We start from the raw sequence: 57,671 nt of genomic DNA, 5'->3' as shown, positions 1-57,671 counted from the left end.
CGGGCATGAAGGCCGTCGCCGAATGGTTTCCCGATCGCGAGAAGTCCGTCGCGGTCGGCTACTTCAATGCGGGCACGTCGCTCGGCGCCGCGATTGCACCACCGCTCGTCGTGTTCCTGTCGATGCGGTTCGGCTGGCAGGCCGCGTTCATGGCCACCGGCGCGCTCGGGTTCGTGTGGGCCGCGCTCTGGTACACGCAGTACCGGTCGCCGGCCGATCATCCGCGGATCACGCCGCGGGAGCGCGCGCTGATCCGTGACGGCCAGGCGACGATGCCGCCCGTGTCGAAGCGCCGCATCCGAGACGTCGTCACCGCACGGCGCTTCTGGGCCATCGCGCTGCCGCGCTTCTTCGCCGAACCGGCATGGCAGACCTTCAGCTTCTGGATTCCGCTGTACCTCGCAACCGAGCGCCACATGCCGCTCACGCAGATCGCGATCTTCGCGTGGATGCCGTTCCTCGCGGCCGACGCCGGCGGCATCGCGGGCGGCTACCTGTCGCCGTATCTCGCGAAACGCTTCAGGCTGCCGCTCGTGTGGTCGCGCGTCGCCGGCGTCGCGCTCGGCGCGGTGCTGATGCTCGGGCCCGCGATGATCGGCCTCGTCTCGTCACCGTACACGGCCATCGCGCTGTTCTGCGTCGGCGGTTTCGCGCACCAGATGATCTCCGCGCTCGTCAACACGCTGTCGGCCGACGTGTTCGATTCCGAGGAAGTCGGCACCGCGAGCGGCTTCGCGGGAATGGCCGCGTGGATCGGCGGGCTCGGTTTCTCGCTGCTGGTCGGCGCGCTCGCCGACAAGATCGGCTACGCGCCGCTGTTCGCGTGCCTCGGCCTGTTCGACATCATCGGCGTCACGCTGCTCGCGGTACTGATCCGCGGGCAGTCGAAGCAGGAACGCCTGCTCGCCCAGCACGCCTGACATTTGCCCTCACCAGGAATCGCCTTCATGACTTCGCTCCTTCATCCGCCCGTGTTCCGCGTTGCCGGCAAGCATGCGAACCGCGTGCTGCTCGCGTCCGATGCGGGCGCCACCGTCGAGATCTTCGTGCTCGAGGACGACATCGTGCGCGTACGCGTGCTGCCCGACGCCACGGCGCGCAACCCGCGCACGTGGACGATCGCGCCGGGCCTCGACGACGTGCCGCTCGACGGGCGCGACCGCCTCGACCTCGACGGCTTCGCGCTGCCCGCCTTCACCCTCGTCGAGGACGACGACGGCCTGCACATCGAGACCGCGCAGATCCGGCTCGCCGTGCGCTGGCAAGGCGGCCATTGCACGTGGTCGATGCGCGGCGCGGACGGTACGTGGCGAGTCGCGCTGGCCGACCGCTCGACGCAGGCCTACAACTTCGGCTGGTGGGACGACCGCGCGTATCACTACGTCACCCGCGCGCACGGCGACAAGGTGTTCGGTCTCGGCGAACGCGCGGGCGAACTCGACCGCACGGGCGCGCGCTTCGAGATGCGCAACATCGACGCGATGGGCTACAGCGCGAAACATACCGACCCGCTGTACAAGCACATCCCGTTCTACATCACGTGGTCGCCGGACGCCTGCCAGGGCTTCGGGCTGTTCTACGACACGCTGTCGGACTGCTCGTTCGACATGGGCCGCGAGCTCGACAACTATCACGGCCCGTACCGCTATTTCGTCGCCGAGCACGGCGATCTCGACTACTACTTCATCGCGTCGCCCGACACGCCGCTCGCGGCCGCGCGGCGCTTCACGTGGCTCACCGGGCGCCCCGCGCGCATGCCGAAATGGGGGCTCGGCTATTCGGGCTCGACGATGAGCTATACCGACGCGCCGGACGCGCAGCAGCAGATGAACCGGTTCGTCGAGCAGTGCGACGAGCACGACATCCTGTGCGATTCGTTCCACCTGTCGTCGGGCTATACGTCGATCGGCGCGAAGCGCTACGTGTTCAACTGGAACCGCGACAAGTTCCCCGACGCGAAGGGCTTCGTGAAGCACTACCGCGACCACGGCATCCGCCTGTGCGCGAACATCAAGCCATGCCTGCTGCGCGACCATCCCGCCTTCGACGATGCCGCGCAGCGCGGGCTACTGATCCGCTCGGCCTCCGGCGAGCCTGCGTGGGTGCAGTTCTGGGACGAGGTCGGTGCGTACCTCGACTTCACGCAGCCGGACGCGTACCGCTGGTGGCGCGAGCAGGTCACGTCGGCGCTGCTCGAGTACGGGATCGAATCGACCTGGAACGACAACAACGAATACGAGATCTGGTCGCCCGATGCGCTCGCGCACGGCTTCGGCCAGCCGTTCCCGGCGCGCGAGGCGAAAGTGCTGCAGACGATGCTGATGATGCGCGCGTCGCGCGAAGCGCAGCGCGCCCATGCGCCGGCGCAGCGGCCGTTCCTCGTGTCGCGCTCCGGCGGCGCCGGCATGCAGCGCTACGTGCAGACCTGGTCCGGCGACAACCATACGTCGTGGGAAACGCTGCGCTACAACCTGAAGATGGGGCTCGGGCTCGCGCTGTCGGGCGTGTCGAACATCGGCCACGACATCGGCGGCTTCTCCGGCCCCGCGCCGTCGCCCGAGCTGCTGCTGCGCTGGGTGCAGTTCGGCATCTTCATGCCGCGCTTCAGCATTCATTCGTGGAACGACGACGGCACCGTCAACGAGCCGTGGATGTATCCGGAGATCACCGCGCAGATCGCGTCGCTGATCAAGCAGCGCTACCGGCTGCTGCCTTACCTCTATCACCTGCTGTGGCTGTCGACGACGCGCTACGAGCCCGTGCTGCGGCCGACCCTCGCCGATTTCCCCGGCGATGCGCGCTGCTACGACGCGTGCGACGACATGATGCTCGGCGACGCGCTGCTGGTCGCGCCGGTCGTCGACCCCGGCCAGACCGAGCGCACGGTGTACCTGCCGTCGGGCGCGCGCTGGATGTGCTGCGCGAGCGCGCAGGCGTTCGACGGCGGCGCGAGCGTGACGCTGCCCGCACCGCTCGACACGCCGGTGATGCTGCTGCGCGAAGGCCGCGTACTGCCGCTGAACGTCGCGGAGCAGCACTTCGGCGCACGTGCCGACACGCGCGGCTTCCTCGTCGCGCCGCGCGTCGAGGACGGCGTCGCGTACGGCGAATGCGTCGAGGACGACGGCGAAACGGAAGCCTGGCGCGACGGCGAATACGGACTGTGGCGGATCGAAACCGGCCGCGAGGCGTCGGGCGTGCTCGGCGTGTCGGTTCGCTGGGACGGCCGCCCGGGCCGCCCGGCCGGACGCGTCGAGATCCTGCTGCCCGCATCGCTGCAGGGCCCCGTCGCCGTGCGCGGCGCGCGTGTCGAGCAGGACGTGCCGCACGGCGCATGGCGCCGCATCGTCGTCGCGCTCGACGACTGAAGCACACCCGATCGGGCGGGCCGTTCGTGCGGCCCGCCGCCCGCCACAGAGGAGGCGCTCCAGCCTCCCGCCCCGTTGAAAAGATGAAGAGATCCGGAGATCGACAATGAAAGCACCCGTCAACCGCTATGCAATCCTGATTTTATCGGCCGCATCGCTCGGTACGACCGCCGTCCACGCACAGAGCAGCGTGACGCTGTACGGCGTCGTAGACGATTCGATCACGTACGTGAACAACCAGCAAGGCCACTCGAACATCTACATGCGCGATGGCAACCTGTATGCATCCAAGTTCGGGCTGCGCGGCGACGAGGATCTCGGCGGCGGCACGCATGCGATCTTCGACCTGCAGTCCGGCTTCAACCTGAATACCGGCGCGCAGGCCGCCGCCGGCACGATCTTCAACCGCCAGGCATTCGTCGGCCTGCGCAACGATCACTACGGCACGCTGACGGCCGGCCGCCAGTACACGCCCTACTTCCTGTTCGTCGGCCCGTATGCGTCGAGCAGCTGGCTGACCGGCGCGACCGGCGCACATCCGGGCGACATCGACGGCCTCGACACGACGATCCGCGTGAACAACTCGGTCACCTATACGTCGCCGACCTTCGCCGGGCTGACCGCGAGCGCGATGTACGCATTCGGCGGCATCGCAGGCGCGACCGGCAAGGGCAACACGTTCAGCGCCGCGCTGCGCTATGCGAACGGGCCGATCGGGATCGCGGCCGGCTACCTGCGGATCAACAGCTCGGGCTCGTCCGCCGGCTTCCTGAACCCGGCCACGGCATCGTCGGGCAGCTTCGCGGTATCCGTGCTGAACCAGGGCTACCTGACCGCGAAGGCCGTCGAGCAGGTCGCGGCGGCGGGCAACACCACGCTCGGCAACCTGACGATGGGCGTCAACTACTCGAACGTGAAGTACCTGCCCGGCAACGGCTCGGCGTTTGCCGACACGGCCGTGTTCAATACCTACGGCGCGCTCGCCGCGTACCGCTTCACGCCGACGTTCTCGGTGGCCGGCGCGTTCGCGTACACGCTCGCGTCGAAGGCGAACGGCGTCGCGAGCGCGGCCCGCTACCAGCAGTACTCGCTGAAGGAGTCGTACAGCCTGTCGAAGCGCACGACGCTCTATGCGCTGCAGGCCTATACGCATTCGAGCGGCCAGACGCTCGGCGCGCAAGGCGCCGGCCATATCGTCGACGCGGCGCCGATCGTCGGCGATTCGCAACAGCTCACACCGTCGACCACGCACGGCCAGTTCGTCGGCATGGCCGGCATCGCCGTCACGTTCTGAACCTGCCCGGCAGCGCCTTCAGCGCGCTGCCGTCGCCCCGGACGATGCGCATTCCGCATGCGCCGTCCGGGCGCCAGATGGACGTTCGCCACGGCGTTTTTCGCACGCCGCCGGCCCACCCGGCGAACCGCACCGGTTTTCTCGATCGCCCCGATACCTTACAATTCGTCAGGTTGATCCCTTCTGCATGCCCCTTCTTGCAGTCCTGACACCGCGGTACACTCGACGCACGCCGTACCAGGGTCCGACGCGCGACGTGCGCGCCGGGCGGCGTCGCGCGTCGTTGCGCCCACAACTGGATGCCCGCCATGCCGGATTCCCGCCCCCCGCCCCGCACGACGTTCAAGCCGCAGGTCGTCCTGCCCGCGCTCGCCGTGATCGGCGCGCTGCTCGTCGTGTGCGCGCTGCGCCCAAGCGAAGCCGGCGCGCTCTTCTCCGCCGGCCAGCAATGGGTCATCGCACGCTTCGACTGGTTCTACGTGCTCGCCGTCACCGGCTTCCTCGTGTTTCTCGTGCTGATCGCCGCCAGCAGCTTCGGCAACATCCGCCTCGGCCCCGATGATGCCGAACCCGAATTCAGCTTCGTCTCGTGGACGGCCATGCTGTTCGCGGCCGGCATGGGCATCGGCCTCATGTACTTCGGCGTCGGCGAGCCGATGCAGCATTTCCTGAAGCCGCCGACCGTCGATCCCGGCACGCCCGCCGCCGCGCAGGAAGCGATGCTGATGACCTTCTTCCACTGGGGCTTCCATGCGTGGGCGATCTACGGGCTGATGGGGCTCGTGCTCGCGTACTTCGGCTTTCGCTACAACCTGCCGCTGACGCTGCGCTCGGGGCTGTATCCCGTGCTGCGCGAGCGCATCGACGGCTGGATCGGCCACACCGTCGACGCGTTCGCGCTGGTCGGCACGGTCGCCGGCATCGCGACGACGCTCGGCTACGGCGTGATGCAGCTGAGCGCGGGCCTGCATACGGTCGGCGGCTGGGACACCGGCAGCAACGTGTTCCGCATCGGGCTGGTCGCGGTCGTCGTGATCCTCGCCGGCGTGTCGGCCGCGACGGGCCTCGACAAGGGCGTGCGACGGCTGTCCGAGCTGAACCTGCTGCTCGCGTTCCTGCTGCTCGCCTTCGTGGTCGTCGCGGGCCCGACGCTGTTCCTGTTCCGCGCGCTCGGCGACAACCTCGGCCAGTACCTGTCGCATCTCGTCGATCTGTCGTTCCGCACCTATGCGTACGCGCCGCCGCGCGAGGAAGGCTGGTTCGGCGGCTGGACGATCCTCTACTGGGCATGGTGGGTGTCGTGGTCGCCGTTCGTCGGCATGTTCATCGCGCGCATTTCGCGCGGCCGCACGATCCGCCAGTTCGTGATCGGCGTGCTGCTCGTGCCGACCGCGTTCAACCTCGTGTGGATGACGGTGTTCGGCAACAGCGCGATCTGGCTCGATACGCACGGTGCGGCCGGCGCGCTTGCGCAGACGGCCACCAACGTCGATGCGCTGCTGTTCCGCTTCTTCGATTTCCTGCCGTTCCCGCAACTGCTGTCGATCGCCGCGATCGTGCTGATCGCGGTGTTCTTCGTCACGTCCGCCGATTCGGGCGCGTTCGTGATCGACCAGATCGCGACGCGCGGCAACGCGCACTCGCCCGTGTGGCAGCGGCTGTTCTGGGCCGCGCTGCTCGGCGTGACGGCCGCGGTGCTGCTCGTCGCCGGCGGGCTCGGCGCGCTGCAGGCGATGACGCTGATCGCCGCGCTGCCGGTCGCGATCATCATGCTCGCGCTGTGCTACGGGCTATGGCGCGGGCTCGCGGCCGACCGCGCGCACTATTCGCAGGACGTCGCGCCCGCGACGAGCTTCTGGACCGGCCAGCACTGGCGTCACCGCCTCACGCACATCCTGCGGCAGACAACCGAGGCCGAGGCGCGCCAGTGCGTCGCGGAAACGGTCGAGCCGGCGCTGCGCAAGGTCGCCGACGAGCTGCGCGCGAGCGGCGTCGACGCGCTCGTGCGGCGCGACAGCGACGATGCGGTGCGGCTCACCGTGCCGACCGCCGAGCATCGCGACTTCGTGTACGGCGTGCGCGTGACGGCGAAATCCACGGCGGCGTTCCTCGTGCGCGAGGCGGCCGAACCCGATGCGGCCCGCGCGCACGTGTACGGGATCGTCACGTTCTTCGAGGACGGCCGGCTCGGCTACGACATCGAATACCTGCGCGGCGACGAGGTGATCGCCGACGTGCTGCGCCAGTACGAACGCTACGTGTCGCTCGCCGCCGACACACGGACGCATCTGCTGAGCCGCGCGCCCGGACATGCAACGGAGGCCGAATGAGCACGTACGCGGCACGCGTCGTTCCGCCGTATCGCACCGCCACGCCTGACGGAGCGTCGCGATGAACGCACTCCTGCAAAGCCGTTCCGCCGACCTCGTCGCGCTCGGCACGCTCGCGCTGCTGTATCTCGGCGGCGCCGGCATCGCGATGTGGCGCATCCGCGCCGCGGCGCCGCGCGGCAAGATCTACTGGATCGTCTGCATGGCACTGCTGTCGGGCGGCGCCGTCGCAATGGGCGGCAACCTGTCGCCCGTGCCGAACACCGGTGAAATGCCGCCCGGTTTCGCGCTCGGCGTCGAGGCCGTCCTGCTCGGCCTCGCGCTGGTGGCCGGCGGTTGCGCGTGGCTGATGCTGCGCGCGAGGAAGTCGCAATAGTCGCCATTCATGTACGGTAGATAGCGACCCATAGCCATCATGAATCGGAAAACTATTCCCTGGCCATCCGTGAACAACACGACGGTCCGAAAAAAATCTCTTATGACTGACCTTGCTCTTCTCAAAACACTCATTGCAATAGTTCCGGCCGTATTCGGTGCCGTCCGGCATGCACCGCAAGCCATCCGTGTTCTCACACGTTGGGGAGGAAACCGATCACGACGAAAAGCGGCTGCAATCTCTGCCGATATGAAGAGATTCAAACACTATCAAGAAAACCAATCAGCTCTCAAAGCGGACACTCTGAGAGATCTCGTCGCAATGGGTGGATTGTTTGTCGCTGGTCTCGTGATCTTATGGATCGCATCGTCCCCGTCAAGGACGGGATGGGACCGCATTGCAACACTCGGGCTTGTACTTGAGGGAGTTGTTGCAATTGCCATGGGAATTTATCAGTTCGATAAAGTGACAACTCGCCTTAACCGAGCTCGTGAACCTCATCGAACTCGGCTACTTCAAGAAATACGCCTAATGAAAACGAGACTCGATCTTGCTGAGGCTCGTATTCGAAAGGCAAAGACACCAATACTCGAAAGCGAGGCAGAGTTGCTTCGTATCACCAGTGCAAAACTACCTTCATGGCGAATCGGCCTCGATTCGGCGTTCTCGCAAAGCCTCCCCTTACCAGAGTCGCAGCTAAGTCGCTCTCCCGACAAGTTGGCACGAAGCCAATTCGTAAGGAGACGTTCATTTCATACCTCGAAAATTTTTCGCCGCGGGCGGTAAGGGGTACGACTGTTGACGTGGGGATGGTTATTTCACCCCACCCGCGCCGTCACGAGCCAGCACGCCGCATCGAAGCGCACCTGCGCGCCGTGCACGTAACGCTCGAACGCGGCACGCACCGTATCGACCACGCGCCGCCGCGTCGCTTCGTCCGTCTCCAGCAACGCAAGGCCCACCGGGCCCAGCCGCGCGATGTAGTCGTCCAGCGCAGGCTCGGGCAACACGCACGGCTTGTCGACCGGTTCGATCGCGACGTCGGCCCAGCCGCTGTCCGACAGCACCGACGCAATTCGGCGCCGGTCGCCGAACGCGAACTGGCCCGGCGCGCCGGGTTGCCGCGCGGGCAAGTTCGGCAGCAATGGTGCAGCCACCCGCTCGGCCGTCGTCATGAACGGGTTGTCGGCCGCGCTGCGCCATGCGACGAACCGCATCAGCGCGTCCGGCCGCGCCGCTTGCCGCAGGTTCGCGAATGCGCGAACCGGATCGTCGAAGAACATCACGCCGAGACGCGACACGATCAGGTCGACGCTCGCGGCTCGAACGCATGCGTCTGCACGTCCGCGCACACGAAGCGGGCGGGCACGCCGCAGCGTTCGGCGCGCGCCCGCGCGGCGTCGATCATCCGCGCCGAGATGTCGATGCCCGTGCAGTGCGCATCCGCGCCGAGCCGCCGCGCGATCGCGAGCGTGACCGCCCCCGTGCCGCAGCCGACGTCGAGCACGCTGCGCGCGGACGACGCGGCCGCCGTGTCGGCGAGCAGCGTCTCGAACGGTTCGAACATCCGGTCCATCGGCGCCTGCGCATCGACCCACGCGCGCCCCGACGGGCCGTTCCACAACGCGGACTGCGTTTCATTGGGCCGGCTGGTTTCCATCGTCGATTCCCCTTCCGATTCATTGATGACGAACCGGACTGTGCTGCTTCAAGCCGGCTTGAGGTCAAGCCCCCGGCGGCGATGCCTGCCCATGAGCGAGAACCGTGTCGCACGCTGTTTTTTCACATTTCTTACATTCACGCTGCGTATCGTTGACGACTTTCCTACGGTGCCTCCCATGCGACGATTCCTCACACGCACCCTGTTCGTGCGCTGCGCGCCCCTTGTTGCCCTCGCCGCGCTGTCCGCGTGCTCGAATCACATCGATACGCCGGACGATCCGGCCAGCGCATCGGTCAACGTCCAGGCCGCATGGGTCGAAATCGGCGATGCGAACCAGGCGATCGCGCGCGTCATCACGAACTACACGCCCGCGTCGGCCAGCGACCCGCTGTGCCCGCAACTGACCGTCGACGGCAAGCTGTCGCGCATGGCGCTGCGCGCGGGCGCCGCCACGCCGGCCCAGCGGCCGACCGCCAGCGATCCGGCCGATTCGAAACCGTCGAGCTTCCCGGTTTCCGTGTGCGAAACGACGCTGCCGGCGGGCGCGCAGGCGGCAAGCGTTGCGGGCCGCGCGCTGCCGCTGCCGAAAGCGCAGCCGCAGCGCATCGCGATCATCGCCGACACGGGCTGCCGGATGAAGAAGGCCGACAACGCATGGCAGGCGTGCAACGATGCAGCGGTGTGGCCGCTCGACACGATCGCGGCCAGCGTCGCGAAGCTGTCGCCCGATCTCGTGATGCACATCGGCGACTACCACTATCGCGAGAACGCATGCCCGCCGGATATCGCCGGCTGCAAGAACAGCCCGTGGGGCTACGGCTGGGATACGTGGCAGGCCGACCTGTTCCGCCCGGCAGCACCGCTGCTCGCGAAGGCGCCGTGGGTCGTCGTGCGCGGCAACCACGAGGAATGCGCACGCGCGGGCCAGGGCTGGTTCCGCTTCCTCGATCCGCGCCCGTATTCGGCGGCCCGCTCGTGCGACGATCCGGCCAACGACAACAACGCGAACTATTCGGAACCCTATGCGGTGTCGCTCGGCGGCGGCTCGCAGGTCATCGTGTTCGATACCGCGAAGGTCGGCCGCACGCCGCTCAAGACGACCGACGCGCAATTCGGCATCTACCAGAAGCAGTTCCAGACGGTCGCGTCGCTCGCGTCGAAGGCCGGCATGACGACGACGATCTTCACGAACCATCACCCGATCCTCGCGTTCGCGCCGATCGCCGGCAGCACGCCCGCGCCGGGCAACCTTGCGCTGCAGTCGGTGATGTCGAGCCTCAACGCGCAGGCGTACTACCCGCCGGGCGTGCACGTCGCGCTGCACGGCCACGTGCACGACTTCCAGGCGATCAACTTCTCGTCCGGGCACCCGGCGACGATCGTGTCCGGCAACGGCGGCGACAACCTCGACGTCGCGCTGCCCGATCCGTTCCCGGCCGGCCTGACGCCCGCACCGGGCGCCGTGATCGAGCGGCTGTCGCACAACAACAGCTTCGGCTTCCTGATCATGGAGCGCCGCGCGGCGCCCGCGACGGGCTGGGTGTTCCATGCGTACTCGGCGGCCGGCAAGCTGCTCGCGTCGTGTGACCAGTCGGGCACGACGCTCGCCTGCGACAAGACGGGGTTCATCGCGCCGTGAGCGAAGGCGTTCGATGCAACGGCCGCGTGATGCGCGGCCGGCAATTGCGGCACGCGCTTGCAGCCATGCTGCTCACCGGCGTGGCGCTCGCGGCCCACGCCGCGCCGGCCGAAACGGTACTGCTTCCCGGCGCGCCGCCGTCGCGCGTCGTCGATACGATCGGCAACGGCACGCCACAGGTGACAAGCAAGATCGACGCGGCCACCGCACGCTTCGCGCCGAACCCGACGCTCGTCGCGCTCGGCCGCCGGATCTTCTTCGACCCGCGGCTGTCCGAGCCGCGCGGCATGTCGTGCGCGGGCTGCCACGATCCGGGGCGCGCCTTCGCGCCGACGCTGTCGGCTGCGTCGCTCGCGGGGCCCGGCGTACCGGAAGGCAGCCGGCCCGGGCGCTTCAGCCGGCGCAACGCGCCGTCGCTGCTCTATGTGCGCTACGTGCCGCGCCGCCACTTCTACCAGGACGACGACGCGCCCGCGCCGTCGCCGTTCGGCGGCCTGTTCAGCGACGGCCGCGCGGATACGCTCGCCGAGCAGATCCGCGGGCCGCTGTTCGATTCGAACGAGATGAACAACCGGTCGCCGGCCGCGCTGCTGCGCAAGGTCGATGCGACCGAACTCGCGCCGGATCTCGCCGCGCATTTCGGTGCGCCGGTGCGGCGCGATCCCGAGCAACTGGTGCGCGCGCTCGGTTCGGCCGTCGAGGCGTATCTGCAGAGCGACGAGATGGCGCCGTTCACGTCGCGCTTCGACGCGTTCCTGCGTACCCGCAAGCCGCTCGCGCCGGCCGAGATGCGCGGCCTCGCGCTGTTCCGGAATCCGGACAAGGGCAATTGCATGACCTGCCACACGCTGTCGGACACGTCGAGCCGCCCGGAGCGCTCGCTGTTCACCGATTTCGGCTACGACGCGATCGCGGTGCCGCGCAACCGCGCGCTGCCGGCGAACCGCGATCCGCGCCATTTCGACAACGGGCTGTGCGACACCGCGCGCCGGCTGCGCTGGCCCGAGCCGACGCAATGGTGCGGCTACCTGCGCACGCCGGGGCTGCGCAACGTCGCGGTCAAGCAGACGTTCATGCACAACGGCGTGTTCACGACGCTGCGCGACGCGGTCGCGTTCTACAACACGCGCTCGACCGATCCCGGCTTCTGGTACCACGGCGCCAACACGTTCGACGACGTGCCGGCCGCCTATCGCGGCAACATCAACGTCAACTCGACGCCTATGAACCGCCGGCCCGGGACGCCGCCCGCGCTGACCGACGCGGAAATCGACGACATCGTCGCGTTCCTCGGCACGCTGACCGACGCGCGATATACGGCGGTCGCGGCCCCCGTCGCCCCCGCCGCCCGGATCGCGCGAACCGCCACGCCTGCGCGTTGACCCTGGCCGGATGGCCAATCGCATCGGCATCCGCTTGCGGTCGGCGCAAACACTGGTTATATTTACAGTACTGTATTTATGAACAGTGAGGTGCGCGATGGAACATCTGGTCCGTATCGTCAACGAAGCCGATCGCCAAGTGCTGGCATGGCTTCGCGCCCAGGTCGGCGATGCCCGCGTCGAGCGCGCGGCTCGCCAGCTCGGGCATACGCGCAAGCCCTTCCCGTCCGCCGTATGCCGGTATCTGGGCATGAGCGCGCCGGCCACGCTGCGCCAGGCCGACCGGCCGCGCGCCGCACGCGATTTCTCGGTCGGCGATCGTTACCTGTCGCTGATCCGCCAGCACCTCGCCACACACTCGGCCAGCCGATGAAATGGCGGCGGCTTGCCGCGGCGGCGCCTCGGCAAGCCGGCGCGCCCGCGTATTCGCCAGTCCGGCCGGCCGCCGCTGCGCTTACGCTGCCGCCGTGGCTTCCCGTACGAGGCGGCCGAGCGTTTCGAACGCTGCTTCGTGCGCCGCATCGAACACGCGCGTGCAGGCCAGCCGGATATAGCCGTCGAAGCGGTCGGAGTTCGAGAAGATCGAACCGGGCGCGATCCTGATCCCCTGCGCTAGCGCGGCATCGAACAGCGCCTCGGAACGCACGCCGTCCGGCAATGCGATCCACAGCAGCATCCCGCCCAGCGGCTGGTTCATCCGCGTGCCGGTCGGAAAATGTCGCGCGATCGCGTCGATCGTCACGTCGCGCTGCACGCGCAATTGAGCACGAAACCGGTGCAGGTGGCGGTCGAACGCCCCCGACCCGACGAATTCGGCGGCCACTGCCTGCAGCAGCGCAGCGTTGTGCCGGCTTTGCGCGAACTTCAGCATCCTCACGCGCGCCTGCCAGCGCCCCGCGCTCATCCAGCCGAGCCGCATCCCGGGCGCCAGCACCTTGTTGAACGACGGGCAGTAGATCACCGTGCCATCGCGGTCCCATGCCTTGACCGGCTTGACCGTCTGTGGCCCTTCGACGAGCTCGCGATACGGCTCGTCCTCGATCACGGCCACACCGTGGCGCGAGCACAGCGCGACGAGCGCGGCCTTGCGCTCGTCCGGCATCACGCAGCCGAGCGGGTTCTGCAGGTTCGGCACGACGACCACGGCCCGAATGTCCGGATACGCGGCCAGCGCCACTTCAAGCGCCTCGATCGACAGCCCGGTCGTCGGGCTCGCCGGGATTTCGAGCGCACGCAGGCCGAGACTTTCGAGCAACTGGATCAGGCCGAAGAAGGCCGGCGATTCGATCGCGATCGTGTCGCCGGGGCGCGCCACCGCGCGCAACGCGAGATTCACGGCATCGACGCCGCCGCTCGTCGACAGCACGTCATCCGGTGTCACCGCCACGCCGTACGACAGCGCGCGTTTGGCCATCGTCTGCCGAAATTCGGGCGAACCGCCGACGGGCCCCGCATCGGTCAGCAACGTGGGCTTGCGTCGCAGCAGCCGGATCGCCAGCGCCTGCAGGCGGTCAGCCGGATACAGCGTGGCGAGCGCGGACGCGCCGCCGAGATTCAACGCGTCGGTTACCGCGTTCGCGCGGTCGATCACGTGCGACACACGTTCATGCAGGCCCGCGAACGGTGGCTCGACGCGCAACGGCGGCCCGTCGCTTTCCGGCAGCGTGGCGAGTGCAGCCGCCGCGCGGCGCCGCACGAAGTAGCCCGAGCGCGGCTTGGCCTCGCACCAGCCCGTATCCTCGAGCCGCCGGAACGCCTGGGTCGCGGTCGACAGGCTTACGCCGTGCTGCGCCATGAACGCGCGCACCGACGGCATCCGGTCGCCGGGCGACAGCGTGCCGGCCGCGATGATGCGGCGGTAATGCTCGGCGAGCCGTTCGTAAAGCGGCTCACCGTCCAGCGGCAATGGCGGGCGGGATGCGTTGGTAAAAGGCGTCATCGGACGATCGTGCCCGCGCCGCCAGGCGCACGCCAGATACAGATCGGGAGAAAACCCACCGATACAGCAATACGAAATCGCCGCCTGCACCGCAGCAGATTCCCGTCCCCTGAATCTGTCGTGTCCGCACCTGTTTCCCTAACCTGATTGCACGCTATCGCTTCGCCATCGCGAGGCCGCGCAACCGGAGCAACCGGGAAAAGGAATCGCCATGCGGACGCAACACATCCGGCTCGACGCCGGGCAAAGCCACTTTGCGTGGTTCGACAAGGGCAGCCAGGTGATCGTGCTGGACGGTGCGCTTGCGGTCACGTTGCGTCACGGCGGGCTCGACTGGCTGCCCGACGCGCCGCAATACATCCGTCGCGTGCTCGACGAAGGCGAATGTCTGACATTCGAGACGGCCGGCCACGTGGCGTTGTCGGCCGGCGGTTCCGGCGTGGTCAGTACGACGGTCGTGGCCCCTGCAAACCCGATAAGCTTGCTCGGGGCGTGGCGCGGAATCCTGGGCCGGCTGTCAGGGCGAGTGCGCGGTGGCCATCACGTGCGGGAGCATTCCTGAAATCGCGACTTGCTACGTCGCGGCAAACGCCGGACAGCCCCCGTCATCGCAACAACTGACTAACGCACCCTGCTCCCGCCATCCTTATCCGCAGACGCCGCCACGGCCGCCGCCATCAGCCCGGCATGCGACGGCCGTCACCTCAATGCGCGTTCCGGCGCCGCTCGACCCATTCGAAAATCGCCATCCCGGCCAGCATCGCGACGACGAACGCGATCCCCTTGGCCGACCCGAAGCCGATCGACACGATCGCGGGCCCCGGACAGAACCCCGCCATCCCCCAGCCGATGCCGAACACCGCGCTGCCTGCGACCAGCCGCACGGTGATTGCCCGCACCGCCGGCAACCGGATCGGCAGGCCGAGCCACGACAGCGTCCGGCGCTTCGCCCACGCGAACGCGAACACGGCCACACCCACCGCGCCGGCCATCACGAACGCGAGCGACGGATCCCAGCGGCCGGCCAGGTCGAGAAAGCCGAGCACCTTCTGCGGATTGGCCATGCCGGACACGATGAGGCCGATGCCGAACAGCAGCCCGCCCAGAAACGCGAATCCTGCGTGCATGTCAGCCTCCCACCACGTGCAGCCGCACGAAGACGGTCACGAAGCCCGCGACCATGAAGGTCGCCGTCGCGACCACCGAGCGCAGCGCACCGCGCGACATCCCGCACACGCCGTGGCCGCTCGTGCAGCCGCCTGCGTACCGCGTACCGATGCCGACCAGCAGGCCGGCCGCCAGCAATTCAGGCCAGCTCGCGTCGACCTGCGGTGTCAGGCCGGCTCCGGCGACACGCATCACGACCGGTGCGACGATCATCCCGCCGACGAACGCGATGCGCCAGTCGCGCTCGCCCGCCCCCGCAGTCAACAGGCCGCCGACGATCCCGCTGATGCCGGCAATCCGGCCGTTGAACGCGACGAGCCACGCGGCCGCGAGCCCGATCAGCACGCCGCCGGCCAGCGACAGCCACGGCGTGAAATGAAGCGCATCAAGCTGCATCGCGCGTCCCCTTCGCGGCCGCGCCGCAGAACTGTTCGTACAGCACGCCCATCACCGCGATCACGGCCGGGCTGTCGAGCGAATAGTGGATGTTCTTGCCGTCGCGGCGTGTACGGACCAGCGCGTTGTCCCGCAATACGCCGAGCTGCTGCGACAGCGTCGGCTGGCGAATGTCCAGCCGCGTCTCGAGATCGCTGACGCAGCGCTCGCCCTGCGACAGCTCGCACAGCAGCAGCAGCCGGTCGGGATTCGACAGCACCTTGAGGAGCGCGCAGGCCGATTCGGCGGCAGCGCGCATCTGATCGGGCTCGGGCAGCCCGGCGGGAAGAGCGTCGTTCATCGGGACAGGATTTCAATTAAAGCATCAATATTATATAAATTTATATATTGATGCATCCCGCCGCGCGTCCGCTGACGCCGCTGCTGCCCGCCTTCGCTCAGGCCTGCTCGCCCGCCACGCCATCGACACCCGCCGCCCGCGCCGCTTCGGCGCGCACCATGCCGAGCACCAGCACCGCGAGCGCCGCAATCGCGCACGGTGCCGCCACGACGGCAAACGCGGTCGACAGCGGCACGCCCATCGCCAGCATCGCGCCACCTGCCATCGATCCGACGACCGAACCGCCACGGCCGATCCCGTTCGCCCAGCTCACGCCGGTGGTCCGGCACGCGGTCGGATAGAACGCGGCCGACAGCGCATTCGCGCCGACCTGCGAACCCGACACGCAGAAACCGGCCGCGAACACGGCCAGCGCGGCCCCCCACGGCGACGCGGCAAACATGCCGATCGCCGCAACGAAGATGCCGGCCGCCGCATAGCTGCTGGCCAATACGCGATGCGGGTCGAAGCGATCCATCAACCCGCCGAGGACGATCGCGCCGAGCGTGCCGCCGACCTGGAACATCGCGGTCACGCGCGCGGCTGTCTGCAGCGTTGCACCGGTCGTGCGCAGCAGCGTCGGCAGCCAGCTCGACAGCAAGTAGATGACGAGCAGACTCATGAAGAACGTCAGCCACAGCAGCAGCGTGCCGCGCAGCAGGTCGGCATCGAACAGCCGGCCGAGCGGCGACCCGGCCGGCTTGCCGCCCGGTGCGACGAACGACGCGTGCGCGAGGTGCGGATCCGGTGCGATGCGGCCGAGCATCGCCGCGATCCGCGCGGCAGGCGCGTTCCGGTTGACGAGATAGCGCACCGATTCCGGCAGCCGCCAGGCGAGCACCGGCAGGAGCAGCAGCGGCGCGGCGCCGCCGACCACGAGCACCGAGCGCCAGCCGTGATGCTCGATCAGCGACGCGGCGGCGAGCCCGCCGAGCGCGGAGCCGATCGTGAAGCCGCAGAACATCGTCGTCACGAGCAGCGAGCGGCGGCGCGCCGGGCAGTATTCGGACGTCAGCGTGATCGCGTTCGGCATCGCGCCGCCGAGCCCGAGCCCGGTCAAGAAGCGCCACACGATCAGCTCGGCCGGGCCGCCCGCGCTCGCCGACGCGGCGCTCGCGATGCCGAAGCACGCCACGCACGCGAGCAGCAGGCGCTTGCGGCCGAACCGGTCGCCGAACGGCCCGAACACGAGCGCGCCGGCCATCAGCCCGGCCAGCCCTGCGCCGAACACGGGTGCCAGCTGCGCGGGCGACAAGCCCCATTCCGCGCGGATGACGGGTGCGATGAAACCGATCGATGCGGTATCGAACCCGTCGATCGCGACGATCAGAAAGCACAGAACGACGATCGCGGCCTGAAACGGCGCCACGCGATGCCGGTCGATCCATTCGCTGACGTCGATGGACAGCGTATCGGCCATGATGGTGTCTCCTCCAGGAAGGCGGTCGCGCGTCGTATGTCGTTGAAATGCGCGCCGCCGGATTCGGGCTGAACGGATGCGTTACGCGACCGTCTTCAGGCAATCCTCCGCGCGCCAGCCGTGCAGCCAGTCGAGCGCGTCGTAGAACCGCGCCTGCGTGCGGCCGACCCAGAGCCCGTTGCGCACCTGCCGCTCGACGCCTTTCGCGTGATAGATCCGTCCCATTTCCCGTGCCGAATACAGCACGCGTGCGGTACGCGGAATCCGCACGCGCTCGTACAGCGCGAACGCCGCCTCGAAATCGCCGTCGGTCCGTGCAACGGCTGCGCCGAGCGTCACTGCGTCCTCGAGCGCCTGGCATGCGCCCTGCGCGATGTACTGCGTCATCGGATGCGCGGCGTCGCCGAGCACCGTCGCGCGGCCCGCGCTCCAGCGCTCGACTGGATCGCGGTCGGCGGTCGCCCAGCGCTTCCACGACGTCGGCCGGTCGAGCATCTGCTTCGGCAGCGGGTGAATGCCGTCGAAGTACGACAGCACTTCTTCCTTGCTGCCCTCGCGCACGCCCCACGTCTCCTGCTCGCGGCTGTGGAACGTGACGACGAGGTTGTACTGCCGCCCGCCGCGCAGCGGATAGTGAACGAGATGGCAATGCGGGCCGGCCCACACGACCGGCGCATTGATCTGCAGATCCTTCGGCATGTTGTCGACGTCGACCACCGCGCGATACACGACGTGGCCCGTCACGCGATGTTCATCGCCGATCAGCGCCTGACGGATCGCGGATTTCACGCCGTCGCAGCCGATCACCGCGTCGGCGCGATAGCGTTCGCCATGCTGGTCGATCACGGTCACGCCGTTGCCGTCCTGCTCGAAGCCGCACACCTGCGTGCTCGTCCGGAACGCGATCAGCGGGTGATCCTTCACGGCCTCGTAGATCGACAGATGGATGTCCGCGCGATGGATCACCGCATACGGATTGCCGAAGCGCTCACGGTACGCGGCGCCCGTATCGATGCGCGCGACCTCGCGTGCATCGATCGCATCCATCAGTTGCAGCCAGTCGGTGAACACCGCGCGGCCGCGTGCGGCCTCGCCGACACCCAGCGCGTCGAGCGCGTTGAATGCGTTCGCCGCGAGCTGGATTCCCGCGCCGATCTCACCGATCTGCCCGGCCTGTTCGAGCAGCTTCACGCGGATGCCCTGGCGCGCGAGTGCCAGCGCCGCCGCCAGCCCGCCGATACCGCCGCCGATCACGAGTACGTGCCGGCCGTTGTTGTGTGTCTCGCCCATCTCTGTCTCCTGCTTCGTGTTATGCGACGTAATCCGGTTGCCGCTGCGGCTGCGCGGCGTCGAAAGCCGGCTCGTGGCGCGCGTGTTCGAACACCGCGAGGCTGCGCGGATACGCGCTCAGGTCGCAATCCATCCGCAACGCGTTCGCGACCTGCGGCACGAGGCACACGTCGGCGAGCGTCGGCGTGGCGCCGAAGCACCACGGGCCCTCGTCCGCGCGGGCCAGCAGCCGCTCGACGCCGGCCATCCCTTCCGCGATCCAGTGGCGATACCACGCGGTCTTCTGCTGCGGCGTGACCTTCAGCTCGCTGTCGAGATAGCGCAGCACGCGCAGGTTGTTGACGGGGTGGATGTCGCACGCGATCAGCGCGGCCAGTTCCAGCACGCGTGCCCGGCGGCGCGGTTCGAGCGGAATCAGGCGAGGCGTCGGCTGGATCTGGTCGAGGTAATCGAGGATCGCGAGCGACTGGCCGAGACGGAAATCGCCGTCGGCCAGCGCCGGCACCGCCGCCGACGGATTCACCTGCGCGACGTAAGCGGCATCGCGATGCTCGCCGGTGCGGATATTCACGGGCAGCGTGTCGTACGGCAATCCTTTCAGCGCGAGCGCGATGCGCACCCGGTAGGACGTCGAACTGTTGAAGAAGCTATGCAGTTGCACGATGTGGCCTTTCGGGGAAAGCGCGTCAGACCACGCGCACGGTCAGTTCGCCGAGGCGCTCGACGCCGACCTTCATCACGTCGCCGGCCACCACCGCGCCGACACCTTCCGGCGTACCCGTGAAGATCACGTCGCCCGGTTCGAGGCGGAAGAACTTCGACAGGTCGGCCACCGTCTCCGCGACCGACCAGATCAGGTGCGACACGTCGCTCTGCTGCTTCGTCGCGCCATTGACGGTCAGCCACAGTCCGCCCTGCTCGAAATGACCGACGTCGCTTGCCGGATGCACGGGCCCGATCGGCGCCGAGCGGTCGAACGCCTTGCCGATTTCCCACGGCCGGCCCATCTCGCGCATCTTCATCTGCAGGTCGCGGCGCGTCATGTCGAGGCCGACCGCATAGCCCCACACGTGTTCGAGTGCATGATCGAGCGGAATATCCGAGCCGCCCTTGCCGATCACCGCGACGAGTTCGGCTTCGTAGTGATAGTTCTGCGTCTGCGACGGATACGCGAGTTCGAGCGTTTCGCCGTACGCGACCGGCACGATCGAATCGGCCGGCTTGCAGAAGAAGAACGGCGGCTCGCGATCGGGATCGAAGCCCATTTCACGCGCATGGGCCGCGTAGTTGCGGCCGACGCAATAGACGCGGCGTACTGCGAATCGGGCATCGCTGCCGGCGACGGGCAGCGCGACGGGCGCTTCGGGCGGGAAAACGAAAGTCATGAACGGCTCCAGCGTAGGCATGAATGAAGGCGTGCGCCGCCACGACGGCGCACGGAAAACGGATCGTCGAACGCGGGCGGTATCAGTCGCGCGCTTCGCGCAGCAGGTTCAGCGCGGACAGCACGGGCCGGTCGGAATAGCTGAACAGCACGCTGTCGGACGACGCCGACAGCCGCACCGGCGCCCATGACGGCGCGACGAAGATGTCGTGCGGCTCGAACGCGAATGCGTTGTCGCCGATGTGTGCAGTGCCGGCGCCTTCGACGACGCAGTAGATCGTCGCGTCGGTGCTGCGGTACGTACGGCCGTCGAAACCGGCGGGCAGGAACTGCATGAAGGTGGCGATGGTCGGCATCGGCCAACCGCCGGTCGCGGGGTTCACATAGCGCAGCTTCACGCCGTCCCACGCATCGAGTTCGCCGTTCCGGTACAGCGCGTCGAGCGCGTCGCGGCTGCGTGCATACGGATAGCTGAACACCGGCGACGTCGGATCGCTCACGCGATGCCGCACCGGCACCATGTTGTGACCGAAGCGCGCGAGGCTGTCGCCTTCCGGGCGATTCACGGGCTGCACGGCTTCCGGATAGTTCTCCGCGAAACCGGCGTCGAGGCTCGCGACGAGCGGAATGTCGAGCCCGTCGAGCCACACGACCGGCTCGCCGCCCTCGTCCGCCGACGGATTGCCGTGGTCGTGCCACGCCCACGACGGCGTGATGATGAAGTCGCCCGGATGCATCGTCGTGCGCTCGCCGTTCACGGCCGTCCATGCGCCGCGCCCTTCGACGATGAAGCGCAACGCCGACTGCGTGTGCCGGTGGCTCGGCGCGATCTCGCCCGGCAGGATCAGCTGCAGCCCCGCATACAGGCTCGGCGTCATGCTCGACTTGCCGGGCAGCCCCGGGTTCTCCAGCACGAGCACGCGGCGCACGGCTTCTTCCGCGCTGATCACGCTGCCGGCCTGCATCACGAGGTCGCGTACCTGCGCGTACTTCCAGATCGCGGCCTGCGCGGCCGGCTGCGGCGATTTCGGCACGAGGTTGTGCAGCGATTCCCACAGCGGCGCGAGGCGCTGCTCGGCGATCCGTGCGTAGTAGGCGGCGCGCGACGCGTCCGGTTGGGTCGTCATGATGTCTCCTTCGAGGCGGCCGATCGGCGTCGGCGCCGGGTCTGTCTGGTCGGGGACCGTGCTGCAGTCCGTGAGTGGATTTATATTCGACGCAGCCATACCCGGTAAAATGGTCAAATCATCTGATTCATATAATTCTGGATATACCTTCTCGAGACGAGGCATGCGATGGACTGGACCCACCGGCTGCGATTGCGGCATCTCCAGGTACTGCTGAGCCTGGCCGGCACCGGCAACCTGAGCCAGTCGGCGGTGGCGCTCGCGACCACGCAGCCCGCGCTGTCGAAATGGCTGAAGGAGCTGGAAGAGGATGTCGGGCTGCCGCTGTTCGAGCGGCATGCGCGCGGCCTGCGGCCGACGCCGTACGGCGAAGCGTTGATCGAGCACGCGCGTCGCGTCGAAGCGCAGCTCGACGTCGCGCGCGACGACATGGCCGCGCTGCGCGAAGGCGGCAGCGGCCTCGTGACGATCGGCACGTCGGGCGTGGCGGCGGCCGACACGGTGCCGCTCGCGGTATCGCAGTTGCTGAAGCGGATGCCGCGCGCGCAGGTGCGGCTCACCGAAAGCACGATGAACCAGCTGATGCCGCAGCTCGCACGCAGCGAACTCGATATCGTCGTCGGCCGCTCGGGATCGACCTCCGTCGATCCGCTGCTGCATGCCGAAGCGCTGTACGTCGATCCGGTCGTGTTCGTCGCGCGGCCCGACCATGCGCTCGCCGGCGCGGCGTCGGTCGGCTGGGACGACGTGCTCGCCTACCCGTGGATCGTATGGCCGTCCGGCACGCCCGTGCACAACGCACTGGAAGCCGCGCTGAATGCCGCCGGCCGCGTGCAGCCGCCGCACTGCGTCGAATCGAATTCGTCGATCCTGAACCTCACACTGCTGAACAACACCGACCTGCTCGGCGTCGCGTCGCAGCGTGCCGCGCGGCGCTTCGCCCAACTGAACGCGATCCGCATCCTGCCGATGGAGCTCGAGGGCCAGGGCGCGGTGTCGATCTACTGGCACCCCGACAGCGCGAACCGCGCGGCCGTGGCCGCGACGATCGAGTGCCTGCGCGCCTGTGCGGCACCGCAAGTCGGCGGATGGGAGAAAGTGACGGTGGAGTAAGCAGCGCGGCGCGGCCCGGCGCGAACCGGGCCGCCTGGACGCGACGCGTCACGCGCCGTCGCAGGATGCGGTGCCGTCGAGCATCAGCGTGCCGACCCGCGCGGGGACGAGCGGCGTGCGCGGCACCGGCGGCGTCCAGCCGAACAGCGCCTGCGCGGCCGCGCCGCATACGCGGCCCTGGCACGCGCCCATCCCGCAACGCGATTGCAGCTTGGCAGCCGTCCAGCCAGGTGCCTGTGCGACCGAGTCGAAGCGCACATCCTCGCAACGGCACAGCAGCGTATCGGGCCGCGCGAGCCGGCGGATCGGCTCGCGGATCGCAAAGCGATCGCGCACGGCATCCGCAAAAGCCTGCCAGTGCGCGCGCCGCGCGACGAGCGCAGCCAACGGCGCCGTCTGCCCGGTCGCCGCGTAGCCGGCGATTTCGCCTTCGACCATCGCGAGTTCGCTGCCGCCGACACCCGTGCACTCGCCTGCTGCGAAATACCCGTCGCGGCTCGTACGCTGGTGCACATCGACCGCCACCGCGCCGTTGTCGATCCGGCAGCCGAGATGACTCGGCAGCACGGTGTTCGGCACGAGGCCGAAGCCGCACGCGAGCCGGTCGCAATCGACCTCGAACACACGATCGCCCTGCCGGATCCGCACGCGTTCGAGCCGCTTGTCGCCGAACGCCTCGACGACATGCGCATTGGGCCGGTAAGCGGCCGTGACGAGCTTCGCGGCCTGCACGAGCTTCGACGGCCAGCGCCACAGCCCCGTGCCGAAACCGGCCACTTCGCCCCATGCGGCCTGCTCGAGCACGTGCGACACGCGCGCGCCGGCGTGACGGGCGGTCGCCGCGCTCGCGAGCAGCAGCGGCCCGCTGCCGGCGATCACCGTGCGCTGGCCGCGCACGTCGAGGCCGTACTTGATCAGCGCCTGCAAACCGCCCGCCCCGGTGACGCCGGGCAGCGTCCAGCCCGGAAACGGCAGCAGCAGCTCGCGGGCACCGCAGCAGAGGATCAGCGTCCGGAAATCGAGCAGCCGCCCGCGCTCGTCGTCCTCGAGCAGCAGCGTGCCCGGCTGCGTTTCGGCGACGATGCGCGTCGCCGCGAGATGCGTGACGTTCGGCTGCCGCAGCACGGCGAGTCGTTCGGCGGCGGCCGGCGCAGGCGTGGCCGCTGCACCCTGCCGCCAGATCTGCCCGCCCGCGCGCGGGTTGTCGTCGACGATCGCGACCGTCGCGCCGCTTTGCGCGGCGGCCCGCGCGGCCGACAGCCCGGCGGGGCCCGCGCCGACGATCGCGACGTCGACGCTCAGTCGTTCCTGTTTCATCGCGTGCGCTCCACGTGCATCCCGTCGCGGCACAGCGTCTGGCACGCCAGCCGGCGCCGGCCGTCGATCGTCATCCGGCATTCCTGGCAAATGCCCATCCCGCAAAACGGCGCACGCGCCGCACCCGTGCACGACACACGCGTCGTGTCGTCGCCGCTCGCCGCGACGGCGGCCGCGACGGTCGCGCCGTCGGCCACCGTCAGCGCGCGGCCGTCCAGATGAATGATCATGTCAGCCTCCGCCGGGCCGCCCCAAGGGCGTAGCAGGGAATTCGCAGAGCATCGCTCTGCGCCTGCGTAGCCGGCCGGCTTTGCAAAGCCGGCCGTGGGCGGCTGACCGCCCCCGCGGGGGGCGCCTTGCATGGGACCGGAGCAAGCAATGAAGCGCCGACTCCGGTCGACAGCGAACGAAGTGAGCGTGGGGGTCGTTTCATGTCAACACTCCGGCCAAGGAGGACGCAGTCAGGAAGCGTCCCGGCAAATACGGTTCGATATCGATCGGCGGCCGCTCGCCGGCCATCAGCGCGGCGACGAGCCGCGCGCTGCCCGGCGCTGTCGTCACGCCGAGCCCCTCGTGCCCGACCGCGAGCCACACGCCCGGCCTTGCCGGGTGCTCGCCGAGCAGCGGCAGGCCATCGGGGCTCGCGGAGCGGAAGCCGGTCCATGAGCGGATGCCGTTCAGGTCGGCCAGATCCGGCAAATAGCCGACCGCGCGGCGCAGCATGCGTGCGAGCACGGGCGGCTCGACGCGCGCATCCTCGGTGTCGAACTGGCGCGACGAGCCGATCAGCAACTGGCCGGTCGGCCGTGGCTGCACATTGAACGCGACCGACGTGCCGTCGCTCGCATGCGCGCTCGCCGCATAGCCGAGCTCGACGAGCTGGTGCGACACGTGTCCCGGATAGCGGTCGGTAATCAACAAGTGGCCCTTTTTCGGGCGCAGCGGCAGCTCGGGCAGCAGCGTGCGCGCGGCGACGCCATTCGCGACGACCACGCGCTCCGCACGCAGCGTGTCGCCGCTTGCAAGCGTCACGCTCGGGCCATCGACCGCGCCATCGACCGCGACGGCCCGGTCGCGACGCAACGTGATGCGCGGCGCGCACTGCAGCAGCCAGTTCGCGGTAACCGGCGCGTAGAGAATCGCGTCGCCGGGAATCTTCAGCGCGCCGCCGAGGCCCGTGCGCAGCATCGGCTCCAGTTGCGCGAGCGCCGCCGCGTCGATCAGTTCGCCGGCCACGCCGTGCGCGGCGAGCGTCGCCTGCTTCGCACGTGCCAGATCCATCTCGTGCGCATCGGCCGCGAGCCACAGCGTGCCGCAGTTGCGATAGGCGCAGCCTTCCGGCATCTCGCCGCTCAACGCGCGCCACAACTCGATCGAGTAATGGCTCAGCGCGAGCTCGGCCGCGTTGTCGTCCATCGCGACGAGGTGGCCCATCCCTGCGCCGGTCGCGCCGCCGCTCGCGTCGTCGACGACGAGCACGCGCAGCCCGCGCTGCGCGAGTTCGTGCGCGCACGCCGCGCCGACGATGCCGGCGCCGATCACGACGACGTCGGTCTTCGTTTCGCTCACGACCCGATGCCCCAGCCGAACGGGTCGTCTGCCTCGATCAGCAGCGTCGCTTCCGCGCTCAGGTGCGCGCTGCCGCGGATCGTCGGCACGATGCCGCCGTCGGCCTGCTCGTAGCTCGCGTGGAACACGCTGCCGATCACGCTCGCCTGCCGCCACACGGCGCCCGGCGCGAGCTTGCCGTCGGCCGCGAGGCACGCGAGCTTCGCGCTGGTGCCGGTGCCGCACGGCGAACGATCGTACGCGAGGCCCGGGCACAGCACGAAGCTGCGGCTGTCGTGCTCGGGATCGTCGGCGAACAGCTCGATATGGTCGATCTCGCCGCCGTTCGCGCCGGTGATGCCCGCCCGTTCGAGCCCTTCGCGGACGGCCGACGCATACGCGGTGAGCGCCGCGACGTTGTCGCCGGCCACGCGCTGCCCGTGGTCGCTGATCAGGAAGAACCAGTTGCCGCCCCACGCGATGTCGCCCTTCACGGGGCCGTATCCCGGCACGTCGAGCGCGACGCCCTGCGTATGGCGATATGCGGGCACGTTGCGCACGCTGACCGACAGGTCGTCGTGCAGCGTGGCCTCGACGGTGCCGACGGGCGTTTCGATCCGGTGCACGCCCGGCGCGATGCGCCCCATGTGATGCAGCGTGCGCACGACGCCGATCGTGCCGTGCCCGCACATCCCGAGGTAGCCGCTATTGTTGAAGAAGATCACGCCGGCCGCCGCGTCGGGCGAGACGGGTTCGCACAGCAGCGCGCCGACCAGCACGTCGCTGCCGCGCGGCTCGAGGATGCACGCGGTGCGGTAGCGGTCGTGCTCGCGCGCGAGCACGTCGCGGCGCTCGGCCATCGTGCCGCTGCCGAGCGACGGGAAGCCGGACACGACGAGCCGAGTGGGTTCGCCGCCCGTGTGCGAATCGATGATCTGGATGCGCTTCATCATGAGCTGTCCGAAGTGGGGAAAGGAGCATAGCTTCCTCCGTCGCGCGTCCGTCCGCTTGTGGGTTTTCGATGAGGACGACGACGAAATCGGCATAGTCCGACGCACCCCTCCCGCGCCGGCCGGCCGCTGTGCCGATTTCGTCATTTTGCTCCGCGATACGACTCAAGCGTGATGGGCGTTTGCGCGGCGATACTGGTTGCCACACCGACACACCCGTCGGCCGACCGATACGAACGTAGGAGATTTCAGTGAGCCGAAACGCCATTCAGTGGACCGGGGTTTTCCCGGCCGTCAGCACCCAGTTCAAGCCGGACTTTTCCCTCGACATCGACGCCACGCACCGCGTGGTCAAGAACCTGGTGAACGACGGCGTGTCGGGCCTCGTGGTCTGCGGCACGGTCGGCGAAAACACGTCGCTGTCGACGAGCGAGAAACTCCAGGTGATCGAGGCCGCGCGCGATGCGGCCGGCGGCAAGATTCCGGTGATCGCCGGCATCGCCGAATTCACCACCGAATTCGCACGCAACACGGTGCGTGAAGCGCAGCGCGTCGGCGTCGACGGCGTGATGGTGATGCCCGCGCTCGTGTACTCGGCGAAGCCGCACGAAACCGCCGCGCACTTCCGCGCGGTCGCGACGAGCACCGACCTGCCGGTGATGGTCTACAACAACCCGCCGATCTACAAGAACGACGTGACGCCCGACGTGCTGATCGCGCTGCAGGATTGCGAGAACATCGTCTGCTTCAAGGATTCGTCGGGCGATACGCGCCGCTTCATCGACCTGCGCAATGCGGTCGGCGATCGCTTCGTGCTGTTCGCGGGCCTCGACGACGTCGTGGTCGAGAGCATCGCGGTCGGCGCCGAAGGCTGGGTGTCGGGCATGTCGAACGCGTTCCCGAAGGAAGGCGAGACGCTGTTCCGCCTCGCGAAGCAGAAGCGCTTCGACGAAGCGCTCGCGCTCTATCGCTGGTTCATGCCGCTGCTGCACCTCGATGCGCGCCCCGACCTCGTGCAATGCATCAAGCTGTGCGAAGAACTGGTCGGCCGCGGCAGCGCGATCACGCGTCCGCCGCGCCTCGCGCTGCAGGGCGACACGCTCGCGGAAGTGAAGGCGATCGTCGCGAAGGCGCTCGAAACGCGCCCGGCACTGCCCGACGTCGGTCTCTGATCGACTCCCCTGCGGCGGCGCGCGGGCCTGCCCTGCACACCGCCGCCTCCGGTCCGGCATTGGCCCGCGGGCCCGTTCGCTCCGGCGCCCACCCGCGCCGCAGGTGAGCGGCCCGCAGCCCGCCCCGGTCGTTCGAACCGGGCGACGCCGGCCGGCAGGCGTGCGCGCTGCTCCGTCGGAGCGCGCGCAACTCGCGCCTGCACCGCCATTCCCCCAGGAGACAAGCCCATGCCAGGCCAAGGCAACGCTCACCCGTCTGTCCCGCTTTCCCGTTCCGCGCACCCCGACGCGGGTCACGGCAAGTTCAAGAAACAGCTGTCGCTGACCGATCTCACCTTCATCGGTCTCGGCGCCATTTTCGGTTCGGGGTGGCTGTTCGCCGCGAGTCACGTGTCGACGATCGCGGGCCCGGCCGGCATCTTCTCGTGGCTGCTCGGCGGCTTCGCGGTGCTGCTGCTCGGCATCGTCTACTGCGAACTCGGCGCCGCGCTGCCGCGCGCGGGCGGCGTGGTGCGCTACCCGGTGTTCTCGCACGGCCCGCTGCTCGGCTATCTGATGGGCTTCATCACGCTGATCGCCTTTTCGAGCCTGATCGCGATCGAGGTCGTCGCCGCGCGCCAGTATGCGGCCGCGTGGTTTCCGGGCCTCACCGTCGAAGGATCGAGCGACCCGACCACCGTCGGCTGGCTCGTGCAGGCCGCGCTGCTCTGCTTCTTCTTTTACCTGAACTATTCGAGCGTGAAGACGTTCGCGAAAGCGAACAACATCATCAGCATCTTCAAGTTCATCGTGCCGCTGGCGGTGATCGCGGTGCTGTTCACGTTCTTCAAGCCCGCGAACCTCACCGTGCAAGGCTTCGCGCCGTTCGGCATGCCGGGCATCGAGATGGCCGTGTCCGCCGGCGGCATCATCTTCGCGTATCTCGGGCTCACGCCGATCGTGTCGGTCGCGAGCGAGGTGCGCAATCCGCAGCGCACGATCCCGATCGCGCTGATCCTGTCGATCCTGCTGTCGACGCTGATCTACGTGCTGCTGCAGCTCGCGTTCATCGGCAGCATCCCGACGGCGATGCTCACCGGCGGCTGGCACGACGTGAGCAAGGCGTTCTCGCTGCCGTACCGCGACATCGCGCTCGCGCTCGGCGTCGGCTGGCTCGCGGTGATGGTGGTCGCCGACGCGATGATCTCGCCGAGCGGCTGCGGCAACATCTACATGAACGCGACGCCGCGCGTCGTCTACGGCTGGGCGAAGACGGGCACGTTCTTCAAGGTGTTCACGCGCGTCGACGAAGCGTCGGGCATCCCGCGCGCTGGCCTGTGGCTCACGTTCGGCCTCGCGATCTTCTGGACGCTGCCGTTCCCGTCGTGGGAAGCGCTGATCAACATCGTGTCGGCCGCGCTCGTGCTGAGCTACGCGGTCGCACCGGTGTCGGTCGCCGCGCTGCGCCGCACCGCGCCCGACCTGCCGCGGCCGTTCCGCGCGAGCGCGTTCGGCCTCACCGGCCCGGCGTCGTTCGTGATCGCCGCGCTGATCGTCTACTGGTCGGGCTGGAGCACCGTGTCCTGGCTGCTCGGCCTGCAGATCGTGATGTTCGTCATCTATCTCGCGTGCCGCCGCTGGGTGCCGACCGCGCACCTGAGCCTCGCCGAGCAAGTGCGCTCGTCGGCTTGGCTGATCGCGTTCTACGCCGCGATGATCGTGCTGTCGTATCTCGGCGGCTTCGGCGGCACGGGCCGGCTTGCGCATCCGTACGACACGGTCGTCGTCGCGGCCGTCGCGCTCGTCATCTACTACTGGGGCGCCAATACCGGCGTGCGCGCCGACAAGCTGCAACTCGACGACGACGAGGACTGACGCACCCGCGCCCTTTCCCATGATCCCTGCGGCCGGGCACACCACGCCCGGCCCCTGCTTTTTCCGAGGAAAACCATGCAACTCACAGGTCAACTGCTGATCGGCCAGTCCGCCGTCGCCGGACAGAACGGCACCCTCCACGCGATCGCCGCCGCCACCGGCGAACCGCTCGAACCCGCTTTCGGCGGTGCGAGCCTGCACGACCTGGAGGCGGCCTGCGCGCTCGCCGACGACGCGTTCGACACCTATCGCGAAACCTCGCTCGAAGCCCGCGCCGCGTTTCTCGACGCGATCGGCCGCCACATCATGGCGCTCGGCGACGACCTGATCGAGCGCTGCGTCATCGAAACGGGGCTGCCGCGCGCACGCATCGAAGGCGAGCGCGGACGCACGGTCGGCCAGCTCGCGCTGTTCGCGTCGCTCGTGCGCGACGGCGGCTTTCTCGACGCGCGCATCGATCCGGCGCGCCCCGAACGCAAGCCGCTGCCGCGCGTCGACCTGCGGCTGCGCAACGTCGCGGTCGGGCCCGTCGCCGTGTTCGGCGCGTCGAACTTCCCGCTCGCGTTCTCGGTCGCCGGCGGCGATACGGCATCGGCGCTCGCGGCCGGCTGCCCGGTGATCGTCAAGGCCCATTCCGCGCACCCGGGCACGTCGGAACTCGTCGGCCGCGCGATCCAGCAGGCCGCGCGCGAATGCGCGATGCCGGCCGGCGTGTTCTCGCTGCTGTTCGATGCGTCGCGCGAGATCGGCCAGGCGCTCGTCGCCGATCCGCGCATCAAGGCCGTCGGCTTCACCGGGTCGCGGCGCGGCGGCGTCGCGCTGATGCATATCGCGGCCGCGCGAGCCGAGCCGATTCCGGTCTATGCGGAAATGAGCTCGATCAATCCCGTGCTGCTGTTTCCCGCCGCGCTCGAGGCGCGCCACGACGCGATCGCGCCGCAGTTCGTCGCTTCGCTCACGCTCGGCGCCGGCCAGTTCTGCACGAACCCGGGCCTGGTGCTCGCCGTCGACGGCCCCGCGCTGCGCGCGTTCGAAGCCGCGGCGGCCGATGCCGTACGCGCGGCGGCCGCGCAGACGATGCTGACGCCGCCTATCCACGCGAGCTATGCGCAAGGCGTCGCGGCGCTGCGCGAGCACGACGCGGTCGAACTGCTGGCGGAAGGCGCGACAGGCGGCCGCCACCAGGCCCGCGCGGCGCTGTTCGCGACCTCGGCCGACGCGTTCATCGCGCACCCCGAGCTGCGCGACGAAGTATTCGGCCCCGCGTCGCTGATCGTCCGCTGTCCGGATGCCGACACGCTGCATCGCGTGCTGAAGTCGCTCGACGGCCAGCTGACGATTGCCGCGCATCTCGCCGACGGCGACGCAGCGCTGTTCGCCGCGCTGCGCCCGACGCTCGAACGCAAGGCCGGCCGCATTCTCGTCAACGGCTTCGGCACCGGCGTCGAGGTCGGCCATGCGATGGTGCACGGCGGCCCGTTCCCCGCGACATCCGACACGCGCACGACCTCCGTCGGCGCACGCGCGATCGAGCGCTTCCTGCGCCCCGTGTCCTACCAGGACCTGCCGGACGCGCTGCTGCCGGACGCGATCCGCAGCGGCAATCCGCTGAAGGTGCCGCAACGCATCGATGGCGTACCCGCGCCGCGCGAGGTGAACCATGTCTGAGCAAAGCGCCGAAGTCGTCCTGTCGCTCGACGAGGTCCACGCGCTCGCGTTGCGCGTGCTGACGCACAACGGGATGTCCGACGCGCATGCGCGGGCCATCGCCAACGTGATCACGCAGGGCCAGCGCGACGAATGCCATTCGCACGGCGTGTACCGGCTGCTCGTCTGCGTGCGTTCGCTGAAGAAGGGCAAGGTCGATCCGCAAGCGGTGCCGACGCTGCGCAAGCTGTCGTCGTCGATCGTTTCCGTCGATGCGCATCGCGGCTTCTCGCTGCTGAGCTTCGAAACCGGGTTGCCGGTGCTGGTCGGGATGGCGAAGGCGCACGGGATCGCCGCGATGACGATCAATCACTGCTACCACTTCTCCGCGCTGTGGCCCGAGGTCGAGGCGATCGCGGCCGAGGGGCTGGTCGGCATCGCGATGAACCCGAGCCACAGCTGGGTCGCGCCGGAGGGCGGCCGCGAACCCGTGTTCGGCACGAACCCGATCGCGTTCGCGTGGCCGCGCCCGGGCGGCGAGCCGTTCGTGTTCGATTTCGCGACGAGCGCGATCGCGCGCGGCGACATCGAGCTGCACGCGAAGCAAGGCAAGGCGATTCCATCGCACTGGGCGATCGATGCCGACGGCCAGCCGACCACCGACCCGAAGGCCGCGCTGCAAGGTGCGATGCGCACGTTCGGCGGTCACAAGGGCTCGGCGCTCGCGGCGATGGTCGAATTGCTCGGCGGCGCGCTGATCGGCGATATGACGAGCCGCGAATCGATGGACTTCGACGAAGGCGTCGGCGCGACGCCGTGCCACGGCGAGCTCGTGATCGCGTTCGACCCGAAGGTGTTCCTCGGCGACGATCTCGACGCAGGCCTCGCGCGCGGCGAACGGATGTTCGAATCGATCGTCGCGCAGGGTGCGCGGCTGCCGTCGCAACGGCGCTTCGACGCCCGCGCGCGCAGCATCGCGAACGGCGTGCGGGTTCCGAAAGCGCTGTACGACGAGATCCTGACGCTGCTCGACTGACGCCGGGGCGCCGGGGCGGCGCGGATTCGTCATCGACGAGCAGGCGACTCCACCGCCGCCCGAACCGGCCGGGCGGACCGCCCGTCACCACCAGCCCCTTACGCCGCCCGCACCCGTCGCCGGCCCCGTGGGCGCCACGCCCGCGGCGGCTGTGGGATAATCGACAGGTTTGCCCAGGGCGCAGCTCAAGAGGTTGTTCGCACGGGCGCGAGAGAGGCCTTTATTCCCCGTGCCTCCACCCTTTTCCGCGATCTTTCTTCAGCAACCACAATGCCCACTTACCGTTCCAAAACCTCCACCGCCGGCCGCAACATGGCAGGTGCGCGCTCGCTGTGGCGCGCCACCGGCATGAAAGACGACGATTTCTCGAAGCCGATCATCGCGGTCGTCAACTCGTTTACGCAGTTCGTGCCCGGGCACGTGCACCTGAAGGATCTCGGCCAGCTCGTCGCGCGCGAGATCGAGGCCGCGGGCGGCGTCGCGAAGGAATTCAACACGATCGCGGTCGACGACGGCATCGCGATGGGCCACGACGGCATGCTGTATTCGCTGCCGAGCCGCGACATCATCGCCGACTCGGTCGAGTACATGGTGAACGCGCACTGCGCGGATGCGATGGTGTGCATCTCGAACTGCGACAAGATCACGCCGGGGATGCTGATGGCCGCGATGCGCCTCAACATTCCGGTGATCTTCGTGTCGGGCGGCCCGATGGAAGCCGGCAAGACGCGCCTCTCGAACCCCGTTACCAAGACCGTCGAACTGAAGAAGCTCGACCTCGTCGATGCGATGGTGATCGCGGTCGACCCGTCGTATTCGGACGCCGAAGTCGCCGAAGTCGAACGCTCGGCCTGCCCGACCTGCGGCTCGTGCTCGGGCATGTTCACTGCGAACTCGATGAACTGCCTGACCGAAGCGCTCGGCCTGTCGCTGCCGGGCAACGGCACGGTGGTCGCCACCCACGCCGATCGCGAACAGCTGTTCAAGCGCGCCGGCCGCCGCATCGTCGAGCTGACGCGCCAGCACTACGAGCAGGACGACGAACGCGTGCTGCCGCGCTCGGTCGGCTTCGCCGCATTCGAGAACGCGATGACGCTCGACATCGCGATGGGCGGCTCGACCAACACGATCCTGCACCTGCTGGCGATCGCGCAGGAAGCCGGCATCGACTTCACGATGAAGGACATCGACCGCCTGTCGCGCTCGGTGCCGCAGCTGTGCAAGGTCGCGCCGAACACGAACAAGTACCACATCGAGGACGTGCACCGCGCAGGCGGCATCATGGCGATCCTCGGCGAGCTCGAACGCGCCGGCAAGCTGCACACCGACGTGCCGACCGTGCACGCTCCGACGCTGAAGGATGCACTGGACCAGTGGGACATCGTCCGCACGCAGGACGATGCGGTCCGCACGTTCTACCTGGCCGGCCCGGCCGGCATCCCGACGCAGGTGGCGTTCAGCCAGGACACGCGCTGGCCGAGCCTCGATCTCGATCGCGCCGAAGGCTGCATCCGCTCGTACGAGCATGCGTTCTCGAAGGAAGGCGGCCTCGCGGTGCTGACGGGCAACATCGCGCTCGACGGCTGCGTGGTGAAGACGGCCGGTGTCGACGAAAGCATCCTCGTGTTCGAGGGCGCGGCTCACGTGACCGAATCGCAGGACGAAGCCGTTGAAAACATCCTGAACGACAAGGTCAAGGCCGGCGACGTGGTGATCGTGCGCTACGAGGGCCCGAAGGGCGGCCCGGGCATGCAGGAAATGCTCTACCCGACCAGCTACATCAAGTCGAAGGGGCTCGGCAAGGCCTGCGCGCTGCTGACGGACGGCCGCTTCTCGGGCGGTACGTCGGGCCTGTCGATCGGCCACTGCTCGCCGGAAGCGGCAGCCGGCGGCGCGATCGGCCTCGTGCGCGACGGCGACCGGATCCGCATCGACATCCCGAACCGCACGATCAACGTGCTGGTGTCGGACGAGGAACTGGCGCGCCGCCGCGAAGAGCAGAACGCGAAGGGCTGGAAGCCGGCGCAGCCGCGTCCGCGCAAGGTGTCCGCCGCGCTGAAGGCCTACGCGAAGCTGGTCATGTCGGCCGACAAGGGCGCCGTGCGCGACCTGTCGCTGCTGGACGACTGACGCAAGGGGCCTAGCTGGTAGTCGGTTGCGGCCCATGCAGCCGACTGCTCGCCCGAATCAAAAGCCGCTCTCCGGAGCGGCTTTTTTTCGTTCGGCGTACGGAGAAACCGCGGCGCCGGCGCATCAGTGACGGAATTCTTCGGGGCCGCCACCGCCTCCGCCCCCGCCGTGGGTACCGCCACCATTTCCACCACCTTGCGGCCGCGCATAACCGCCGCCGCCCCCGCCTCCCTGGCGCACCGGCGGCGGCATCGGACGCGCGTCGCCACCCGGCGCGGGCGTCGGGCGCACCACGGCCGGCGGCGGGCTGGCCGGACGCGCGTTGCCCGCCCCGCCCGGCATCGGTGAAGGCGCCGGTGCCGCCGGCGGCGGTGTGCGGATCGCGCCGTTCCAGCCGCCGCGCGCAGCCGACGGCCGCGTGTCGTGCACGGGCGGCTGACCGCCCGGTACAACCTGCATCGGCCCGCCCGGCTGCGGACGGCCTTGTCCCGGCGGCACGCCTCCGGGGCCGAGCCTCGGTTCCGGACGATGCGCCCAGCGATCGCGGTCGTGGTACCACGGGCGGTGCCGGTAATAGCGATCCCAGTACGCACCGATCGCGAATCCCGTCACGGGGACACCGATGATCGCGCCGTACTCGAGCAACGGCACGTAGTTGCCCTGGTACGGATACTCGAGCAACTGCGCGTCGATCCAGCCGCGCACGCCCGGCAGCGCGACGTCGCACCACGAGTAGTCGCTCAGGCAGCCGAATACGTCCAGCGCGGTATCGGGCGGGATCTGCGCGACCACCGGATAGTCGGGCGCCGGCCCCGCAAACAGCTCGGCCGGCGAGTTCGTGTAAGCGCTGCTCTGCGCGTCGGCCATGCCCGGCACGGCTGCAAGGCCGGCCAGGGCGACGCACAGACTTCCGACAAACGTGTGCCTCATGATGCTCTCCCGCGCGGTGCCGCCGCGCGCCGGTCAGTGCCGATCAGTGCCGATGGCCGCCGCCCCAGTGGCCGCCACCCCAATGCCCGCCGCCCCACGGACGATGCCAGTACCCGCCGCGCCCGCCCCAGTAACCGCCGCCCCAGCGGCCCCAGAAGCCGATCGTGACGGGTGGCCCGTACCAGCCCGAGTAATACGCGGGGTAGTAGTACGGATAAGGCGGTGGCACATAGGCCGGTGCGACATATACGGGCGCCGGCGCATCGGCGTAGTCCGGTGCGGCAGGCACCGTGGAGGGGGCCGGGCCGGGCGCGGCCGGTGCAACCGGAACTTCGCGCTGCGTCACCGTGGCGGGTACGGGCGCGTAATAAGGTGCATAGCCGTACGGGCTCGTGTAGTAGCAGCCGCCCAGCGTCAGCGCGGCCAGCGCGATGACGGCGGGCCTCGCGGCGGGAATCGGGGTCATCTGTTGCTCCGGCAGAATCCGCGCGCGCGCCGCCGGGCGCGCGCCTGACTCTAGCTTACGTCCCCTGCAGATTTCCGCGCGTATGATCGGTTACTTTTTGTTTCCTGCCGCGGACGGTGCGGGCGGGCATGCGGTGTGCTGACCCGTCCGCGGCGCCCGCGTTGAAGTTGGCGCAAATGCCCTCAACTTGAACGATGTCAGGCTGACCGGCGCGGACAGGTGTTCGCGAACGACCGGCGGCCGCCCACCGGCGAGCTTCGGCCCGCCCAGACAGGAGCGCGGCTCGCGCCGCCATCGACATGACTACGCCACGCCCCACTCCCCGGGCGGACACACCGCTCGATCCGATCATCCAGTTGCTGGCGCTTGCCGGTGAACAGGGTTATCTGACACACGCCGACCTCGTCGACGCGCTGCCGCCCGAAAGCGACAGCCCCGATGCGCTCGACGTCGTGCGCGCCGCGCTGGCCGACATCGGCATCGCCGTGCTCGACGAGCCGGCCGTGCCTGCGCCGTTCGCCGGCGCGGCGCCGGTCGACGTCGATCGCGACGCGCTCGACGAAGGCCGCGCGATGCTCGGCGATCTGACACGCGGCACGGCCGCGTCGACCGATCCGCTCGCGCTCTACATGCGGCGCATGCAGGCCGTGCCGCTGCTCACGCGCGAAGGCGAAATCGTGCTCGCCCGCGAAATCGAGACGGGCCGCCATCAGGTGCTGCACGCCATCGCGGGCTATCCGGCGGCCGTCGATGCGCTGCTCGTGCGTCACGGCGCAACGGGTGTGGCAGGTGCGACCGGCACGGCCGACGAAGACGCAGGCGATACGCCCGCGCCCGCCCGCTACGACGTGCTGCAGGCCGCGGTGTCGACGTTGCGCGACGCATTGCAGGCGCAGGGCTTCCGTTCGGACGCATACCGCGACGCGCGCAACGCCGTGGCCGCCCTGCTCGGCTCGCTCGCGTGGGTCGCACCGGCCGTCGACGACGCCAGCCGCCTCGTGCGTACGCTCGCAACCGCGCCGCCTGACGCCGCGACGGGCGAAGCCGCCTGCTTCGACACGGTTGCGCGCCGGGCGCTCGCGGCCGCGCTGAGCGACGGCCAGCAGAAAGTGCGCGACGCGACGCGCGCGATGCTCGAAGCGAACCTGCGGCTCGTGCTGTCGATCGCGCGCAAGTACATGAACCGTGGCGTCGACCTGTCCGATCTCGTGCAGGACGGCTGCCTCGGCCTGATGCGTGCAATCGAGAAGTTCGAATACCGGCGCGGGTTCAAGTTCTCGACCTATGCGACCTGGTGGATCCGTCAGGCGATCACGCGGGCGGTCGCCGATCGCTCGCGCACGATCCGCGTACCGGTGCACGTCGGCGACCAGTACCAGCGCGTGCAGCGGCATGCGCTGCGCTTTCGCCAGCGCACGGGCCGCCGGGCGACGCCGGCCGAACTGGCGGCCGAAACCGGCCTCGCCGAGGACAAGCTGCGCGCGGTGCTCGCGCTGCCGGCCGAGCCGGTCTCGCTCGACACGCCGCTGCCCGACGCGGACACCGGGCTCGTGGAGCTGATCGAGGATCAAACCTCGGCCAGCCCGTTCGAGCAACTGGCCGACACGCGCATGCGCGACTGCGTGCGCTCGCTGCTCCGGTCGGTCACGCCGGCCGAGGCCGACGTGCTGCGCCGGCGGTTCGGCCTCGGCGGCGCCGAGCCCGATACGTACGACGCCATCGCGCAGGACGCGGGCATGTCCCGCGAACGCGTGCGGCAAATCGAGAAACGGGCGCTCGCCGCGCTGCGCACGGCCGCCGAGGCCGAGAACGCGCAGTCGTTCCTCGACGCGTAAGTGCCCACGCGACGCACGGTCGTGCCGCCAACCGGCACGACCGTGCGCTTCGCACATGTGCTACGTTTGCCATTGACGTGCATCAAGTTTTCTTCGTCGCGTGTCGCGACAATGGTGAAAAGTCGACCGGCGCATCGTTCGCCGCGTCCGTTCCGTTTGAGCTTCCCCAGGTCCCTTGCCATGCAGACGACCGCCAGCCAAACGCTCGAGGAAAACCGGCACATCGCGACCTGCCTGCGCGAGGCCGCGCAACGGCTGGCCGACCAGGGCGCGAATCCGTACCGGGTCGCGGCCTACCGCGCGTCGGCCGAGACGGTCGATGCGCTCGACCGCGATATCCGCACCGTGTTCGAATCCGGCGGCATCGACGCGCTCGGCGCGCTGCCCGAGATCGGCACGGGCGTCGCGCAGGCGATCGCCGAGTTGCTGGTGACGGGCCGCTGGCGCCAGCTCGACCGGCTGTGCGGCGACGCCCAACGCACGTCCGCGTTCGAAGCCGTGCCGGGCATCGGCCATGCGCTCGCGCTGCGCATTCACGACCTGCTGCACATCGATACGCTCGAGGAGCTCGAACGCGCGGCCCGCAACGGCCAGCTCGAAACGATCTCGGGCGTCGGCCCGCGGCGTGCGGCCGGCATCCTCACCGCGCTCGACGACGTGCTGAGCCGCCGCCGGCGCTGGCAGGGTCACATGCAGCACGCCGGGCCCGGCACGGAGCCGCCCGTCGAGCTGCTGCTCTACATCGATCGCCAGTACCGCAACAAGGCGGCCGCCGGCGTGCTGCCGACGCTCGCGCACCGGCGCCTGAACGCGGACGGCTACGTGCCGCCGCCCGTGATGCACATGACCAAGGGCGGCTGGCATTTCACCGCGGTGAGCCTGCATGCCGCGATGCGCACGCCGGAAGCCGGCCGCCCGACGGACTGGGTTTCGCTCTATTTCTACGACGCCATGCAGTGCGAGCACCAGCGCACCGTCTTCACCGAGACGTACGGTTCGCTCGTCGGCAAGCGCATCGTGCGCGGACGCGAGATGGAATGCCGCGTGTATTACGCGGGATGAGTCAGTCGTCGGCGGTCTCGTCGATGTCGAACGCGACGTCGAGCATCGACGCGATCTCGCGACATGCATGGGTGAGTGTGCGTGTGCGGCGATCGGAATAGTCCGCCGCGAGATAGAACCAGGTCGAAAACGACCCGTAATCGTCTTTGCCGTCCCGGTTCGGTACGTCGAACCAGAACGTCACCATGTAGCCGCCCTTCCAGCGAACCGGAATCACCTGCGTGAGCCGCAGTCTCGTGATTGCACCGTGGCGGAACCGGAAGCTGTCTTCACCAACGCGGAACCCCGACCACGCGCCGTCGCTCGACACGAACACGGTCAACGCATCGTCCGGCAAGGCGACGGACAAGACCCCTTCCGGGGCCAGGTCGGCCGCCGACACCATCGCCGCCCCCGAACCGTCACGCCCCGTCTCGACATCCACGTACGCTGCGATCGTCCGCTTCGCCTTGTCGTAGAAACTGCGCGTGACGTCGGACCGCACGGCGTCGGCAATCAGCACCAGTTGTTTGAATCGTGCACGCTCGCCATATCGAAGCGGCACGTCGGGTGCATCGTCGGACTCGTCAGCCGGTTTATCCTCAAGACCATCGGCCCGTACAGGCGGTGCGGTCATGACAGGCGGTTCAACGCCCCCGCGCCGCCGATTCACCCAGGCAATTGCCCACGCCAGCAGCACAGGCGGCGTCACCATCGTGACGGCCGCCGTCGCGAGCCCGGCGAGCACCCCGTAATGCGGCGCGACCCTCGATGCCGCATACGCGGCAGGAAACACCAGCAAAATCCACACGCTGCAACCCCGTTGTTCCTGTTTGCGATGTCCGGCACCGCATGACTTGACGCACCACCCTGCCATCGAGCCGCCACGCCAACCCGCGGATGCCCGCTCGCCGCCTACGCGCCTTCCGCCTTCGTGCGACGCGCCGGATGACGATGCGCGGCGATGCGCAGCAGCTTCTGGAACGACGGACATTCGAGATGGCTGGGCGCCGCGCACACGGCCGCGTGCCGCAGCATGTCGCGCACGGCGCCGAGACGGCGGATCGTGCGGTCGAGTTCGTCGGCCTTGCCGTCGAGCTTCGCGCGATCGATCGCGGGCCGGCCGTCCGCGCCGACCATCGCGAGGATGTCGTCGAGCGAGAAACCGGCCTCGCGGCCGAGCGCGATCAACGCCAGTCGCTCCAGCACCGACTCGTCGTATTGCCGCCGCAGCCCGTGCCGGCCGATCGGAACGATCAACCCCTTTTCCTCGTAGTAGCGCAGCGTCGATGCGGGCAATCCCGAGCGCCGTGCCACGTCCGCAATGTCCAGACGGCTCATGCTTGACCTCAAGTGAACTTGAAGTTGCAAGATAGTTGCTCGACTCCGTGAAAACAAGCGTGAACCGCCATGAGACCGATAAAACAGCCCTGTATTCCGCTGTGCCGCCCCTTCGCCACCGTCTGCTGCGGAGGGGCGCGATGAACCCGCCCGGCATCCTGCTCGACCTGCTGCTGATCGGCACGGGCGCCACGCTCGTGATAGATCTGTGGACGCTGTTTCGGCGGCGTGCCTTCGGCATTCCGTCGCTCGACTACGCGCTGGTCGGCCGCTGGCTCGGCCACATGGTGCAAGGGCGGTTCCGGCACGTGTCGATCGTCGCGGCGCCACCCGTGCCGGGCGAGCGTGCCCTCGGCTGGATTGCGCATTACGCGATCGGCATCGCGTTCGCGGCGCTGCCCGTCATGATCGCGGGCACCGAATGGATCGCCGCGCCTACACCGCTTCCCGCGCTCGTCGCCGGCCTCGCCAGCGTGGTCGCGCCGTTCTTCGTGATGCAGCCGGCGTTCGGCTTCGGCATCGCGGCGTCGCGCACGCCGCATCCGGGCGTCGCGCGCCGGCGCAGTCTCGTCACGCATCTGTCGTATGGCGTGGGGCTCTATCTCGCGGCGTACACGCTCGCGGCGCTGGCGCGCTGAACACCGGGATTGACATGAAGCGCGCCGGGTAGCGCGCGTTGAACCGGCAATCGCCGGCGTGCGCCATTCATCTGCGCGCTCGTTGTTTTCAATGCATCCGGCGCGCCCGAACGGCCACCCGCGTCACTCCCCGCCGCAGTCGATCAGGTTGCGGCGCACGCGCCCGAGCAGCCGCACCAGCGTATCGCGCTCGTCGGACGTGAACCCGCGCAATCCGTCGTCGGCGACGGTATCGCCCACTTCCAGCATCTGCGGAAAGATCTCGCGCGCCTTGTCGGTCAGGCGGATCACGAACGCGCGGCGGTCTTCGTCGTTCGCGATGCGTTCGATCCAGCCATAGCTTTCCATCCGGTCGAGCAGGCGCGTCAGCGAGATCGGCGTGATCTCGAGCCATTCGGCCAGCCGCGCCTGATTCATCTCGCCCTTCCACGTCAGGTACGCGAGCACGCGGCTTTGCGCCCGCGTCAGCCCGATGCGCTTCGCGCGCCGGTCGAACAGGCGTCCGTTCAGGCGGGCCACGTCGGCGATCAGATAGCCGATCCGGTTCTCGTAGGTCTTGTCCATCAGCCGATTATAGGGTCAAGCCGCCAGCGGACCGCGGCTCGCGCCCGGGGCGATAAGCGACTATATAATAAGCATGCTCACAATCTGAGCCATACCGGATCGCCGCGCACGGCGACCACCCCACGGAGACACCCGCTTGAACCCCATCGCCGACGCCCCCGCCTCGCCCGCCCTGAACCGGCCGATGCTGACCCTGTCGATCATGCTCGCCACGCTGATCCAGACCCTCGACAGCACGATCGCGAACGTGGCGCTGCCCCACATGCAGGGCACGCTGTCCGCGTCGCAGGACGAAATCACGTGGGTGCTCACCTCCTACATCGTCGCCGCGGCGATCGCGACGCCGCTCACCGGCTGGCTGTCCGACCGGCTGAGCGTCAAGCGGCTGCTGATCGTGTCGATCGCGGGCTTCACGGTGGCGTCGGCGCTGTGCGGGCTGTCGGAGACGCTCGTGCAGATCGTCGGTGCGCGGCTGTTGCAAGGTGTATTCGGCGCCGCGCTGGTGCCGTTGTCGCAGTCGATCCTGCTCGACATCAACCCGCGCGAGAAACAGGGCCAGGCGATGGCGATCTGGGGGATGGGCGTGATGGTCGGCCCGATCCTCGGCCCGACGCTCGGCGGCTGGCTGACCGACAGCTACAACTGGCGCTGGGTGTTCTTCATCAACGTACCGATCGGCGCGTTCGCGCTGGCCGGCGTGATGACTTTCCTGCCCGCGCGCGCGCCGCGCCCGCACGTGAAATTCGATGCGTTCGGCTTCGCGACGCTGGCACTCGCGATCGGCGCGTTCCAGGCCATGCTCGACCGCGGCGAACAGCTCGACTGGTTCGGGTCGTACGAAATCCGCATCGAGGCGCTCGCCGCGGCGCTCAGCTTCGCGTTCTTCCTCGTGCATACGGCGACCGTCGGCAAGGCGTCGTTCTTCAAGTCGGAACTGCTGCGCGACCCGAACTTCGCGACGGGCACGCTGTTCATCTTCGTCGTCGGCGCAGTGCTGTACGCGACGCGCGCGCTGCTGCCGCCGATGCTGCAGAACCTGATGGGCTACCCGGTCGCGACGACGGGCCTCGTCACCGCGCCGAGCGGCGCCGGCACGATGATCGCGATGCTGTTCGTCGGCAGGCTGCTGAAATACGTGGATGCGCGGATGCTGCTGCTCGCGGGGCTGGCGATTTCCGCGCTCGCGCTGTGGCAGATGATGCAGTACACGGTCGTACTGTCCGAAGCGGACATCGTGTGGCCGGGCGTGATCCAGGGCTTCGGGCTGGGGCTCGTGTTCGTGCCGCTGAGCGCGCTGTCGTTCTCGACGCTGCCGCCCGACCTGCGCGCGGACGGCACGGCCACCTACAGCCTGATGCGCAACATCGGCAGCAGTATCGGCATCTCGATCGTGCAGACGCTGATGACGCGCAACACGCAGGTCGCGCACGCCGACCTCGCCACCCACGTCACGCCGTTCAACCCGGCCGTGCAGGCAATGGCCGGCAGCCGCGTCGACCTCGCGCTGCTCGATCGCACGATCAACCAGCAGGCGACGATGATCGCGTACCTGAACGACTTCAAGCTGATGTTCGTCGCGACGCTGCTGATGATCCCGCTGTTGCTGCTGATCCGCCCGCCGCAGAAAACGGCGAGCGTCGACGTCGCGCACGCGGCGATGGACTGACGGGCGCGCATGCGCCCGCCGCAGGCCGCGTCAGGCCTTCATCGTGCCGGTCCGCACGTAGCGCTCGTGCCACGACAGCGCTTCGGCGAGCAGGTGCGGCGTGTGCTTGCCGAAGCTCTCGCGCGACGCGCGCTCGAAGTAGTCCTCGAGCATCGGCCGGTAGTCGGGATGCGCGCAGGTCGCGATGATCTTGCGCGCGCGCTGCTTCGGCGACAGGCCGCGCAGGTCGGCCAGGCCCTGCTCGGTGACGACCACCGCGACGTCGTGCTCGGTATGGTCGACGTGGCTCGCCATCGGCACGATCCGCGAGATCGCACCGCCCTTCGCGGTACTCGCCGACATGAAGCACGACAGGTAGCCGTTGCGCGCGAAGTCGCCCGAGCCGCCGATGCCGTTCTGGATCTTCGTGCCCATCACGTGCGTCGAGTTCACGTTGCCGTAGATGTCGGCCTCGATCATCCCGTTCATCGCGATGCAGCCGAGGCGGCGCACGAGTTCCGGATGGTTGCTGATCTCCTGCGGCCGCAGCACGATCTTCTCGCGGAACGACGCGATTTCGTCGGCGAAGCGCTGCACGGCGGCCGGGCTCAACGACAGCGCGGTCGCCGACGCGAAGCTCAGCGTGCCGTCGTCGAGCAGGTCGAGCATGCCGTCCTGGATCACTTCGGTGTAGGCCGTCAGGTTCGAGAAGCCGGCCGAGCTGAGTTCCGCGAGCACCGCATTCGTGATGTTGCCGACGCCCGACTGCAGCGGCAGCAGGTTTTCCGGCAGGCGGCCGCGCTTCACTTCGTGGCGCAGGAAGTCGATCAGCTGCAGCGCGATCTGCTTCGACGTCGCGTCCGGCGCGGAGAACGCATTGCTGCGATCGGGCGCGTCGGTCTCGACGATCGCGACGATCTTGTCGGCCGGGCAGCGCAGGTACGGCTCGCCGATCCGGTCGTCGCTCCTGGTCAGCGGAATCGGCTGGCGGTGCGGCGGCAGCGCGGTGCCGTAATAGATGTCGTGCATCCCGTCGAGGCCGAGCGGCTGGCGCGCGTTCACTTCGAGGATCACGTGCTTCGCCCGTTCGAGCCAGGTCTTGTTGTTGCCGATCGACGCGGACGGGATCAGCAGCCCGTCCTCGCGGATGCCCGCGACTTCGACGATCGCGACGTCGAGATCGCCGTACAGCCCGAACCACGCGTACTGCGCGACGTGGCTCAGGTGGACGTCCTGGTAATCGACTTCGCCGCTGTTGATCTTGTCGCGCAGCGTCGGGTCGGACTGGTACGGCAGCCGCATCGAGATGCCGTCGGTGCGGGCGAGCGCGCCGTCGAGTTCCGGCGCGGTCGACGCGCCGGTCAGCACGTTGATCCGGAAGTCCTCGCCGCGCGCGTGTGCCGCGTCGATATGGGTGGCAAGCGCGGCCGGTACGGCCTTCGGATAGCCCGAACCGGTGAAGCCGCTCATGGCGACGGTCATGCCGGGGCGGATCAGCGCGGCGGCTTCGTCGGCGGTGCGGACGAGCGAACGCAGGGCGGGAGCGAGGATGCGTGATGAAGACATGGCTGGTTTCTGACGCTGGGGTCTGTCGTTGACGTCGCGGGGGGTGTCTCCTGAGCGACATGAAGCCCTTGGGGCCGCGCGGGGCGGCCGGCACCACAGGCACGGTCGGAGTATCGCAGAGGCCATCGCCGCGAAATGTCCACTGGATGCAAAAGATCCTTGCCGGATTTGCCGGGTATCGAACGACCGTTCTGTGACAGGCGATCCGCGCGCGCCGGATGCACGCGAAAGGTGCACGAAAGCATCGGAACGAATGACCGGGCACGGATCGCCAACCGTCGCAAATCAATCGGCGGATTTTCCTTGCAATTGGCCGCCCGACGAGCGGCAATCGTCGATGAAATCGCGGCGCGGACAATTGTCACCCGATGCGGCTTTTCCGGACCTGATGCACATCAACGTCGCACGCGCCGCGCGCCGCCTGTCGAGCCGTTCGAAAATGTCCGGCGCATCGGCCCGCGAGGCCCGTCCGTCCTTGACAGCAGCGTGACGCGAACCACACTGGAAGACGGGGCCGGCCGCGCCGTTTGCCGTCCCGATCGCCCGCCCTTTCGCACGTCCGGTTTCGACCGGCCGACATGCGCAAGACGCGGTAACACTCCTGTATGTCAGGACATTGATCGAATAAAAAGCACCAAATTACAATTCCGTATATATTTCGCCGATGGACCAAAGAAAAACCGCCACACGCGCCGAGCCCCCCCTGCCACGCACCTGGGATGCGCGGCTCGCGCGCTCGCTCGTGCGACCGCTCGTCGATACGCCGGTCACCCCGAATCACCTCACTACCCTTCGTCTGCTGATCGGCCTCGCCGGCGCCTGGTGCCTCGCGCACGGCGGCTTCGGCTGGAGCAATGCCGGTGCGTTCCTGATCGTGCTGTCGAACTTCGTCGACCACACCGACGGCGAACTCGCGCGCATCAGCGGCAAGTCCAGCAAGATCGGTCACTTTTACGACCTCGCGGCCGATGCGCTCGTGACGGTCGCGCTGTTCGTCAGCATGGGCCTCGGCATCGTCGCCCAGGGCGGCCAGATGGCCGCGTCGCCGGTGCTGCTCGGCGCGGTGGCCGGTGCGGCCGTCGCGCTGATCTTCTTCCTGCGCATGCGGATCGAATCGATCGCCGGCAAGGCCGGCACCAAGCAGGCGTTCGCCGGCGGCTTCGAGACCGAAGACGTGCTGTACCTGCTGCCGATCGTGACGCTCGTCGACGGCGTCGAGCCGTTCCTGCTCGCGGCGTCGATCGGCGCCCCGCTGTTCGCCGCCTGGGTCGTGATCGACTGGTGGCGCATCGTCCGCCGCGGCAACCTTCCGCAGAACCCGGCCGCGCAGAACCCAACCGAAATCCAGGCTTCCAAATGACTCCTAGCACGCGCGACGACTCCGTGCTGAGCCCGGCACGCCCCGCGCCCGTGCGCGCGGCCGCGGCCGATCCCGATCGCACCGTGGCCGACCGTGTCGGCCAGCTCGACCTCGACCGCCTGCGCGGCGACTACACGCGCCAGGGCTCGTTCCTGTACCTCGACGCCTTCCTGCCGGCCGACGCGCACGCAAAGCTGGCGGATGCCGCCCGCGCGATGCAGGCCGGCCTGAACCGCAATTACCTGCCCGGCCACAAGCAGGGCGGCAGCGTCAGCCGCCATACGATCGACGAGCAGGCGCCGTACATCGCCGAACTGTATCGCTCGAAGGCACTCATCTCGTTCCTCGAGAAGGTCACGGGCGACAAGCTGATGCTGTCGCCGGACGACGATCCGCACGCGTACGCGCTGTATTACTACACGAAGCCCGGCGACCACATCGGCTGGCATTACGACACGTCGTACTACGACGGCCGCCGCTACACGCTGCTGATCGGCGTGATCGACGAATCGTCGTGCCGGCTCGACTACGAGCTGCACACGCGCAACCCGGACGTCGCCGACGAACCGGGCTCGGTGCAGATCGCCGACGGCGGCATCGTGCTGTTCGACGGCGACAAGCTGCGTCACCGCATCACACCGCTCGGCCAGAACGAGATGCGCGTGTCGCTCACTTTCGAATACGTGACGAACCCCGGCATGCGGCCGTGGAAGCGCTTCATCTCGAACATGAAGGACGCGATCGCGTATTTCGGTTTCCGCCAGGTGTTCAAGCAACTGGCTACGCGGCGCACGACCGGGTCATGACGCGCGCGGGCCTCATCCTGCTGTCCCTCGGGACCGCACTCTTCATCGCACTGCTGGCCTGGCAAGGCGTCGGCGCAGTCGCGTCCACGTTCCTCGCGGCCGGCTGGGGGCTTGCGCTCGTCGCGGCATTCCACGTCGTGCCGCTCGTGATCGACGCCATCGCGATCTCCGTGATGTTCCGCCGCGGGCAGTCGGGCGCCGAACTCGGCAACGCGCTGCGCGCGCGCTGGGTCGGCGAATCGGTAAACAGCCTGCTGCCCGCCGGGCAGATCGGCGGCCCCGTGCTGATGGTGCGCCACCTCGCGCAGCGCGGCACGCGGATGGCCGACGCGGCGGCGGCCGTGACCGTCAGCACGACGATGCAGGCGCTTGCGCAAATGGCGTTCGCGCTGATCGGCATCGCCGCGTTCAGCCTGTATGCGACGCACGAATCGGTCGCCCACCTGCGCACGCCCGCGCTGATCGCGACCGGCGTGCTCGGCGCGCTCGCGCTGCTGTTCTATGCGGCGCAGCGGCGCGGGCTGTTCGGCCGCGGCCTGCGCCTCGCGTCGAAGCTGCTCGGCCCGCGCGACTGGTCGTCGCTGGCCACGCGCGCCGACGCGATCGACGATGCGGTCGGCGCGCTGTACCGCGATCGCGCGAGGGTCGCGAAGACATTCGCGTTGAGCCTCGTCGGCTGGATCGTCGGGACCGCGGAAGTGTGGCTCGCGCTGCACTTCCTCGGGCACCCGGTGAGCTGGCTCGACGCGCTGCTGCTGGAAAGCGTCGGCCAGGCGATCCGTGGCGCCGCCTTCGCGATCCCGGGCTCGCTCGGTGCGCAAGAAGGCGGCTACCTGCTGCTCGCCCCGCTGGTCGGACTGCCGCCCGACGCGGCGCTCGCGCTGTCGCTCGCGAAGCGTGCGCGCGAACTCGCGCTCGGCCTGCCCGGCCTGCTCTATCTGCATTTCAGTGAAAGAAACTGGCAGCGGCGCCGCGCGCCGCAGCCGCTCGCCGACTGATCGTTCAGATCGCCGGCTTTTTGGTTGGAGAACCCATGCGAGCCATCATTCTTGCGGCAGGCCTCGGCTTGCGCCTGCAACAACCGCCCGAAGCGCAGTTCCCGAAGTGCCTGCTGCGCTTTGACGACGTTTCGCTGCTCGAGCGCCATCTGCGCGTGCTCGACGCCGCGGGCGTCGACGAGATCGTGCTCGGGCTCGGCTTCCAGCACGAGAAGGTCGAGCAGGAACTGAAGCGCCTCGGCCGCCAGGCCGAGATCGTGATCAACGACCGCTACGACCTCGGCAGCGTGCTGACCGTGCATACCGTCGCCGATGCGATGACGCGCGGCGGCGACGTACTGCTGATGGACGCGGACGTGCTGTACGACGAGAACATCCTGCACGCGCTGGTGGCCGATGCCGACCGCGCGGTCGACCGCCTGCTGATCGACCGCGACTTCGAGGCCGGCGACGAGCCCGTCAAGCTGTGCCTGAAGAACGGCGTGCCGGTCGAACTGCGCAAGCAGCTCGCGGTCGACCTCGAATACGACACGATCGGCGAATCGGTCGGCTTCTTCCGCTTCACCGAAGGCACCGCACGCCGCCTCGCGACGATCGTCGCGGGCTACGTCGACAGCGGCCGTGCGAACCTGCCGCACGAGGAAGCCGTGCGCGACCTGCTGCTCGAAGGCGGTCATTCGTTCGACGTGGCCGACGTCACCGGCATGCCGTGGATCGAGATCGACTTCCCGAACGACGTCGCCCGCGCCACGCAAGACATCCTCCCCCTGATTCAACGCACCACCGCAGGAGCCGCACGATGAACGCACGCGAACCCAACTTCACCGAATCGCGCAGCGCACGCCTGCGCCGCATGCTCGTCAGCAGCGACCTCGAATTCCTGATGGAAGCGCACAACGGCCTGTCCGCGCGGATCGTCCGCGAAGCCGGCTTCAAGGGCATCTGGGCATCGGGCCTCGCGATCTCCGCGCAATTCGGCGTACGCGACAACAACGAAGCGAGCTGGACGCAGGTCGTCGACGTGCTCGAATTCATGGCCGACGCGAGCGACCTGCCGATCCTGCTCGACGGCGATACCGGCTACGGCAACTTCAACAACGTGCGCCGACTCGTGAAGAAGCTCGAACAGCGCGGCATCGCCGGCGTCTGCATCGAGGACAAGCAGTTCCCGAAGACCAACAGCTTCATCGGCGGCGAGCGCCAGCCGCTCGCCGAGATCGACGAGTTCTGCGGCAAGATCAAGGCCGGCAAGGATTCGCAGACCGATCCCGACTTCTCGATCGTCGCGCGCGTCGAGGCGCTGATCGCGGGCTGGGGGATGGACGAGGCGCTGCGCCGCGCGAACGCGTATGCGGAAGCCGGTGCCGACGCGATCCTGATCCACAGCAAGCTGTCGCGCCCGGACGAGATCCTGCAGTTCGCGCGCGAATGGAGCGGCAAGGCGCCGCTCGTGATCGTGCCGACCAAGTACTACAGCACGCCGACCGACGTGTTCCGCCAGGCCGGCATCAGCACCGTGATCTGGGCGAACCACCTGATCCGCGCGTCGGCGTCCGCGATGCAGGCGACCGCGCGCGAGATTCACGAGAGCGAAACGCTGATCAACGTCGAGGACCGCGTTGCATCGGTCAACGAAATCTTCCGCCTGCAGGACGCCGACGAGTACTCGGCGGCCGAGCGCATCTACCTGTCGTCGTCGTCGCGCGCGTCGAATGCCGCGATCGTGCTCGCCGCGAGCCGCGGCAAGGGCCTCGAAGCCGTGACCGAAGACAAGCCGAAGGTCATGCTGCCGGTCGCCGGCAAGCCGCTCTTGCGCTGGCTCGTCGACGGCTTCAAGACGCACGGCGTGAACGACATCACCGTGGTTGGCGGCTATCGCGCCGATGCGATCGATACGTCGGGCATCAAGCTCGTCGTCAACGAGCGCCACGCGCAGACCGGCGAGCTCGCGTCGCTCGCATGCGCGGCCGAACGCCTGACCGGCGACACCGTGATTTCATACGGCGACCTGCTGTTCCGCAGCTACATCGTGCGCGACCTCGCCGAGAGCGAGGCCGAGTTCAGCGTGGTGGTCGATTCGTCGCTCACCGAGACCAACCAGAGCGTACGCGACTTCGCCCTCTGCTCGGCGGCCGACGATCGCGGCCTGTTCGGCCAGAAGACCTACCTGCAACGCGTGTCGAGCGACGTCGCCGCAGGCACGCCGCACGGCCGCTGGATCGGCCTGCTGAACGTGCGCGGCGCCGGTGTCGATCGCCTGAAGGCGACGCTCGCGACGCTGCAGGCACGCCCTGACTTCGACACGCTCGACATCCCGTCGCTGCTCAACGAACTGATCGCCGCCGGCGAGAAGATCGAGGTGCAGTACGTGCACGGCCACTGGCGCGGCGTCAACGATCTGGAAGACTTCCGTCGCGCGGGCGACTTCGCGCACGGCCAGACGCCGCTGTCCGAACCGGGCACCGGCAACGGGGGCGCGCAATGATCGAAGCGGCCCAGTTCGTCGAGGCCGCGCGCGAACGCGGCTTCGACTGGTACGCGGGCGTGCCCTGCTCGTACCTGACGCCGTTCATCAACTACGTGCTGCAGGACCCGACGCTGCACTACGTGTCGGCCGCGAACGAAGGCGACGCGGTCGCGCTGATCGCCGGCGCAACGCTCGGCGGCAAGCGCGGGATCGCGATGATGCAGAACTCGGGGCTCGGCAACGCGGTGAGCCCGCTCACGTCGCTGACCTGGACGTTCCGCCTGCCGCAACTGCTGATCGTCACGTGGCGCGGGCAGCCGGGCGTCGCCGACGAGCCGCAGCATGCGCTGATGGGCCCGATCACGCCCGCGATGCTCGACACGATGGAGATCCCGTGGGAGATGTTCCCGACCGACCCCGAACAGGTCGGCCCGGCACTCGACCGCGCGATCGCGCACATGGACGCGACGGGCCGACCGTACGCGCTCGTGATGCAGAAAGGCAGCGTCGCGCCGTATGAACTGAAGGCGAACCCGGCCGCGCAGCCGCGCGCGCATGTCGCCGCGCAATCATCGTCGCGCGCCGCGTCGGCCGATGCATGGCCGACCCGCCACGACGCATTGAAGCGCGTGATCGCGCACACGCCGGTCGATTCGACCGTCGTGCTCGCGTCGACCGGTTTCTGCGGCCGCGAACTCTACGCGCTCGACGATCGCCCGAACCAGTTGTACATGGTCGGCTCGATGGGCTGCGTGACGCCGCTCGCGCTCGGCCTCGCACTCGCACGCCCCGACCTGCGCGTGGTGGCCGTCGACGGCGACGGCGCCGCGCTGATGCGGATGGGCGTGTTCGCGACGCTCGGCACCTACGGCCCGGCCAACCTCACGCACGTGCTGCTCGACAACGGCGCGCACGAATCGACGGGCGGCCAGGCAACGGTGTCGCAGCATGTGTCGTTCGCGGGCGTCGCGGCCGCGTGCGGCTATGCGTCGGCGGTCGAAGGCGACACGCTCGACGTGCTCGATACGACGCTGGCTGCGACGGGCGACGGGGTCCGGCCATCCGGTGTGCAATTCGTACGCGTGGCGATCCGCACGGGCGTGCCCGACGGCCTGCCCCGCCCGACCGTCACGCCGGTCGAGGTGAAGACCCGTCTGATGCGGCACATCGGCGCCGCGCAGACCGAAGCCCACGTTGAAGGAGCCCATTGATGCTGCTGCTGAACCCCGGCCCGGTCACGCTCACCGAACGCGTGCGCCGCAGCCTGCTGCAACCCGACCTGTGCCATCGCGAAAGCGAATTCTTCGATCTGCAGGATGAGGCGCGTGCGCGCCTCGTCGCCGCGTACGAGCTCGATCCGGCCGAATGGGCCGCCGTGCTGATGACGGGGTCGGGCACGGCCGCCGTCGAGAGCATGATCGCGGCGCTCGTGCCGCAGGACGGCAAGCTGCTCGTGATCGAGAACGGCGTGTACGGCGAGCGGATCACGCAGATCGCGACGCAGTACGGTATCGCGCACGACGTGTTGAAGCATGAGTGGATGCAGGCGCCTGATCTCGCGCAGATCGGTGCAAAGCTCGATGCGGGTGGGTACACGCATGTCGCTGTTATTCATCATGAAACGACGACGGGCCGGTTGAATGATCTCGGCGCGATCGCTGAAGTCTGCCGTTCGCGTGGCTTGAAGATGCTCGTTGATGGCGTCAGCAGCTTCGGCGCGGAAGCGATCGATTTTGCCGGCGGCGATATCGATGCTGTGGCTGCCACCGCGAACAAGTGCCTGCATGGTGTGCCGGGTGCGGCGTTCGTGATCGTGCGACGTAGCGCGCTGGCGAAGGCTGCGAGTCGTACTTACTACCTCGATCTCGGGCGGCTTGCGAAGCTGCAGGATCAGCGGAATACGCCGTTCACGCCGTCCGTGCATGCGTATTACGCGCTCGTCGAGGCGCTGCGCGAGTTCGATGAGGCTGGCGGCTGGCGTGCGCGGCATGCGCATTACAAGGCGCTGGCCGATCAGGCGCAGGCCGGGCTGGCTGCGCGTGGGATGCCGCTGGTGCTGCCGGAAGGTGAATCGTCGGTTGTTCTGCGTGCGTACCGGCTGCCGCAAGGCGTCACGTACGAGACGCTGCACGACGGGTTGAAGGCGCGCGGCTTCGTGATCTATGCAGGGCAAGGCGGGTTGTCGAAGGAATTGTTCCGGATTTCAACGATGGGCGCGATTCAGGCGGCCGATGTCGAGCGGTTGCTGGAAGGGTTTACGGCGTTGACGCGGTAAACAGCGTACTTTCGTCGACGAAAGGCCCGCGAGGGCCTTTTTTTCAATCAGGTCCATGAAGATCGTTCACTTCGCCCCGCTACTGGCACTCGCCGCCTCCCCCTTCGCCCACGCTACCGACAGCCAGACTTGCAGCGACGAAACCGTCACAGCCATCGCTCGCTGGGCCGGCATCGCAAGCGCGCGTATCGCCACGCGAGATGCGAACCGGCTCGTCGTCGCGTCGGCGTGCAAGGTCATGCCGAACGCACCGGAAACGACGATCGCGGCCATCGCGTTCGATTCGCTGCCCAAAAGCAAGAACCCGGACGAAAGCAAGAAGCTGCAGGTGGTCGCGCTCGTCGAGGGCGGCGAGGTCATGGCGGCCGATCGATCGGTGGTTCAGGAAGATGCTGTCACAGAAGTCGACGCAAACAGCTATCGCATTGATACTGCGCCCTACCGGCTGTCGCCCGACGTGCGCGCGTTCGGCGTCGTGTTTACCAGCAGCGCGCGCGGTCCAAGTTGCCCTGATGCCAACGCCAGTGAAGAGTTGACGCTGTGGGTGCGCGAAGGCGGCCGTATCCGCCCGGTGTTCGGCACGAATCTGTACGGCTGGGTGAGCGTCGAAGGCGACGCCTGTGGCCCGGGTGCAGGCGATGCACGCAGCGAAGAGGCCCACATGACGATCGCCGTCGAGAAAACGTCGAGCCACGGCTTCGCCGACCTCTCGATCACGGCGCACATCACGCAGACGCAGCGCAAGAATGGTGATTACTCTGATACGGGCAAGCGCACGGCGCGCACGATCGTCCACTACGACGGCAAGTCCTATGGACTCGACATGTTCCGGAACTTCTGATATTCGCCGGCCGCGATGAAACTCTTCAAGTAATGCGGCGGGCGCGACGCCGCACCGCCCGCCTACTCCACCACCTTCGCCCCGATCGCATCGGTCGGCGCCGGCATCCGCAACGCCTCATCCCGCAAGCGTCGCGCCTCGCGCGCCGTATAGCGATCCTTCAGCCGCAGGAACGGTTTTTCGACAACGAAATAGCTGGCGGTCGCGGCAATCAGCGCCCACACGATGCCGAGCGGAAACCCATGCGGCATGGGCAAGCGCGGATTCGCAAACGGCTGCTGCCACAGATACAGGCTGAACGAGATCGTGCCGACGAACACGACCGGCCGCGCGCGCAGCCAGCGCGCGCACCAGAACTCGCCGCGAAAATTCAGCACGACGATCACGATCGCGATCAGTGCGGCTTCGAGCGTCACGCCGTACGTCGCATTCCAGAAGCCGCCGAGCCGGTGTTCGGCGAGCGGCATGCCGAGCAGCACGACGAAGACGAGCGCCGTCACGATGCGCGCCTCGCCTCTCCACGAGCCGATCCACGCTTCGAGCCGTTCGCGGTTGAGCGACGCATAGCAGCCGATCAGGATCGAATCGACGCCGGTGTGCAACATCATCCCGAGTTGCCCGCGCAACGCCGGCGCAACGAAATACGTAACGGCGCGCACCAACGGCACGATCAGGATCAGCGCGGCCAGCCAGCGCGTGCCGGCGCGGCGCATGCCGAACACGAACAGCAGCGGCCAGAACCAGTAGAACTGTTCCTCGAGCGCGAGCGACCAGAAATGGCCGAGATACCACGCGCCGTCCGGATGCAGCGTGTTGTCGCCGGTCAGCCCGAACCACGCCGAGTAATTCCACAGGTGCAGCGCGGCATACAGCCACTGCCGGCGATCGACATCGAACCCGCCGGCGAACGCGACGATCGCAACGGCCGCGAGATAGACATAACAGGCCGGCCAGATCCGCAGCGCACGACGCACATAGAACGACGTCAGCGCGATGCCGCCCGTGCGCGCGAATTCGGCGCGCAGCACGTTGGTGATCAGGAAGCCGCTCAGCACGAAGAAGATCAGCACGCCGAGCCGGCCGTCGGCGATCAGCCGCAACGGCGCGTACCAGCCCGTGTAGCCGCCGGGCAGCACATGCTCGGCATGGCCGACGACGACCATCGCGACCGCGACGGCGCGCAACCCGGTCAACTGCGTGACGCGACGGTTCATCGGCTGGTTCCCGTTGGCACGGTGAAGGAGCAGGAGATGGCCGGCGCGCCGACTGGCACGCCGATATGCCGCCGGGATTTTGTATGAAAAATATCGGAATGAAATTACTTCAAAAATCGCCGGGCCAACAGCGGCGCCCGCACACGCCACAGCCGGCCCACGCCGGGCGCGGCGAATGGGCATAATGACAAGCCTTGTCCGGCGGCGGCCGGTCCGATGCCTACGCAACGATTTTTGCGGCGCAGCAACACACGAAGTACCACCCCGTCCGCACACCGGCCCGCGCCTCGTCCGCCCCCTGTCGACACTCACCCGGAGCCTGCCTGTGTACCCACCGATCGAACCCTACGCCCACGGCCACCTCGACACCGGCGACGGCCATCGCATCTACTGGGAGCGCTGCGGCAACCCGGCCGGCAAGCCCGCCGTGTTCCTGCACGGCGGCCCCGGTGCAGGCTGCAGCCCCGACCATCGCCGCCTGTTCGATCCCGAGCGCTACGACATCCTGCTGTTCGACCAGCGCGGCTGCGGGCGGTCGACGCCGCACGCGAGCCTCGAGAACAACACGACCTGGCATCTGGTCGCCGATATCGAGCGCCTGCGCAAGATGGTCGGCGCGGAAAAGTGGCTCGTGTTCGGCGGCTCGTGGGGCAGCGCGCTGTCAATTGCCTACGGGGAGACGCACCCCGAGCGCGTGAGCGCCTTGGTCGTGCGCGGCATCTTCACGATGCGTCGCGCGGAGCTGCTGTGGTACTACCAGGAAGGCGCGTCGTGGCTGTTCCCCGACCTGTGGGAAGACTTCGTTGCACCGATTCCGGAAGCCGAGCGTGGCGACCTGATGGCCGCCTACCATCACCGGCTGACCGGCGACGACGAAGCCGCGAAACTCGAAGCCGCGCGCGCATGGAGCATCTGGGAAGGCCGCACGATCACGCTGCTGCCCGACCCTGCACTCGCCGCGCACTTCGCGGACGGTCACTACGCGCTCGCGTTCGCGCGGATCGAGAATCACTACTTCGTGAACAAGGGCTTCGTCGAGGAAGGCCAGTTGCTGCGCGATGCACATCGCCTTGCCGGCATTCCCGGCGTGATCGTGCAGGGCCGCTACGACGTCGCGACCCCTGCGCGCACCGCATGGGAACTGTCGAAGGCATGGCCGGAGGCGACGTTCGAGATCGTGCCCGGCGCCGGGCACGCTTACAACGAGCCGGGGATCCTCGAAGCGCTGATCGCGGCGACCGACCGGTTCGCCGCCTGAGCGATGCAACGCAACGCGGCGCGTGTTGCCGTGCCTGCCGGCACGCTCACGCGCCGCCCCATCACAACGCGGCTTCGACGATCGTCCGACCGCTGATCGCCCGCTCCACCAGCTGTTCGTCGCCGACCTTCCGGATCGCGTCGTCAAGCAGCCCTTCCGGTTCTTCGGTCGCCACCTTCAGCAGGCCCGACAGTCCGCGCGCGTCGAGCACCACCAGCGTTTCCATCGAGTCCGCACGGCTCACGAGCACGCGGCGGAATGCCGGGCCGGCGCCGAAGCTCGCACAAAGCTCGATCTTCTCGTTGCCGAGCGTATAGTCGAAATTCTTGATCATGTCCGCCGCCGTTGCAGGGAAATGGCGCCGCGCGACGGCGCGGCGCCGTGACGTCGACGCACCCGCGCGTGCCGCCAGCGCGCCGGATGGGTCCGGACCGTTCGCCGACATCACCATGCTAGGCGTGCAGTATTAACGAAGACTTAAAGCGTTGGCCGGGTCTCGCGCCCTGGTGGGACGCGCATCGGGGGTGCCAAACCGGCCGGTCGTCGCACAAGCGGAGCTCACCACGAATAGCCCTGCATGCCGTAATTCGTATCGTGTCGGCGTCCCCACCACGGCAGGTAGGCATTGTTGCCGCCGCGCGCACGGAACCAGTCCTTGTCGGGATCGATCGGCGTGAGCGTCGACGGCGGCAGGACGACGACCGCGACGGGATGCTCCGGATCGGTCGTGCCGGCCACGAGTGCGTTGGCGCCGAAGTGGTTGATCCGGCCGATGGCGAGCGCGACGTCGGTCAATGCGCTGCCTGTTCCCATGTCGCCGAGTAGCGCGGCCGTGTTGAATGTCTGCTTCGAGTGGTCGTATTCGGGGAGGGTTTCGGTCAAGGTCCGGGAGAGCGAGGCAAGACGTGCCGACGATGCATCGCTGCCCTTGCCCGCGTCGTGAACGATGTAATGGAGATCCGGGACCGCGACGCCTGCATTGCGTGCCGCCTGATCGATGGTCGCTTTCCACGCCTGCACGGCTCGGGTCGTGCCGACCTTCTGCGGAAAATCATGCGTATTGCCGGTTGCGGCCTTGCCGATCCAGGCGAGCGGTTCGCGTTCGGTGTTGAAGGTCGGGCCGGCGAGGAACAGCGTGACAAGGTTCTCGTTGATCTGTGCATCCGTGGGCGGGAAGTTGGGTGCGTCCCAGTTCATCACCCAGACGCTCTTGTCGGGGTTCGCCTGCAAGTAGTCCAATGCGTTGTTCAGGGATGTGAATCCGGCGTTCGCGCCGCCTTGCGTAATTTGTACGTCGGGAGACGTGTCGCGGCTCCACAAAGTCTTGGGTGACGGAGGGCCGATCTCGAAGAAGTTCATCATCCGATCGATCATGCGCGATCGGGCATAGGCCGCATCGAGGCGCAGTGGAGCCGCAACTTCGACCCGGATACCCGCGAGTTCTCGCCAATCATTTTGCTTCTCGGGCCTCACCGTGTAGAAATATTTTGCATTGCTGAAGTAACGGCTGCGTATAAGCAAGATGAATTTGTCAATGTACTTGGCATAGAAGCCCTTGAACGTCTCCGTTCCGCTATTGCCATAGGCAATGCCAGCTACCGATTGCAACGTCGTGAAGGATTTTGGATCAGTACGCACCATGTCGTCATTTTTGTTCGGTGTGACAAGGCCCTGTGCCCACAGCAATTGCCATTCGGTCGGGTAGTCCATGCGTTCCAACGGATTCAACCAGATCAAGCCGACGACCTGCGCCGTAAATGGCTTCACTGGCTCTTCTCCGACCGGCGTGACATTTTCTATCCGCTCCGACATCGGCACGGCATGTGCCGGACGCATCATGGCCGTGGTAGACAGAAGCACCATGAGAGCCACCAGGCCGGGCACCACAACAAATCGCTTCATCCAATCTCCTACTTCCAATTGTGTTTGGTCGGGTTGTTCTACGTGCGTCATCAGCAAAGCCATTAGTAGAGTGGCGATTATCCATGCCGCGACTGCAATGGCGACACGTCGAGGCCATGTAGAAATCAGGGTCTTCAAATTGCACCCCCGACCTTGAGATAGACTTGAGCTTCGCGTTCGTCCACGATCGCGACGGGAATCTTGGCTTCGCTTTCGTCGGCATGTACCCATTCGCGAAGAGGCGTTCTATCGAGCGCTCCTGACGCAAAATAGTCGTAGTACTTCTTGTTCGGATTGTCATTGGGAATGCCGTCCCCCATCCGCCAATCCGCCTCAATCCGCAACGCATTCATTTGCTCGGGTGTCAGATAGCAAACCCCGATCGCCACATCGTACGCAAGCGCCTTTTCAGCATGCTCGGGATTGGTCATCGTCGTGGAGTGATTTGTCGGGCTGTTGGTCGAGCCACGATCGAGCCAATCGACAATCTGTTGATCGCGCCATTCCTTGTAGCCCTCCGGCATTTCGCTCTTGCCGTCCTCGCCGATCACGTGGCCATCACCATCGAGCCATTCCGTATTCAGCGTGCGCCGTGCCTCCATC

The 57,671-nt window shown here is 68.1% G+C and carries 51 protein-coding genes and 1 pseudogene (1 of these 52 running past the window's edge); 28 read left to right on the top strand and 24 right to left on the bottom strand.

What is annotated here, in order from left to right; genetic code table 11:
* From U5798_RS25500 to U5798_RS25480, 5 genes are all read left to right on the top strand, one after another.
* Positions 1–920, top strand: the 3' portion of a protein-coding gene (locus U5798_RS25500) for an MFS transporter (RefSeq protein ID WP_322083595.1). The gene continues 352 nt to the left of window position 1, outside the view; only the last 920 of its 1,272 coding nucleotides appear in the window; its start codon lies beyond the left edge, outside the window; the stop codon is at positions 918–920.
* Positions 921–947: 27 nt separating this feature from the next.
* Positions 948–3,368, top strand: a complete 2,421-nt coding sequence (locus U5798_RS25495) for a glycoside hydrolase family 31 protein (protein ID WP_322083594.1) — start codon at positions 948–950, stop codon at positions 3,366–3,368.
* Between the two features lie 106 nt (positions 3,369–3,474).
* Positions 3,475–4,662, top strand: a complete 1,188-nt coding sequence (locus tag U5798_RS25490) for a porin (protein WP_322083593.1) — start codon at positions 3,475–3,477, stop codon at positions 4,660–4,662.
* 308 nt (positions 4,663–4,970) lie between these two features.
* Complete coding sequence (locus U5798_RS25485) at positions 4,971–6,992, top strand: BCCT family transporter (RefSeq protein ID WP_322083592.1); 2,022 nt, start codon at positions 4,971–4,973, stop codon at positions 6,990–6,992.
* Between the two features lie 61 nt (positions 6,993–7,053).
* Positions 7,054–7,368: a hypothetical protein gene (locus tag U5798_RS25480; protein WP_322083591.1), complete on the top strand. Its 315-nt coding sequence runs from the start codon at positions 7,054–7,056 to the stop codon at positions 7,366–7,368.
* 818 nt (positions 7,369–8,186) lie between these two features.
* Here U5798_RS25480 and U5798_RS25475 read toward each other — a convergent pair.
* Positions 8,187–9,028 (bottom strand): annotated as a pseudogene (locus U5798_RS25475) (class I SAM-dependent methyltransferase).
* A gap of 178 nt (positions 9,029–9,206) precedes the next feature.
* Here U5798_RS25475 and U5798_RS25470 point away from each other — a divergent pair.
* From U5798_RS25470 to U5798_RS25460, 3 genes are all read left to right on the top strand, one after another.
* Positions 9,207–10,670: a metallophosphoesterase family protein gene (locus U5798_RS25470; RefSeq protein ID WP_322083590.1), complete on the top strand. Its 1,464-nt coding sequence runs from the start codon at positions 9,207–9,209 to the stop codon at positions 10,668–10,670.
* Between the two features lie 29 nt (positions 10,671–10,699).
* Positions 10,700–12,052 carry a cytochrome-c peroxidase gene (locus tag U5798_RS25465; protein ID WP_322083638.1) on the top strand — a complete coding sequence of 451 codons (1,353 nt, stop codon included), beginning with the start codon at positions 10,700–10,702 and terminating at the stop codon, positions 12,050–12,052.
* A gap of 97 nt (positions 12,053–12,149) precedes the next feature.
* On the top strand, positions 12,150–12,425 hold the full coding sequence (locus U5798_RS25460) for a hypothetical protein (RefSeq protein WP_034191604.1): 276 nt from the start codon (positions 12,150–12,152) through the stop codon (positions 12,423–12,425).
* 81 nt (positions 12,426–12,506) lie between these two features.
* Here the strand turns inward: U5798_RS25460 and U5798_RS25455 are convergent, their stop codons facing one another.
* Positions 12,507–13,991, bottom strand: a complete 1,485-nt coding sequence (locus U5798_RS25455; RefSeq protein WP_322083589.1) for a PLP-dependent aminotransferase family protein — start codon at positions 13,989–13,991, stop codon at positions 12,507–12,509.
* 211 nt (positions 13,992–14,202) lie between these two features.
* Here U5798_RS25455 and U5798_RS25450 point away from each other — a divergent pair, with 211 nt between their 5' ends.
* Positions 14,203–14,553, top strand: coding sequence for a hypothetical protein (locus tag U5798_RS25450; RefSeq protein WP_322083588.1), 351 nt, complete (start codon positions 14,203–14,205; stop codon positions 14,551–14,553).
* 142 nt (positions 14,554–14,695) lie between these two features.
* On the opposite strand, the gene U5798_RS25445 is transcribed toward U5798_RS25450, so the two are convergent.
* The 8 genes from U5798_RS25445 to gtdA form a co-directional block, all read right to left on the bottom strand.
* Entirely contained in the window at positions 14,696–15,118 is a 423-nt protein-coding gene (locus U5798_RS25445) for a DUF6691 family protein (RefSeq protein WP_322083587.1), read from the bottom strand.
* Between the two features lies 1 nt (position 15,119).
* Entirely contained in the window at positions 15,120–15,554 is a 435-nt protein-coding gene (locus U5798_RS25440; RefSeq protein WP_322083586.1) for a YeeE/YedE family protein, read from the bottom strand.
* Positions 15,544–15,894, bottom strand: a complete 351-nt coding sequence (locus U5798_RS25435) for a metalloregulator ArsR/SmtB family transcription factor (protein WP_322083585.1) — start codon at positions 15,892–15,894, stop codon at positions 15,544–15,546. The genes U5798_RS25440 and U5798_RS25435 overlap by 11 nt, the downstream gene beginning before the upstream one ends.
* A gap of 97 nt (positions 15,895–15,991) precedes the next feature.
* Positions 15,992–17,353 (bottom strand): aromatic acid/H+ symport family MFS transporter, encoded by a 1,362-nt coding sequence (locus U5798_RS25430; RefSeq protein WP_322083584.1) that lies wholly within the window; start codon positions 17,351–17,353, stop codon positions 15,992–15,994.
* Positions 17,354–17,434: 81 nt separating this feature from the next.
* Positions 17,435–18,643: a 3-hydroxybenzoate 6-monooxygenase gene (locus U5798_RS25425; RefSeq protein ID WP_322083583.1), complete on the bottom strand. Its 1,209-nt coding sequence runs from the start codon at positions 18,641–18,643 to the stop codon at positions 17,435–17,437.
* Between the two features lie 19 nt (positions 18,644–18,662).
* Positions 18,663–19,304, bottom strand: a complete 642-nt coding sequence (gene maiA / locus U5798_RS25420; protein WP_322083582.1) for a maleylacetoacetate isomerase — start codon at positions 19,302–19,304, stop codon at positions 18,663–18,665.
* Between the two features lie 25 nt (positions 19,305–19,329).
* Positions 19,330–20,028: a fumarylacetoacetate hydrolase family protein gene (locus U5798_RS25415; protein ID WP_322083581.1), complete on the bottom strand. Its 699-nt coding sequence runs from the start codon at positions 20,026–20,028 to the stop codon at positions 19,330–19,332.
* 82 nt (positions 20,029–20,110) lie between these two features.
* A complete protein-coding gene (gtdA, locus tag U5798_RS25410; RefSeq protein ID WP_322083580.1) occupies positions 20,111–21,154 on the bottom strand; it encodes a gentisate 1,2-dioxygenase in 1,044 nt (347 codons plus the stop codon).
* A 168-nt stretch (positions 21,155–21,322) separates the two neighbouring features.
* On the opposite strand from gtdA, the gene U5798_RS25405 reads away from it, so the two are divergent.
* Positions 21,323–22,267, top strand: a complete 945-nt coding sequence (locus U5798_RS25405; RefSeq protein WP_124448062.1) for a LysR family transcriptional regulator — start codon at positions 21,323–21,325, stop codon at positions 22,265–22,267.
* Positions 22,268–22,315: 48 nt separating this feature from the next.
* Here U5798_RS25405 and U5798_RS25400 read toward each other — a convergent pair whose 3' ends face one another.
* The 4 genes from U5798_RS25400 to U5798_RS25385 form a co-directional block, all read right to left on the bottom strand.
* On the bottom strand, positions 22,316–23,584 hold the full coding sequence (locus U5798_RS25400; protein ID WP_322083579.1) for an FAD/NAD(P)-binding oxidoreductase: 1,269 nt from the start codon (positions 23,582–23,584) through the stop codon (positions 22,316–22,318).
* A complete protein-coding gene (locus tag U5798_RS25395) occupies positions 23,581–23,814 on the bottom strand; it encodes a 2Fe-2S iron-sulfur cluster-binding protein (protein ID WP_124448064.1) in 234 nt (77 codons plus the stop codon). Before U5798_RS25395 ends, U5798_RS25400 begins: the two co-directional genes overlap by 4 nt.
* Positions 23,815–24,013: 199 nt before the next feature.
* Positions 24,014–25,153, bottom strand: coding sequence for an FAD-binding oxidoreductase (locus U5798_RS25390; RefSeq protein WP_322083578.1), 1,140 nt, complete (start codon positions 25,151–25,153; stop codon positions 24,014–24,016).
* Positions 25,150–26,082, bottom strand: coding sequence for a 4-hydroxyproline epimerase (locus U5798_RS25385; protein ID WP_322083637.1), 933 nt, complete (start codon positions 26,080–26,082; stop codon positions 25,150–25,152). The genes U5798_RS25390 and U5798_RS25385 overlap by 4 nt, the downstream gene beginning before the upstream one ends.
* A 251-nt stretch (positions 26,083–26,333) precedes the next feature.
* On the opposite strand from U5798_RS25385, the gene U5798_RS25380 reads away from it, so the two are divergent.
* From U5798_RS25380 to ilvD, 5 genes are all read left to right on the top strand, one after another.
* A complete protein-coding gene (locus U5798_RS25380) occupies positions 26,334–27,254 on the top strand; it encodes a dihydrodipicolinate synthase family protein (RefSeq protein ID WP_006484863.1) in 921 nt (306 codons plus the stop codon).
* Positions 27,255–27,482: 228 nt separating this feature from the next.
* Entirely contained in the window at positions 27,483–29,108 is a 1,626-nt protein-coding gene (locus U5798_RS25375) for an APC family permease (RefSeq protein ID WP_322083577.1), read from the top strand.
* 75 nt (positions 29,109–29,183) lie between these two features.
* Positions 29,184–30,776 (top strand): aldehyde dehydrogenase (NADP(+)), encoded by a 1,593-nt coding sequence (locus U5798_RS25370; RefSeq protein WP_322083576.1) that lies wholly within the window; start codon positions 29,184–29,186, stop codon positions 30,774–30,776.
* Positions 30,769–31,791, top strand: a complete 1,023-nt coding sequence (locus U5798_RS25365) for an Ldh family oxidoreductase (RefSeq protein ID WP_322083575.1) — start codon at positions 30,769–30,771, stop codon at positions 31,789–31,791. The genes U5798_RS25370 and U5798_RS25365 overlap by 8 nt, the downstream gene beginning before the upstream one ends.
* A 270-nt stretch (positions 31,792–32,061) precedes the next feature.
* Complete coding sequence (gene ilvD, locus U5798_RS25360; RefSeq protein WP_322083574.1) at positions 32,062–33,921, top strand: dihydroxy-acid dehydratase; 1,860 nt, start codon at positions 32,062–32,064, stop codon at positions 33,919–33,921.
* Between the two features lie 123 nt (positions 33,922–34,044).
* On the opposite strand, the gene U5798_RS25355 is transcribed toward ilvD, so the two are convergent.
* Positions 34,045–34,851: a peptide-binding protein gene (locus U5798_RS25355; protein ID WP_322083573.1), complete on the bottom strand. Its 807-nt coding sequence runs from the start codon at positions 34,849–34,851 to the stop codon at positions 34,045–34,047.
* Between the two features lie 43 nt (positions 34,852–34,894).
* Positions 34,895–35,317: a hypothetical protein gene (locus U5798_RS25350; RefSeq protein ID WP_124448076.1), complete on the bottom strand. Its 423-nt coding sequence runs from the start codon at positions 35,315–35,317 to the stop codon at positions 34,895–34,897.
* A 299-nt stretch (positions 35,318–35,616) separates the two neighbouring features.
* Here U5798_RS25350 and U5798_RS25345 point away from each other — a divergent pair, with 299 nt between their 5' ends.
* Positions 35,617–37,152 (top strand): sigma-70 family RNA polymerase sigma factor, encoded by a 1,536-nt coding sequence (locus U5798_RS25345; protein ID WP_322083572.1) that lies wholly within the window; start codon positions 35,617–35,619, stop codon positions 37,150–37,152.
* A 180-nt stretch (positions 37,153–37,332) separates the two neighbouring features.
* Entirely contained in the window at positions 37,333–38,214 is an 882-nt protein-coding gene (locus tag U5798_RS25340) for a helix-hairpin-helix domain-containing protein (RefSeq protein WP_322083571.1), read from the top strand.
* A 1-nt stretch (position 38,215) separates the two neighbouring features.
* Here U5798_RS25340 and U5798_RS25335 read toward each other — a convergent pair whose 3' ends face one another.
* Both U5798_RS25335 and U5798_RS25330 read right to left on the bottom strand, forming a co-directional pair.
* Positions 38,216–39,004 (bottom strand): hypothetical protein, encoded by a 789-nt coding sequence (locus U5798_RS25335; protein ID WP_322083570.1) that lies wholly within the window; start codon positions 39,002–39,004, stop codon positions 38,216–38,218.
* A gap of 104 nt (positions 39,005–39,108) precedes the next feature.
* Complete coding sequence (locus U5798_RS25330) at positions 39,109–39,534, bottom strand: helix-turn-helix domain-containing protein (RefSeq protein WP_124448083.1); 426 nt, start codon at positions 39,532–39,534, stop codon at positions 39,109–39,111.
* Between the two features lie 140 nt (positions 39,535–39,674).
* On the opposite strand from U5798_RS25330, the gene U5798_RS25325 reads away from it, so the two are divergent.
* Positions 39,675–40,172, top strand: coding sequence for a DUF2938 domain-containing protein (locus U5798_RS25325; RefSeq protein ID WP_322083569.1), 498 nt, complete (start codon positions 39,675–39,677; stop codon positions 40,170–40,172).
* Positions 40,173–40,295: 123 nt separating this feature from the next.
* On the opposite strand, the gene U5798_RS25320 is transcribed toward U5798_RS25325, so the two are convergent.
* Positions 40,296–40,736, bottom strand: a complete 441-nt coding sequence (locus U5798_RS25320; RefSeq protein WP_322083568.1) for a MarR family transcriptional regulator — start codon at positions 40,734–40,736, stop codon at positions 40,296–40,298.
* 184 nt (positions 40,737–40,920) lie between these two features.
* Between U5798_RS25320 and U5798_RS25315 the strand changes: the two genes are divergently transcribed.
* Complete coding sequence (locus U5798_RS25315) at positions 40,921–42,402, top strand: MDR family MFS transporter (protein ID WP_415859515.1); 1,482 nt, start codon at positions 40,921–40,923, stop codon at positions 42,400–42,402.
* A gap of 30 nt (positions 42,403–42,432) precedes the next feature.
* Here U5798_RS25315 and U5798_RS25310 read toward each other — a convergent pair whose 3' ends face one another.
* Positions 42,433–43,947 (bottom strand): acetyl-CoA hydrolase/transferase family protein, encoded by a 1,515-nt coding sequence (locus tag U5798_RS25310; RefSeq protein WP_124448090.1) that lies wholly within the window; start codon positions 43,945–43,947, stop codon positions 42,433–42,435.
* A gap of 664 nt (positions 43,948–44,611) precedes the next feature.
* Here U5798_RS25310 and U5798_RS25305 point away from each other — a divergent pair.
* From U5798_RS25305 to U5798_RS25270, 8 genes are read left to right on the top strand one after another with little or no spacing between them, the layout of a single operon-like run.
* Entirely contained in the window at positions 44,612–45,307 is a 696-nt protein-coding gene (locus U5798_RS25305) for a CDP-alcohol phosphatidyltransferase family protein (protein ID WP_124448092.1), read from the top strand.
* Entirely contained in the window at positions 45,304–46,113 is an 810-nt protein-coding gene (locus U5798_RS25300; protein ID WP_322083566.1) for a 2OG-Fe(II) oxygenase, read from the top strand. Before U5798_RS25305 ends, U5798_RS25300 begins: the two co-directional genes overlap by 4 nt.
* The gene (locus U5798_RS25295) at positions 46,110–47,111 is read left to right on the top strand and encodes an HpnL family protein (protein WP_124448096.1); all 1,002 of its coding nucleotides are present in this window, start codon (positions 46,110–46,112) and stop codon (positions 47,109–47,111) included. The genes U5798_RS25300 and U5798_RS25295 overlap by 4 nt, the downstream gene beginning before the upstream one ends.
* 35 nt (positions 47,112–47,146) lie before the next feature.
* Positions 47,147–47,914, top strand: a complete 768-nt coding sequence (locus U5798_RS25290) for an NTP transferase domain-containing protein (RefSeq protein WP_124448098.1) — start codon at positions 47,147–47,149, stop codon at positions 47,912–47,914.
* On the top strand, positions 47,911–49,596 hold the full coding sequence (aepX, locus tag U5798_RS25285; protein ID WP_124448100.1) for a phosphoenolpyruvate mutase: 1,686 nt from the start codon (positions 47,911–47,913) through the stop codon (positions 49,594–49,596). Before U5798_RS25290 ends, aepX begins: the two co-directional genes overlap by 4 nt.
* Positions 49,593–50,789, top strand: coding sequence for a phosphonopyruvate decarboxylase (gene aepY / locus U5798_RS25280; RefSeq protein WP_322083565.1), 1,197 nt, complete (start codon positions 49,593–49,595; stop codon positions 50,787–50,789). The genes aepX and aepY overlap by 4 nt, the downstream gene beginning before the upstream one ends.
* Positions 50,789–51,853: a 2-aminoethylphosphonate aminotransferase gene (locus U5798_RS25275; protein ID WP_322083564.1), complete on the top strand. Its 1,065-nt coding sequence runs from the start codon at positions 50,789–50,791 to the stop codon at positions 51,851–51,853. Before aepY ends, U5798_RS25275 begins: the two co-directional genes overlap by 1 nt.
* Positions 51,854–51,908: 55 nt before the next feature.
* Positions 51,909–52,694, top strand: a complete 786-nt coding sequence (locus tag U5798_RS25270) for a multidrug ABC transporter ATPase (RefSeq protein ID WP_322083563.1) — start codon at positions 51,909–51,911, stop codon at positions 52,692–52,694.
* 62 nt (positions 52,695–52,756) lie between these two features.
* On the opposite strand, the gene U5798_RS25265 is transcribed toward U5798_RS25270, so the two are convergent.
* Positions 52,757–53,908, bottom strand: a complete 1,152-nt coding sequence (locus tag U5798_RS25265; RefSeq protein ID WP_322083562.1) for an acyltransferase — start codon at positions 53,906–53,908, stop codon at positions 52,757–52,759.
* Between the two features lie 325 nt (positions 53,909–54,233).
* On the opposite strand from U5798_RS25265, the gene pip reads away from it, so the two are divergent.
* The gene (gene pip / locus U5798_RS25260; RefSeq protein WP_322083561.1) at positions 54,234–55,166 is read left to right on the top strand and encodes a prolyl aminopeptidase; all 933 of its coding nucleotides are present in this window, start codon (positions 54,234–54,236) and stop codon (positions 55,164–55,166) included.
* A 61-nt stretch (positions 55,167–55,227) separates the two neighbouring features.
* On the opposite strand, the gene U5798_RS25255 is transcribed toward pip, so the two are convergent.
* From U5798_RS25255 to U5798_RS25245, 3 genes are all read right to left on the bottom strand, one after another.
* Complete coding sequence (locus tag U5798_RS25255) at positions 55,228–55,500, bottom strand: hypothetical protein (RefSeq protein WP_050010750.1); 273 nt, start codon at positions 55,498–55,500, stop codon at positions 55,228–55,230.
* A 224-nt stretch (positions 55,501–55,724) separates the two neighbouring features.
* Positions 55,725–57,068: a virulence factor gene (locus U5798_RS25250; RefSeq protein WP_322083560.1), complete on the bottom strand. Its 1,344-nt coding sequence runs from the start codon at positions 57,066–57,068 to the stop codon at positions 55,725–55,727.
* Positions 57,069–57,202: 134 nt separating this feature from the next.
* Positions 57,203–57,671 (bottom strand): effector protein Tle3 domain-containing protein (locus U5798_RS25245; protein ID WP_322083559.1); only part of this gene is annotated, 469 nt, incomplete at its 5' end.

Origin of the sequence: Burkholderia sp. BCC1972 (assembly GCF_905339605.1) — a bacterium.
Taxonomy (GTDB): Bacteria; Pseudomonadota; Gammaproteobacteria; order Burkholderiales; family Burkholderiaceae; genus Burkholderia.
Note: the sequence above shows the minus strand (reverse complement) of the source record. Positions and strands in the feature narration are given on the sequence as shown.

Coding starts and splice junctions, on each gene's coding strand:
- U5798_RS25445 (WP_322083587.1), bottom strand. CDS start 15,118: ATGCACGCAGGATTCGCGTTTCTGGGCGGGCTGCTGTTCGGCATCGGC.
- U5798_RS25485 (WP_322083592.1), top strand. CDS start 4,971: ATGCCGGATTCCCGCCCCCCGCCCCGCACGACGTTCAAGCCGCAGGTC.
- U5798_RS25265 (WP_322083562.1), bottom strand. CDS start 53,908: ATGAACCGTCGCGTCACGCAGTTGACCGGGTTGCGCGCCGTCGCGGTC.
- U5798_RS25385 (WP_322083637.1), bottom strand. CDS start 26,082: ATGAAGCGCATCCAGATCATCGATTCGCACACGGGCGGCGAACCCACT.
- U5798_RS25495 (WP_322083594.1), top strand. CDS start 948: ATGACTTCGCTCCTTCATCCGCCCGTGTTCCGCGTTGCCGGCAAGCAT.
- U5798_RS25290 (WP_124448098.1), top strand. CDS start 47,147: ATGCGAGCCATCATTCTTGCGGCAGGCCTCGGCTTGCGCCTGCAACAA.
- U5798_RS25250 (WP_322083560.1), bottom strand. CDS start 57,068: ATGAAGCGATTTGTTGTGGTGCCCGGCCTGGTGGCTCTCATGGTGCTT.
- U5798_RS25350 (WP_124448076.1), bottom strand. CDS start 35,317: ATGACCCCGATTCCCGCCGCGAGGCCCGCCGTCATCGCGCTGGCCGCG.
- ilvD (WP_322083574.1), top strand. CDS start 32,062: ATGCCCACTTACCGTTCCAAAACCTCCACCGCCGGCCGCAACATGGCA.
- U5798_RS25490 (WP_322083593.1), top strand. CDS start 3,475: ATGAAAGCACCCGTCAACCGCTATGCAATCCTGATTTTATCGGCCGCA.
- U5798_RS25470 (WP_322083590.1), top strand. CDS start 9,207: ATGCGACGATTCCTCACACGCACCCTGTTCGTGCGCTGCGCGCCCCTT.
- U5798_RS25455 (WP_322083589.1), bottom strand. CDS start 13,991: ATGACGCCTTTTACCAACGCATCCCGCCCGCCATTGCCGCTGGACGGT.
- U5798_RS25340 (WP_322083571.1), top strand. CDS start 37,333: ATGCAGACGACCGCCAGCCAAACGCTCGAGGAAAACCGGCACATCGCG.
- aepX (WP_124448100.1), top strand. CDS start 47,911: ATGAACGCACGCGAACCCAACTTCACCGAATCGCGCAGCGCACGCCTG.
- U5798_RS25450 (WP_322083588.1), top strand. CDS start 14,203: ATGCGGACGCAACACATCCGGCTCGACGCCGGGCAAAGCCACTTTGCG.
- U5798_RS25435 (WP_322083585.1), bottom strand. CDS start 15,894: ATGAACGACGCTCTTCCCGCCGGGCTGCCCGAGCCCGATCAGATGCGC.
- U5798_RS25460 (WP_034191604.1), top strand. CDS start 12,150: ATGGAACATCTGGTCCGTATCGTCAACGAAGCCGATCGCCAAGTGCTG.
- U5798_RS25465 (WP_322083638.1), top strand. CDS start 10,700: ATGCGCGGCCGGCAATTGCGGCACGCGCTTGCAGCCATGCTGCTCACC.
- U5798_RS25375 (WP_322083577.1), top strand. CDS start 27,483: ATGCCAGGCCAAGGCAACGCTCACCCGTCTGTCCCGCTTTCCCGTTCC.
- U5798_RS25480 (WP_322083591.1), top strand. CDS start 7,054: ATGAACGCACTCCTGCAAAGCCGTTCCGCCGACCTCGTCGCGCTCGGC.
- U5798_RS25425 (WP_322083583.1), bottom strand. CDS start 18,643: ATGGGCGAGACACACAACAACGGCCGGCACGTACTCGTGATCGGCGGC.
- U5798_RS25400 (WP_322083579.1), bottom strand. CDS start 23,584: ATGAAACAGGAACGACTGAGCGTCGACGTCGCGATCGTCGGCGCGGGC.
- U5798_RS25300 (WP_322083566.1), top strand. CDS start 45,304: ATGACTCCTAGCACGCGCGACGACTCCGTGCTGAGCCCGGCACGCCCC.
- U5798_RS25405 (WP_124448062.1), top strand. CDS start 21,323: ATGGACTGGACCCACCGGCTGCGATTGCGGCATCTCCAGGTACTGCTG.
- U5798_RS25330 (WP_124448083.1), bottom strand. CDS start 39,534: ATGAGCCGTCTGGACATTGCGGACGTGGCACGGCGCTCGGGATTGCCC.
- U5798_RS25305 (WP_124448092.1), top strand. CDS start 44,612: ATGGACCAAAGAAAAACCGCCACACGCGCCGAGCCCCCCCTGCCACGC.
- U5798_RS25415 (WP_322083581.1), bottom strand. CDS start 20,028: ATGACTTTCGTTTTCCCGCCCGAAGCGCCCGTCGCGCTGCCCGTCGCC.
- U5798_RS25255 (WP_050010750.1), bottom strand. CDS start 55,500: ATGATCAAGAATTTCGACTATACGCTCGGCAACGAGAAGATCGAGCTT.
- gtdA (WP_322083580.1), bottom strand. CDS start 21,154: ATGACGACCCAACCGGACGCGTCGCGCGCCGCCTACTACGCACGGATC.
- U5798_RS25370 (WP_322083576.1), top strand. CDS start 29,184: ATGCAACTCACAGGTCAACTGCTGATCGGCCAGTCCGCCGTCGCCGGA.
- U5798_RS25395 (WP_124448064.1), bottom strand. CDS start 23,814: ATGATCATTCATCTGGACGGCCGCGCGCTGACGGTGGCCGACGGCGCG.
- U5798_RS25275 (WP_322083564.1), top strand. CDS start 50,789: ATGCTGCTGCTGAACCCCGGCCCGGTCACGCTCACCGAACGCGTGCGC.
- U5798_RS25310 (WP_124448090.1), bottom strand. CDS start 43,947: ATGTCTTCATCACGCATCCTCGCTCCCGCCCTGCGTTCGCTCGTCCGC.
- U5798_RS25320 (WP_322083568.1), bottom strand. CDS start 40,736: ATGGACAAGACCTACGAGAACCGGATCGGCTATCTGATCGCCGACGTG.
- aepY (WP_322083565.1), top strand. CDS start 49,593: ATGATCGAAGCGGCCCAGTTCGTCGAGGCCGCGCGCGAACGCGGCTTC.
- U5798_RS25325 (WP_322083569.1), top strand. CDS start 39,675: ATGAACCCGCCCGGCATCCTGCTCGACCTGCTGCTGATCGGCACGGGC.
- U5798_RS25295 (WP_124448096.1), top strand. CDS start 46,110: ATGACGCGCGCGGGCCTCATCCTGCTGTCCCTCGGGACCGCACTCTTC.
- U5798_RS25270 (WP_322083563.1), top strand. CDS start 51,909: ATGAAGATCGTTCACTTCGCCCCGCTACTGGCACTCGCCGCCTCCCCC.
- U5798_RS25430 (WP_322083584.1), bottom strand. CDS start 17,353: ATGGCCGATACGCTGTCCATCGACGTCAGCGAATGGATCGACCGGCAT.
- U5798_RS25440 (WP_322083586.1), bottom strand. CDS start 15,554: ATGCAGCTTGATGCGCTTCATTTCACGCCGTGGCTGTCGCTGGCCGGC.
- U5798_RS25345 (WP_322083572.1), top strand. CDS start 35,617: ATGACTACGCCACGCCCCACTCCCCGGGCGGACACACCGCTCGATCCG.
- U5798_RS25315 (WP_415859515.1), top strand. CDS start 40,921: ATGCTGACCCTGTCGATCATGCTCGCCACGCTGATCCAGACCCTCGAC.
- U5798_RS25355 (WP_322083573.1), bottom strand. CDS start 34,851: ATGAGGCACACGTTTGTCGGAAGTCTGTGCGTCGCCCTGGCCGGCCTT.
- U5798_RS25365 (WP_322083575.1), top strand. CDS start 30,769: ATGTCTGAGCAAAGCGCCGAAGTCGTCCTGTCGCTCGACGAGGTCCAC.